Source organism: Flavobacterium agri (assembly GCF_013401995.1).
Classification (GTDB): domain Bacteria; phylum Bacteroidota; class Bacteroidia; order Flavobacteriales; family Flavobacteriaceae; genus Flavobacterium; species Flavobacterium agri.
In genome coordinates, this window is sequence record NZ_JACBJI010000009.1 from 1 (window position 1) to 57,671 (window position 57,671).

Sequence of the window (57,671 nt, forward strand, 5' to 3'; positions counted from 1 at the left end):
CAATCGGAAGCTTTTCGGGTAAATGCGTGTGAATACACGTGAGAGTTGTGCTTCTGCAATCGTTCAACGAGATTCTCGGTATGACCGACATAGTAGTGATCGATCGATTTGCTGTAGATGATGTAAAAATAAAACATGGTGAATGGCGTATAGGTGAAACAAAAAAGCCCGAACATGACGTTCAGGCTTTACGTGGTACCTCCAGGAATCGAACCAGGGACACATGGATTTTCAGTCCATTGCTCTACCAACTGAGCTAAGGTACCTTTGCAGATGCGGGTGCAAATATAGAACGATTTTTATTTTACGCAAAAGAAATTTCCTGAAAAAAATCTATTCGTAACTTCGCGTCAAATGGTACTCACAATCGATATCGGAAATACACGAACCAAAGGCGCTGTCTTTGAATATGATGCGCTCGTATGGCAATTCGTGACCACCGAGAACGACTGGCAAAAAAAAGTTTCCGAAACCCTCGAAAAATTTCTAAATATTACCGATTTGGTCGTCGCATCGGTCGGAAAAACCCAAAAAGAAGCGCTCGAAATCTTCCGCGATCGGGTAAAATTGCGGTTCATTTCGCACGAAACCACTTTCCCGTTCGAAAATAAATATGCCACGCCAACCACTTTGGGCATCGACAGGATGGTATTGGCGGCTGGATCAGTGCTGCAGTTTCCACAGCAGAACAGACTTGTCATAGATGCGGGAACTTGCATTACGTACGATTATACAGATTCCAACGACAATTACCTTGGCGGTGCGATATCTCCGGGAATCCGACTCCGCTATGAAGCGTTACACGCCTATACCGCGCGGTTGCCATTACTGGAGACCGAATTCCCGAACGACATGATAGGAGATTCCACCGCCCAGGCGATCCATTCGGGAGTCGTAAACGGAGTGATGAACGAAATCGACGGATTCATCGATTCCTGCCGCGATCGCTGGCCCAACTTTATCATAATTTTAACTGGTGGTGACGCCGAATTTTTGGCTAAGCGATTAAAAAATACCATATTTGCCAATCCAAATTTTCTGCTAGAAAGTTTGTACCGAACATTTCAATTCAGCCTAAATGATTAAAAAAATTCTGGTAAGCTTCTGCTTGCTGCTGTCGTTCCTGTCTTTTGCGCAAGAAGGAAGTTATTCCCCGTATTCTTTTTACGGCATCGGTGACCAAAGATTTAAAGGGACGATAGATACTCGCGCCATGGGAGGCGTTTCCATTTTTCCGGATTCCATTCACCTTAACATACAGAACCCGGCCTCGTTCTCGTCTTTGAAAATGACCACTTTTTCTGTAGGCGCAACCGGTTCTTGGGCGAAACTGCATACCGAAACTCAAGAAGAAAAGGCCAAGCGCGTCACTTTGGATTATTTGGCGGTAGGATTGCCGCTTAAAAAAGCAGGCATCGCTTTCGGGTTGATGCCATACAGTTCGGTCGGATATAAAATAAGGAACAACGAAGTAATAGGGGAAGGTGATACGATCCGTCACAGTTTTAACGGAAGTGGTGGAATCAACCGCGTTTTCCTTGGAGCAGGTTATGAAGTCACCAAAAATTTCAGGGTCGGTGCCGACGTGAATTTCAACTTCGGAAAGGTGGAGACCTCTTCGCTTGCCCAAAGAACCGATGTACAGTTTGCTTCTCGTGAAATAAATCAATCGGATCTTAGCGGATTCAGCGTGGATCTTGGTGTGATGTACGAAGGTAAAGTGAATAAGAAACTGCACGCATTTGGAGCAATTTCATTTACGCCGTCGACCAATCTTACGACCACCAATTACAGGAATATCGCCACCGTGCAGCTTTTGCAGTTGGGAGGCGTATTGGTAGTAGATCAGGATACCATTTTTTACAATCAGAAGAGAACCTTGAAATTGCCGACGCGCTTGTCTTTGGGTGCGGGTATTGGCGAGCCGAGAAAATGGCAGGCAGGAGCCGAAATCACGTTCCAAGGTTCAAAAGACCAGAAGAACCGTTTTAACGATATCAACAACGGCCGTTTCGAGAATGCAATAAAATACAGTATCGGGGGTTATTATATTCCGAACTATAACTCTTTCAGCAACTATTGGAGCCGAATCGTTTTGCGCGCAGGAGCTCGTTACGAAAATACAGGCTTGATATTGAACAACAAGTCGATATACGATGCTGCGGGTACGTTAGGTTTCGGATTCCCGATAACGGGAAGTCTCTCTAATATAAACGTCGCCCTTGAGTACGGAAAGCGCGGTACGAAAGCCTACGGGCTGGTTGCCGAGAACTACTTTAATCTAGGAATTGGATTTTCTTTCAACGACAAGTGGTTCGTAAAACGCAGGTACGACTAAGGCATAAAAAATATTCAGGTTATGAAAAACACGTACCTACTCTTAATCGTGTTGTTTAGCTGTTTCACTACAGTTGCGCAAGACAAACCTGAAGCCGAATGCAGGCATAGCTTGGCTATTGTCGACAGTATTTTTTCGAAAGGCGATTTTTACAAGGCATACGATTTGTGGACGGGCGTGCGCAAAAAATGCCCAACGCTCAATGAAAAGATCTATACCCTTGGAGCGGAACTTCTCAAAATAAAAGCCGACAGGGCCAAAGTCGAAGAGAAAGAACCAATCGTAAAAGAATTGCTTGCGTTATACGACGATTACAACAAATATTTCCCGAACAATCCGGTTCCGGTCAACATGTATAAAGCGGTGATCATGAATCGCTATAAAGTAGGTTCTAAAGCTGATATTTATAGTCTTTTGGACAGGGCTTATTCCAAAAATCCGACGACGTTCGAAAATTTGGAAGCGATCGAACTCTACATGAAACTGTATTTCGAAAAATACAAATCGGGCGATAAGACGATTACGGCCAATCACATTCTCAAAAGACGCGACGATCTCGTAGGTCATCTTGAAAAGTTAAGCGAGAAAACGCCTGCGAACAAAATGGCCAACGATCGAATGATAGATGCCATCGAAGTCACCGTAAAAGAAGTGGCTACTTGCGATAATCTCGATGCCTATTACGGAGAAGTTTTCGAAAAGCGCAAAACCGACACGTTGTGGCTCCAAGTCGCGCTCAAAGGGCTTTCGTCAAACCATTGCCGCACCAGTAAACTCTACGACCAGATTACCCAAGCCCAGCAGAACATCAAACCGACAGCCCAATCGGCTTATAATTTGGGTGTAGCGGCTTATCAGAAAGCAGATTTTGCGAACGCCGCCAAATACTTCGTCCAATCGGCAGAGCTTGAAAAGAACCCGAACGACAAGGCGAATACTTATTTTACGCTCGCTTCTACGGTCTACATCGGACGTGACAAAGCCAAAGTAAAGGAATACGCGATGAAAGCACTCGAAGTAAAGCCCGATTTTTCCAAGTCGTATATTTTGCTTGCCCAACAATACGGTGACGCCGGATCGGATTGCGCCAAAACCGATTTCGAGAAAAAAGCGCTCAATTGGCTCGCTGCGGAAACCCTCAAAAAAGCGGTCCAAGTCGATAAAAACAAAGGCGGATTGGATAAACTCATCCGCAAATACCAAGAGAAAGCGCCAACCGAAAAGGAAATCAAAGACGCCAAAATGAGCGGAAAAACCATTTCGTACGGCTGTTGGATCAATGAATCGGTAATCGTACCAAAAGCATAATCAGTTGAAACAAAAAATCCAGCATATCGGTATTTTGGCCGCGATTTTAGTCGTGGTCGGATTTTCGTTTTCGTGCGAAAGCAACCTCAAAGATGTGCAGAAACTCGGTTTTTCGGAGTTCACGCCAAGCGGTGAAGCCGACGATTTCAATTTGAAGTATACCGATTCGGGCCGCATCACCTCTGTGCTTGTGAGCCCCAAAATGCTCGATTACGCCACAGCGCGTTATCCGTTTACCGAATTCCCGAAAGGCGTGAACGTCACGTTTTACGACAAGAACCAAAAGAAAACGTACGTGCGATCAGATTACGCCGTCACGTTCAAGAATACAGACATCATCGATCTTCAGGGCCACGTCAAGATTTGGAACGACCAAGGCTCGCAACTCGAAACCGAGCAATTGTATTTCGATCAGAAGAACGAGTGGTTTTTTACCGAGAAAAAATTTAAATTTAGTGACCCAAAGGGCGTTTCCTTTGGTGAAGGCGTCGATTTCAGCAAGGATTTCAAGATTGTGAACTCACAAAAAATCTCGGGCGAAATCGAAAAATCAAACGAAATGTAATATGCACGGCTACCTAAAAATCATACCTTATATTTACCTCGCGGCAGGTGTTTTCTTCATCTATTCCGGATTCGTGCGATACAACCAAGGTGAAGAAGGCTTTTGGATTTGGTTCGTGATCGCGGCCTTGAGCATTTTCATGTTCTTTTTCCGCATGCGTTTCGCAAAGAAATTCACCCAAAACCGCAACGACAAACCCTAATCCATGCAAGTCAGTATCATCATTGCAAGCCTGATACTGGCCGCGTTTTTTTCGGGAATGGAAATCGCGTTCCTCTCGGCCAACAAGATTTATCTTGAAATCGAGAAGAAACAGGACAGTTTCCTTTCGCAAATCCTTAAAAAACTTACCGAAAAACCGTCGAAATTCATCGCGGCCATGCTCGTCGGAAGCAATCTTGCGCTTGTCGTGTACGGGTTTTTCGCATCGCGCCTTATTTTGGATTTGGTGTTGCCGTACCATCTCACGGTAGTATCCAATTTATTGCTGCAGACGACGATAGCGACATTGGTGATCGTGTTTACGTCCGAATTCCTTCCGAAGGTTTTCTTTCATATTTACGCGAACAGCCTGATCCGATTCTTTGCGTTTCCGGCTTATGTTTTTTACAAGATTTTCTATTACATCTCGTCCCTTATCCTTTGGTTTTCCGATATGGTGCTCAAGAAATTCTTCGGCACCGGAAGCGATCCTGTGCAGGTTTTCTTCAGCAAGGTCGAACTCGGGAATTTCATAACCGAGCAAATGAGTAGCGTGGACGAGAATGAAGAGGTCGATTCCGAGATCCAGATTTTCCAGAACGCACTCGATTTTTCGGGTGTAAAAGCGCGCGATATCATGACGCCGCGCATGGAGATTTCGGCCATAGACATTTATGCGCCGGTATCTGAACTTCGTGAACTTTTCATCGAGACCGGATATTCCAAGATTTTGGTGTATCAGGAATCGCTTGACGACATCGTCGGTTACGTGCATTCGTTCGATTTGTTCCGAAAACCGCGAACGATCAAGTCGGTTTTGATTCCCGTCGAATTCGTGCCTCAGACGATATTCATCAAAGACGCGATGGACCAATTGACCAAAAAGCGCAAAAGCGTGGCCGTGGTGCTCGACGAATACGGCGGTACGGCCGGAATCGTCACGATGGAAGACATCGTCGAGGAACTTTTTGGTGAAATAGAGGACGAGCACGATGAGGTAGAAACGCTGACCGAACAAAAAATAGACGACGCCACTTGGCTTTTCTCTACGCGTCACGACGTGGAATATCTCAATGAAAAATACGATTTGGATATTCCGGAAGGCGATTCTTACAGCACGCTCGGCGGATTTATCGTCGATTCTTTGAACGAGATTCCGCAAAAAGGGGCGCAGTTTTCTATAGGGAAGTTCAGGTTTTCGATAGAGGAGGCGACGGCGAAAAAAATCGAGCTCGTGAGGATGACGGTTTCGGATTGAGTGGTTTTTGATTCCGACGAAGGAGGAATCTAAGTCGTCCGATCGGATGAGATTTCTCCTTCGTCGAAATTCCCAAAAAGCCGATTCCCAATTTTTGAAGCAAATATTTCCCTCAACTTATGGTTATTAAATAGATAATTGTATTTTCGCAAACTGAATTAAAAAATCAAGATTATAAAATGGCAGTTTTATCAAAAATCAGACAGCGCTCCCTGCTCCTGATAGGTGTGATCGGATTTTGTTTGTTGGCCTTCCTTATCGGTGATATTTTCACGAGCGGAAACCTCAATCTTGCGTCAAAAGACGTAGGTAGCGTCAACGGTAAAGACATCACTTTCGAAGATTTCAGGGTTAAAGTGAGCAATGTCGAGAAAAGCGGACAAGGCATGACCGCGACACAGGCTTCCAACCGCGTTTGGGACCAGGAGGTCGCCATCGCTTTGCTTACTGCAGAGTTCGACAAATTGGGTATTCGCGTAGGCGAAAAACACATTCTCGATGCGTTCAAGAACGACCAGCAAATCGGTCAGAACCCAATGTTCCGCAACGAAAAAGGAGAATTCGACGTAGCAAAACTAAGCGAGTTCGTCAAATCGAACCCGGAAGCTGCCCAAGCGATAAAAGACCGCGAAAAAGACGCGATCCTCAATGCGAAATATTTGATTTATAACACTTTGGTCAAAGGTGGTGTTTTCGTTACCGAAGCCGAAGGAAAATACAAATACGAAGCCGAAACCACTAAAGCGACTTTCGACTACGTGGGTGTTTTGTTTTCTACGGTTAAAGACAGCGACGTGAAAGTTTCCGACGCCGAGCTTACCGATTATATGAAAAAGCACGAAAAGAAATACAAGTCAGACGAAAACCGCGAGTTGGAATACGTGCTTGTAGAAGACAAACCGTCTGCACAAGACGAGGCCGAAGTGAAACAATCGATCGACAAGTTGCTTACGTCTACAGACAGCACAGGAAACTTCCGCTCGGTTAAAAATGTTGGCGAATTCGTGAACCAGCATTCAGACGTTCCTTTCGATACGACTTACATCGCGAAGAAAGATCTTCCTACAGAACATGCGGAAGCGTTGTTCAACTTGCCGACAGGAGCCATTTACGGGCCTTACATGCAAGGGAAATACTATGCGATCACTCGTTCAATGGGCCGCAAAGCCGGAGCGAACGCAAAAGCGAGCCACATCCTGATCAGCTGGGAAGGAACGCAAGTGCCGAACAAACGCGAAAAACGTACGAAAGAAGAAGCGAAAGCCAAAGCCGAAGCATTGTTGGCTCAGGCAAAAGCGAACCCTTCAGGTTTTGCGATGTTGGCCATCATGAACTCAGACGATTCTTCTGCCCAACAAGGTGGAGATTTGGGTTACTTCGCACAAGGCGCGATGGTGAAACCGTTCAACGATTTCGTATTTAACAGTCCAATTGGTTCTATCGGATTGGTAGAAACGCAATTCGGTTACCACATCATCAACGTTACCGACAAGCAGGACGCCGTGAAATTGGCTACGATCGCCCAAAAAATCGAGCCTTCAGACGCTACTACCGATGCGCTTTACCAAAAAGCCGTGAAAGTAGAAATGGAAGCCAGCGAAAAAGACTTCGCTTCTGTTGCCAAAGCCGAGAAATTGGAGGTTGTGCCTTCTATCAAAGTGAAAGCGATGGACGAGTACTTCGGAAGTATCGGTGCCCAAAGACAAATCATCCAATGGGCTTTCAATAAAGACACCGAAGTTGGAGACGTGAAGCGTTTCGAGGTGGTAAACCTTGGAAACGTGATCGTGAAACTTAAGAAAATCAATCCGGAAGGTTTGCTTTCACTTGACGAAGCGCGTGTTAGCGTTGAACCGATCTTGAAAAACAAGAAGAAAGCCGAATTGATCCGCAAGAAAATGAACGGTTCTTCTTTGGCGGCGATTGCGCAAGCTAACGGAGCTACGGTTCAATCTGCAACAGATTTGACATTGGATAACGCAATGATCCCGAACGCCGGTCCGGAGCCTAAAGTGGTTGGAACTGCAATCGCTACCGGTACAGGCAAAATTTCCAAGCCGATCGACGGAAATTCGGGTGTTTACGTGGTTTCTCCTAAAGCGATCACAAAAGCACCGGCAATCAAAGATCACCTTGATTACGTAAACAAAGTGAAGTCGATGACAGGCGGATATTCTTCAAGAGTTATCCCGGCTTTGAAATCGGATGCTGAAATCGAAGACAACAGAGCGAAATTCAACTATTAAGAAAGTCGCTTTCAGATAAAAAAATCCCGGATGATGAGTCCGGGATTTTTTGTTTTATGCGATTTATGATTTAGAGTATCATATCCGAAAACGGGATGACCGTGTCATAACCGCGTTCAGAAAAATAAGCGGTCGGATTTTCACGACTCACCGCCAATACGAAATCGCCTCCCCATGCGCCTAGGCTTTTTACGACACCTTTGAAATCGGGAAACAACGCTTCTTTCACGGTGCGCATCTCGAGTATTTCGCTCATGATGCCTTCGTGTTTTTCGAGGTCGTAAGCGAACGTACGCACGTCTTGTGCCGCAACCACAGCATCCGTAATCTTCGTGATTTTAGATGTGATACGCTCAATGTGGTCGGTGCGATTTTGATAATACGAAGCGATCGCGGCCTTGCTGCTCTGTTTCTTATTGAGGTACACGAAGTATAAGTCGCCCGTAAAACCAGGATTGAAGTGTACCGCTTCGACTTTAGGCAATTCCTGCTCAAGCCGATATACTATAGCTGTGTCGTTTTGCGCACAGGCGATGTCGTAACCGCTTCCGCCGAAACTGTTCTGCAAAAGTTCGAACGCGTCGATCTTAAGCCACTGCGCGATATTGTTGATTAGCGTGGATGAAGTGCCCAATCCCCAATTTTTAGGGAATGTGAGGTTCGTTTCTATCGCGTAACCATTCGCTTTTTCGATAAAATCAGGATTTTTGAGGTAAGCCTCGTGCAGGATTTCAAGCAAAGTCGTCTTGACCGAATCGTATTTCTCGACGTAATCGGGCGTGCAGATTTCATCGAAGCCGAAACTGTCCTCGAACCAAACCGTGCCGTCCTTGTTGATGCTTTTCCAGCTTATTTTCTTCTCGGATGCGGGTTCGATGATCAAATCCTGTCCAAACTTTGTTGGGAACGCGAACGCTTTGGCGCCATCAAGCACGACGTATTCGCCCGTAAGCAACAGTTTCCCGTTCGAATAAAAACGTTGTTTCATGTTTTTGGTGGAAACCTCAAAGGTTTCAAACCCGAGGCGCAGCCGAACTGTATGGAGCGCAGCGGAATAAAACCTTTGAGGTTTATAAAGCTATTTCTTTCTCAAACTTTCAATATAATTCACCGCCGCCGCGTGCGAAATCGCATGTTTCTTGAAATGCTTGCGCACGTGTTCGCGTTCTTCGTCTGTGGCATCGAACTGGTTCAGGATGTTGTTCAGGTGCATTTTCATGTGTCCTTCCTGGATTCCGGTCGTGGTCAGCGAACGCAAAGCGGCAAAATTCTGGGCGAGTCCTGTCGCTGCAACGATTTGCATCAATTGGGCAGCCGATGGTTTCTCGAGCATTTCCAACGCGAATTTCACGAGCGGATGCAAAGACGTCAAACCGCCGACAGTACCCAAAGCCAAAGGCAAATCCATCCAAAACCGGAAAATGCCATCCTTGATTTCCGCGTGCGAAAGACTCGAATAACGGCCGTCTTTAGACGCATAGGCATGAACCGCTGCCTCGACCGCACGAAAATCGTTACCTGTTGCCAAAACTACGGCATCGACGCCGTTCATGATGCCTTTGTTGTGCGTCACGGCGCGATAAGGTTCGACTTGGGCAATCTGTACGGCCGTTGCGAATTTTTCTGCGAATGCTTCCGGATCGGGAATGTTCTTTTCGGCCAGTTCCTCAATTTTACACGAAACTTCGGCACGTACGATACAACCCGTCACATAATTCGACAAAATGCTCATTACGACCCGAATGTTCTTTTCCTCGTGCGAAAAACCGTCGTATTCGTCGGCTTCGTCCTTAAGTGTTTTGGCGAATTGCTCGAGACACGAATTGATGAAATTGGCTCCCATCGAATCCTTGGTTTCGAATGTGGCGTGAAGCTGGAAATAACCAGGGATTTCGTGTGTCTTGTCGCGAAGCTCGATATCGAGTATTCCGCCGCCTCGCTTTTGCATATTGGCCGTAAGCGGTTCGGTATCGTAAAAGAAATTGGGTTTTATGAGTTGGAAGAAGCCTTGCAACTTTTCCTTGTCGCCCTTGAAAATAAAGTGGACCTGTCCGATTTTTTCGGTTTTGAGCACGGTTGTCCTGAATCCGCCTCGCGTCGACCAGAATTTAGCCGATTTCGAAGCAGCCGCAACCACCGAACTTTCCTCAATCACCATCGGAACCGTATAGGTTTTCCCGTTTATAAGGAAATTCGGCGCGATGCCCATCGGCAAATAAAAATTCGAAACGGTGTTCTCTATGAAATCGTCGTGCAGTTGCTGCAATTTTTCATCGGCGTTCCAATAACTTTTGAGCAGTTTTTTGGCTTCATCGGCCGATTGGAAATACGTGCTGGCGATCCAATCTATTTTCTCGTCTTTGGACAGTTTGGAAAATCCTGAAATCTCTTTCGTCATTTCATGTCAATTGAATTACAAAGATACCTTTTCGATAGCAGATGGCATGGCAAAGCGAATTGATTTTTAACATTGGAATAATTCCAAATTTAACAAGGAATAATTCCATATATAAATTTTAGCGTATATCTTTCGGACATGAATTCGGAAGGTGAAAGCGATTATATAAAAGGACGCGGCGCGCAAAAAAACGTCAAGAACAGATTCTTTGCCGAATCGTATGAAGTGACCGACGATTTCCTCAATTATTGTCATGCCGAAGGTGACGATGCCGATCCGAACAAGACACATTATCTCGAAGTTTTTCCCAAAACGATCGTGAACAAAGTCGAAAGCCCTGATGTCGGCATGGGATGGTCGATGAACGCTTATCAGGGTTGCGAACACGGCTGCATTTATTGTTACGCCCGGAATTCCCACGAGTATTGGGGTTACAGCGCCGGATTGGACTTTGAACGCAAGATCCTCGTCAAGAAGAACGCACCCGAATTGCTCGAGGAAAAGCTTCAAAGCAAGAATTGGAAATGCGCCACGATCGTCATGTCGGGCAACACCGATTGTTACCAACCAGCAGAAAAGAAATTCGGGATTACGAGAAAATGTCTCGAGGTGTTTTACAAGTATCGGCATCCCGTCGGGATCATCACCAAGAACGCGTTGATTGCGCGGGATATCGATATCGTGTCCAAACTCGCGGCCGACAACCTGATCGGCGTAAGCGTTTCGATAACGTCGTTGTCCGAAAAGACGCGGATGTTGGTCGAACCGCGCACGGCGACAATCAAAAAGCGTTTGGACACCGTGAAACTGCTTTCCCAAAACGGCGTTCCCGTAAACGTCATGATCGCGCCTGTGATCCCGGGAATCAACAGCCATGAAGTATTGCCTTTGGCCAAAGCGGCAGCCGATGCGGGAGCAGTCTCGATTGCGCATACGATTGTAAGATTGAACGGTCAGATTGCGGAAATCTTCACCGATTGGATCCACAAAGCCATGCCCGACCGTGCCGAGAAAGTACTCAATCACATCAAACACGTACACGGCGGAACGTTGAATGACAGCCGTTGGGGACAAAGAATGCGAGGAGAAGGCGAGTTTGCCGAACAAGTGCATGCACAGATGCGTCTGGCGCGGAAGAAATTCTTTGAGGGGAAAACGTTTCCCAAATTAAACCAGGATTTATACGAACAATACCGCGATGGCCAGCTCAGTTTGTTCTAACCCTTACTCACGTAAAATTTTGTCCATCGCTTTCCCTTTTGCCAATTCGTCGATCAGCTTGTCGAGATAGCGCACCTTTTGCATAATTGGATCTTCTATTTCCTCGACGCGATAACCGCAGATCACGCCCGTGATTTTGGAAGCGTTCGGATGGAATTGAGGCGCTTGATTGAAAAACGTCTCAAAATCGGTTTTGTTGTCGAGCACTTGCTGGAAAGACTGTGGGTCGTATCCGGTAAGCCAGAAAATGATGGTGTCTACCTCTTCTTTCGTGCGTCCTTTTTTCTCGGCTTTGGCAATATAATGCGGATAAACGCCCGCAAAAGACATCTTATATACTCGTTTTGTATTGTCGGTTTTCATGTTTGGCTGTTGCTGTATGCCAAAGATAGCGAATAAGTTGGCGGCGCGATTTCACAAAATCTGTAACTATTTCCAATTTCAAAGACAAATGCCCAATTAACCAAACCCGATTTAACAGCGGAAAAAAGCGCTATTTGCTTTTTTTTCACTAAACTTGACGGTTTTTATATTGAACGTAAAAATGACGAGAATTTTCAAGCTTTCCGCACTCATTTTATTCGTGTGCGCAACGGTTTCGGCCCAGAAAAAGATAACCGTTGATGAAATCTACAGCGGCGCATTCCGCACCAAAGGCATGGACGAGCTTCATGCGATGAAAAACACCAACCAGTATACGGTCTTGAATTTCGATCGCGCTTCCAAAAGCATGCAGGTCGATCTTTACGATTTTGCGACGCTCAAGAAAGTGGCTACGCTTATCGATTCTAAAAACCACAAAGAATTGCAGTCAATCGACAGTTATTCGTTCGACGATTCCGAAAAGAAAATCCTGATCGCGACCAATTCGAATCCGATTTATCGCTATTCTTTTACAGCCGATTTTTATCTGTACGACATCACTTCAAAGCAATTGTCGAAAGTACTCGAGCAAGTCCAGGAACCGACTTTTTCTCCGGACGGAAGCAAAATCGCATATGAGAAAGAAAACAACCTTTTCGTATATGACATCGCTTCGAAATCCAATAAGCAAATCACGTCCGATGGCAAGAAAAACAGCGTCATCAACGGGATTTCAGATTGGGTTTACGAAGAAGAATTCGCCATCGTGCGCGCCTTCGACTGGAGTGCCGATTCAAAAAAAATCGCGTTTATCCGCTTCGACGAGTCAGCCGTTCCCGAATTCACAATGACGGTTTTCCACAAAGAATTATATCCGAAAGAGGAAACGTTCAAATATCCGAAAGCCGGCGAAAAGAATGCGACGGTGAGTTTGCATATGTACGATGTCGCGGCCGCTTCAACCAAAGAAATCAAGCTTGGCAATTACAATGACTTTTACATTCCGCGTTTGAAATGGACCAAGGACGCCAATGTGTTGAGCGTGCAGGTCATCAATCGCCATCAGGACAATCTCGATTTGATTTTCGTCGATGGGAATACCGGTTCGGCCAAGGTCGTGCTCAACGAAAAAGACAAAGCATACGTCGACGTAACCGACAACCTGACCTTCCTTAAAGACAACAGTTTTATCTGGACTTCCGAAAAAGACGGATTCAACCATATTTACGTGTACGACAGAAACGGAAAGCTCAAGAACCAGGTAACCAAAGGCAATTGGGAAGTCACGGCTTATTACGGTTTCGACGAAAAGAACAAGACGATCTTCTATCAATCGGTAGAAAACGGATCGATCAACCGCGACGTGTACAGCATCGGCCTTGACGGAAAGAACAAAAAACGCCTTTCGGCCCAAACCGGAACGAGCGCGGCTACGACTTTCAGCCCGAACTTCGATTTCTACATCAACAGCTTCTCGAGTGCGATCGAACCGGTTTCGTTCACCTTGCGCGATTCCAAGACCGGAAAAGAAGTGCAGAAAATCGCAGACAACACGGCCTTGACCGAAAAACTTAAAGGTTACGACCTTCCGACAAAGGAATTCTTCGTGCTCAAAACAGAAAAAGGACACGAGCTCAACGCTTGGATAATCAAGCCGAAGAACTTCGACGCGTCTAAAAAATACCCTGTTTTCATGTACCAGTATTCAGGTCCGGGTTCTCAGGAAGTGGCCAACAACTGGCTTGACGCGAACGATTACTGGTTCATGATGTTGTCGCAACAAGGTTATATCACGGTTTGCGTCGACGGTCGCGGAACAGGTTTCAAAGGTGCCGCTTTCAAGAAAGTGACGCAATTGAACATGGGCAAACTCGAAGTCGAGGATCAAATCGACGCGGCCAAGGTCATCGGGAACTATCCGTATGTAGACAAATCCCGTATCGGTATTTTCGGATGGTCGTACGGCGGTTTCATGTCATCCAACTGTATCCTTAAAGGTGCCGACGTGTTCAAAATGGCGATTGCCGTTGCTCCGGTCACCAACTGGCGTTTTTACGATTCGGTCTACACCGAAAGATATATGACGACGCCACAGGAAAACCCTGCGGGTTACGACGACAATTCGCCGATCAATTTCGCGCAGAACTTAAAAGGCAAGTATTTGTTGATCCACGGTTCGGCCGACGACAATGTACACGTACAGAACTCGATGCAAATGATCGAAGCACTCGTACAGGCCAACAAACAATTCGACTGGGCGATTTACCCAGACAAGAACCACGGTATTTATGGCGGTAAGACGCGCATCCAATTGTTCAATAAAATGACGGATTTCATCCTTCAGAATTTATAATCTAACTAAACCAAACTATACAAAATGGCAGAAAATCAGGCTAAAACAGGACACCCGAAAGGACTTTGGGTACTATTCGGCACCGAAATGTGGGAGCGCTTCAACTTTTACGGCATGCGCGCCCTGCTTACCTTATTCTTGGTAAATTCGCTAATGATGAAAGAGGCCGACGCTTCTCTTATCTACGGCGGATTTCTCGGACTCTGTTACCTGACTCCGCTTTTGGGAGGTTTCATCGCCGACCGTTTCTTCGGTAACCGCAACTGTATTTTGCTTGGAGGTCTTATGATGGCTTGCGGACAATTGTTGTTGTTCTTCAGTGCGTCTGTTTTCGGCACGAACCTGTCGCTGGCCAATACCTTGATGTGGACCGCGCTTGGCGTGATCATTTTCGGTAACGGATTCTTCAAACCGAACATTTCCTCAATGGTAGGAAGCTTGTATCCAAAACAGGAAAAAACAAAACTAGACACAGCGTTCACGATTTTCTACATGGGAATCAACATCGGCGCGTTTTTGGGCCAGTTCATATGTCCGTTCCTTGGGGACGTTAAGGATTCGGCTGGTGTGCGCGACATCCACGCGTTCAAATGGGGATTCCTCGTTGCCGCACTTGCGATGCTCATCGGATCGGCTACGTTCTATTTCCTTAAAAATAAATATGTGGTGACTCCGGAAGGCAAACCGATCGGTGGCGTTCCGTCTAAAAACGATGTGTCCGATTACGAAGAAGGCGAAGCCCAAAAAGCTCACTTCACGGCCGGTTCGCTTATTTTCGCCGTGGCTTTGTTTGCAGGTTTGTTCTTTGTTTTCAACTATTTCACCGAAGGCGACAACGTCGTAAAAACCTACATCTATCCGATGATTTACGCGGCCGGGATTTCGCTTGCAGCATTGATCCTTACCGATAAAACCCTTACGAGAATCGAAATCCAGCGTATTTGCGTAATCTACGTGATGTCGTTCTTCATCATTTTCTTCTGGGCGGCTTTCGAGCAGGCAGGATCGTCTTTGACGTTCATCGCCGACAACCAGACCGACAGGGATTTCCTCGGAATTTGGGATATGCCGGCTTCGATGGTACAAATCTTCAACGGATTGTTCGTCGTCATGTTCGCCGTTCCGTTTTCTATCCTTTGGGACAAATTGCGCGCGAAAGGGCAGGAGCCGATTTCTACCGTAAAACAATCATTCGGTTTGGCGTTGATAGCGTTGAGTTATTTTATCATCGCACATAACGTGAAAGATTTGGGCAACGGATTGCTCGCGATCTACTGGTTGATCCTATTGTACCTGATCCAGACTTTCGGAGAGCTCTGTTTGTCACCGATCGGACTTTCGCTTGTAGGGAAATTGTCTCCGAAGCGTTTCGCATCTTTGGCATACGGAGTGTTCTTTATCTCGAACGCCGCCGGTTATGCACTTTCGGGAACTCTTGGTTCGATTTTGCCTCCGACAGGCGACAAATACCAACTTGCCGAAAAGAACAACATCGACCTTAAAGGTATCCTCGACAAGACCAAAACCGCCGACGGTGCAGAATTGTTCGCACTTGCCAAACTCAACATGGCTAGTGTAGACAACACGCAGGCCAAAGCGAATAACATCGATGTAGAGGCGAAACTTAAAAAAGTGGCCGAGAAAAAAGGCGCGAAAGAAACCGCTGCCAAAGACAAAAAAGAATTCGTAGACAGTTTCACCGCTGCCGATACGACTTTTACGGCTGCCGAACTCAACCTCATAAAAGAAAAACACATCATCAAGGCCGAGTATCCGACTTTTGCCGGATTCACGATTTCGAATCTGTACGAGTTCTTCATGGTGTTCGTAGTACTTTGCGGAATCGCGTCGGTCATCCTATTCGCGCTTACGCCAATCTTAAAGAAAATGATGCACGGCGTGCGTTAATCATAGCCTATGTGGAATAAACATCCAAAAGCGCTCCCATATCTGTTCCTTTCGGAAATGTGGGAGCGTTTCGGTTATTATCTGATGATCGGAATTTTCACGCTTTATCTCAAAGACGTGGAAAAAGGTTTCGCGATGACCGAAAAAGAAGCAGCCGATTTATACGGCACATTTATCGCGTTGGTATTCCTGACGCCTTTCATCGGTGGTTTGATCGCCGACAGATACCTCGGTTACAGGAAGTCGATCATTCTCGGCGGAATCCTCATGGGCGTCGGTTATTTTATGATGGGCATCCATTCGCTTCCGATCCTGTACACGGCCATGACGCTCGTGATTCTCGGAAATGGATTCTTCAAACCCAATATTTCGACCTTGCTCGGGAATTTCTACAACAACGACGAGTACAAAGCCAAGAAAGACGAAGGCTACAACATTTTCTACATGGGAATAAACGTCGGGGCTTTCATCTGTAATTTCTTCGGAGCCGCGCTGTACAATCTTTTCGGATGGCAACAGGCGTTCATGGCGGCCGGAGTCGGAATGTTCATCGGCGTGATCACGTTCATGGTCGGAATCAAGCATTACGGCACACACGACCAGAAAAAAGGCGTACAGGAAGGAGACATGCCGTTCTCGAAAATCGTGATGTTCATTCTATTGCCGTCTATCGTTTTCGGGATTATCGGATGGCTTCTCAAAGGAACGGCGTCGGACGCGAACCCGGACAGTTACATTTTCGGATCGGATAGCACCGATGCGTTCATTTTCGCGTGTATTCCCGTAATCCTGTTTTATTCGTCGCTTTATTTTAAGGCGCGTCCCGAAGACAAACGCCCGATTGGCGCATTGCTCACGATTTTTGCCGTGGTCATTTTGTTTTGGGGCGTTTTCAAACTCAACGGTTCGGCGCTCAACACTTGGGGCGACCGCTATACGAACCGTCATATTACGGGCACGACAGAAAGCGTTTTCCACAACCTGAAACTATCCGATAAACTTGCTTACAAGAAAGATTCCGTCGGTGTGTACGACGAGCAGTTCCGATTGCAGAAAGTAGACGGAAAGGTCGTCAAGGAAGTGAACTATCCGGTGTATTTCCGCAATGTACCAAAAGACAAACTTCCGAAAGAAAACGAGGAAATCTCGCTTTGGTCGCCCAATCTGAGCCAGTCGATCAACCCGTTTTGGGTAATCGTGCTCACGCCATTGGTCATCGCGTTCTTCTCGTTTTTGAGAGTGCGCCAGAAAGAGCCGACGACTCCTACTAAAATTGCGTTCGGCTTGTTGATTTCGGCCTTGTCTGTTTTGGTCATGGTCGCCGCGGTAAAAGCCGGAAGCAACGGAACCGAAAAAGTTAGCGTTTGGTGGCTTGTCGCAAATTACGGCGTGATTACCATCGGTGAACTTTTCCTGAGCCCGATGGGATTATCCGTCGTGTCGAAGCTCAGCCCGGCAAAAATCACCTCGCTTATGATGGGCGGCTGGTTTTTGGCGACGTCGATCGGAAACAAATTAAGCGGCGTTTTGGCGAGCATGTGGGATTCGTACGAAGACAAGACGAATTTCTTCTGGGTGAATTTCTGCCTGCTTTTGGCGGCAACCGCACTCATGTTCGTCGTTTTGAAAAACCTCAATAAAGTAATGGCCGAAAAAGGCATCAGATAATGGAAGCGACACCAACTTTAGAACAAATCCAGGATTTTAAAGGCAAATATCCAAAACAGCTTTGGTATTTGTTTATGGTCGAAATGTGGGAGCGTTTCTGCTTCTACGGTATGCGTGGCGTGCTCACCTATTTTATGGTCGACCAGCTTTTTCTCAAGGAAGATGCGGCCAATTTGCAATACGGCGCGATTCAGGCGTTCGTGTATGCGTTCACGTTCATTGGTGGGATTTTCGCCGATAAGATTCTCGGTTTCAGTAAATCGTTGTATTTCGGAGCGGCCGTAATGGTATTGGGCAACTTGCTGATCGCTTTTTCACCTCAGGGCTTTTTCTACTATGGAATCGCTTTTTCGATCATAGGAACGGGTTTTTTCAAACCCAACGTTTCGTCTATGGTCGGCGAATTGTACCATGAAAACGATGCGCGTCGCGACGCGGGCTACGGTCTTTTTTACGCAGGGATAAACGTCGGCGGGTTACTCGGAGGCGCCTTGTGCATCTACCTCGGGAAATATTATTCCTGGACTTGGTGTTTTCTTGCGGCCGCCATTGTGATGTTGATCGGACTCGTTACGTTTGCGCTCACTAAAAAATATCTCGGCCCGATCGGTCAGTCGCCTTTGAGAGATTTGACGCGAAATGCGAGGAGAGTTCGTGAATTAGCGGTTTATTTCCTGTCGATTTTGAGCATTCCGCTTATTTTCATCATGGTCCGAAATACCGATTACACCGATTATTTCATGTATTCGATGGCCGTGATTGCCATGCTGTATTTTCTTTATGAGCTTTATGCGCTTAAGGATTCGGGCATGCAGAAGAAACTCGTCGCTGCCTTTGTATTCATTTTCTTTTACTTCGTGTTCAATGCTATTTTTGAGCAAAGTGGAGGTTCTTTGTCGCTTTTCGCAAAAGACAACCTGAGCTACGATTTGCTTGGGTTTTATATGGATCCGAATGTGATCAACAACAGTTCCAATTCGTTTTTCGTAATCGTGTTCAGTCCGTTAGTCGGATTGCTTTGGCTGTGGATGGCACGCAAGAGAATGGAACCGAACACGATCATAAAATTCGGCATCGGATTCATTTTGTTGAGCGCGTCATTCTATTTGTTCTATTACACTAGGTTTTTCGCGAACGCAAAAGGTATAGCTTCGTTGAACGTCTTTACTTTTGCGTATTTGGTCACGACTTTAGGTGAACTTTGTCTCGGGCCTATCGGTATGTCGGCCATTACCAAACTGGCTCCGAAACGCCTTTTCGGTATGATGATGGGCTTGTGGTTTCTCGCGAGTGCGTTCGGTCAGTTTGCGGCCGGGAAACTTGGGGCCGAGATTTCAAGATCGAATACAGGAACGTCATTGTACTCAAAACTGATTTCGTATACAGAAGGTTATTACCAACTGGCGATTTATGCTTTAATTGCCGGGATCGTGCTTATCATGCTTATGCCATTGGTCAAAAAATTAATGCAAGGCGTCAAATAAAATACTACCTTTCGGCACCGTTTTTGTCGACGGATTTTAAAATTCAACCTATGAAAAAATTACTTATAGCCTTATTCCTGATCGCCGGATCGTTCGCGGTCCAAGCACAGGAATTGGAATGGCAGACCGACATTCAAAAAGCGGTCAAGCTTTCAGAGAAATCGAAGAAACCGTTGTTGATGTTCTTCACCGGTAGCGACTGGTGCGGATGGTGCATCCGTTTGCAAAAAGAGGTTTTGAAAACCCCTGAATTCGCAACTTGGGCCAAAGAGAACGTTATTCTTGTAGAACTCGATTTCCCACGTCGTACGCCTCAAACCGATGAGATCAAAAAGCAGAATTTCGAATTGCAGCAATTTTTCGGTATTCAAGGCTATCCGACCGTTTGGTTCGCGACCGCTACGAAAGACAAAACCGGGAAAATCAGTTTTACCCAACTCGGAAAAACGGGTTATGTGGCAGGAGGCCCGACAGTATGGCTAGACGGAGCCAATAAGATTATCAAGAAGTCTTAAGGCCCGTTCCTTAAAATAAACGATCCCTTTTCGGCTGTGGCATGGAAAGGGATTTTGTTTTTTAGGCACTCTTTTTTCCACATGTCGCATATGGAAGTAAAGTTCGATCCGTCGGCCACTACAATTTTGGGGCGAAGTTCGGCAATCGTCCTATCCGGATTTATTTTTGGGGATGAGGAAAGAATCAGTATATCAGCATGTATATTGGTCGGATAAACATTTCTTCCGTCTAAAACCAATATTTTTTTGCCGGAAAACGTAAATGTGTTCCTGAACGGTTTCTCGGATGTCTTGCTGAAATTTTTGGTAGCGTATGCTTTTGTGATGAAATCTTTTGACTCGTCATTTGTGCAAGATGTGTAGGCGTCGATATTTCTTCCCGACCTTTCGCAAATGATGGTCTCTCCTCTTGTATGGAACAGCACCCATTCAGATTCACGAGCCGATTTGAGCAATGGTAATGAAATACTGCATTGCAAAAGGAATATCGCAATCAGCAATCCTATCGTTTGGGAATATTTGACAGTTTTGGCCCATGATGCCGCCATGAATATCAATAAATAAGAGGTCAGCAATATGGTTATCGTAAAACCTATATTTTGAAAGACCAATCGTTCATGATTACCCACATAGGCAATGAGAGTATCGAGAAGCCAAATGCTTTCGGATGTGATCAATCCTAGCCAATCCGGAACGACAAAAAAACATGCGACCGTCAATGTTATAAGTCCGATAGCCATAATAACGGCCAACAATGGGATTACGATCAAATTCGTCACGAAAAACAGACTCGGAAATTGATGGAAATAATAAAAACTCAAGGGCAAAGTGCCGATTTGTGCCGCCAGCGATACAGAGAGAATACTGCCAAAGTACCGTAAGATTTTATTTTGGGAAGGCATCCATCGGTCAAAAATCGGTTTGAGCCAAACGATGAAAAACAATGCGGCATAACTCAATTGAAATCCTACATCGAATAGAAATCCGGGTTTGAATATCAGGATGATAAGCACAGACGCGCAAAGCGTATTCAAAATATTGGTGTTTCGACCTAAATACAAACCCACGGAAACGAACGAGAACATCGTCACCGACCGTACTACCGAAGCCGACAGTCCCGCAATTACCGCAAACGACCAAAGCCCAATGACGACTATCACGAGTTTTACTATCCTGAACTTTTGCGAACCTGGTAGAAATCGCAACGCGAAATCAAGTAAAAGCATCAAGAAGCCGATATGCAATCCGGAAACCGATAGGATATGCACGGCTCCCGCAAACTGGTAATCTTTAACGGTCTCGGAGTCGATATCCTGTTGTTGGCCGAGCATTAGTGCGCCAAAAACGGCAAGTTCTTTCTTTGGAAATCCACTTTTGGCAATATTAGAAAGGATGTGGGCGCGAATCGCATCCGCAAAATATCCCAAACCCTTTTCCATTCCTGCTTTCCTGACCTGATTTGCATAAATGACCGCGTAAATGTTCTTGTTCTTCAAGTACGCCGAATAATCGAATTGTCCGGGATTTTTAGGAGGCCGTAATGCAGAAGCCGTCGATATTGTCTTTATCCGCTGGCCTATCCGCAATCGAGACCATTTTTTACTTTTCGTGACATGCATTAAAATTTTACCGCACGTCGATTTGTAATTGACTTTTTCGACTTCGCACACAAACTTTTCGCTCGACTTCGAAGGTTTGAGGCGCTCGCGTATCACAAGTTCGAAAAATTGAGGTTTTCCGTCCGATGCGATTTGTCGCAGATAATGATTTTGCGATCGCGTTTCATCACTCGCGGAAAGGCAAAGTGCACCCAACGACGCAAACACGGCACTTGTCAAAAAAACGTATGACAACGATGGAAGCCGTTTTTTACGAAATAAAAAATGAAAGAATATGAAGGTAATCAAAGCGATGGCCACACAGGAAAGCAACACGCCTAAAGGAAACTCCACATATTTCTGCACACACATCCCAAAAAGGAACAGCAGCGTAAGTCGTACGATAGGGAATTTCAAAATCTGCATGGCGTATAAAAAAAGAAAGGCAATACATTGTTTTCGTTTGATCGACTAAAATTTCCCGAAACCCGTATTGCCTTTGTAGTGGGCTGTCCGGTAAAATTAATGCGCCCTGTCGAAACCCAATTACAGAAAATCTGTAATAATTGTTAAAATTGGCAAGGCATAAAAAAACCGGGTAAAAACCCGGCTCGTATATTTTTTTGTATCGGCTTACAACATCCTGTTGGCCTGCACGAAATTCTTTTGGTAATAAGGTTCTTTCGTAGACGAAATGATGACACCTTTTTGAGTCGAGGAATGCACGAACTTAATCTCGTCATCATTTACTTCGACGACCATTCCCACGTGGTTGATCACGCGCTTGCCATTCGTATGGAAGAACACCAAATCGCCTTTCTTGATATCTTGTTTTTCGACTTTTTGTCCCACTTTAGACATTTCGCTCGAGCTTCTTGGCAATTTCACGTCGAACAAACGATAAACTGCCGTAACCATTCCAGAGCAATCCATACCGGCGGTTGTGGTTCCTCCACCAAGATAACGCGTCCCGATAAATGAGACCGCATTGTTGATCATTTGCACGGCCATGTAATTTTCTTCGGGCATCGGCAAAAGGTCAGTGTCTTCTTTTTCGTTGATCAGCGCTCGTTTATTCTTTGATTTTGGAGCCGTTTGCTTTGCAGGTTTGGTGCTTGCGATTACAGGAGCCTTTGCGGGTTGTGAAGTTGCGGCAGGCGCTTTGGTCGAAGTTTGGGCCGTCGTTTTGGATTTGTCGCTGTCTTTACCTGTAAGTGCAGTCACAGCCGACTTTACATCTTGTGAAACAGCTTCTTCGGCAGGTTTTTTGTAAACGCCTTTTTTGACGGCTTCTTTTTTGGAGGTTATCACCTGAGCATTGCTTTGGGCAGCAAAGAGTAGGAAAACAGGCAATAAAAGGAATAATGCTTTTTTTACGAACATATTTTATTTTTTATTTTTCAGATGGCGGGCAAACCACCTTTAGATTTATTAATAAAATTCTGTGCAGAATTTTCTGGGGCTTAACCAGTAACGAAAAGCGTAAGGCTTATATTGTTTGGTCGGTGGCGAATATAGCAAGAAAATCGTGAAATTGTGTAAAATCGAAATATTAAATTGTTCACAATTTCTTACGAAAGCGCGTTTAAAAATCGGCAAGAAACTGATTTTCAATCAAGAATCTCTTTGTTTATAAGGCTTGAAAAGCTTTGAGGTTATCAACAATCAGTTTAGCTGTTTTGACACTCGCGCCATCGCCTCCGAGCTTCGCTTCGAGCGCATCGTATTGATCCAAAACGATTTTTCGCTTTTCGGGATCGAGTAGTTTGCGCAGCTCCGACACCAGATTTTTAGTGTTTAGTTCGCCCTGGATCAATTCCTTTACGACCTCCTTATCCATAATCAGGTTCACGAGCGAAATGAATTTTAGCGTGATCACGCGTTTGGCGATTTGATACGAAATCCAGTTGCCGCGGTAGCAAACCACTTCGGGTACTTTGAACAAGGCCGTTTCAAGTGTCGCCGTTCCAGAAGTCACCAGAGCCGCAGTTGAGATACTCAACAAGTCGTACGTGCGGTTTTGCACAAAGTGGATGTTTTTCGATTTGGCGAACTGGCGATAAAATTCAGGCTCCTGTCCCGGCGCGCCTGCAATCACGAACTGATAGTCGGGAAATTGCGGCACGACCGACAGCATCACGTCGAGCATTTTCGATATTTCCTGCTTACGGCTTCCGGGAAGCAACGCGATGACCGGTTTGTCGTCCATATCGAATTCCTTTCTGAAAGAAGCCTCGTCCAATTGAGGTCGGCGATGGATCGCATCGATAAGCGGATGTCCGACGAAATCCACGGGAAAGTTGTGCTTGTTTTCGTAAAAATCCTTTTCGAACGGAAGAATCACGAACATCTTGTCTACATCGCGTTTGATGTCGCGTATGCGGTTTTCCTTCCAAGCCCAGATTTGCGGAGAAATGTAATAGTACGTTTTATATCCGAGCGGTTTGGCCCATTTGGCGATGCGCATGTTGAATCCGGGATAGTCGATGAAAATCAACGCGTCGGGCTTGAAATTTTCGATGTCTTGCTTGCAATATTTGATGTTGCCCAAAATCGTCTTCAGATTCATCGCGACTTCCACAAATCCCATAAACGCCAGATCGCGGTAATGCTTGACCAAAGTGCCTCCGACGGCTTTCATCAAATCGCCTCCCCAAAACCTGATTTCGGCATCCGGATCTTCGACAAACAACGCTTTCATGAGATTCGAACCGTGCAGATCGCCCGAAGCTTCTCCCGCAATGATGTAATACTTCATATATAATAAAGGATTATCGTGGCCAATGTGATCACGAACATAGACAAAAGTACGCCTTTTGCGATAACGTCTTTTTTGAATTTGAGCAAGCCGAAGAAAATCGCAAGATTCACGATCGCACCAAGCGACAGGATTTTCGAAATCTGTCCCGATTCGCGTATGATGAAAAGTCCGTCCGCCACCGTATAAGGCGTAAAGAGCGTGATAAAGATGAAACTTCCCGCCAAAGCGCCCGTCAATCCGAGGAAAATGCCCAAAACCAAATCGGTCCTATCCATCGAGTTTCCACGAATTGAGTTGTTGCATCGCATGGTATGCGGTCAAGTCGAATTGCACCGGAACAACCGAAACGTATCCGTTTTTCAACGCCCATTCGTCTGTGTCTTCGCCTTTGTCGAGGTTGACGAATTTGCCCGTAAGCCAGTAATAATCGCGTCCGTGTGGCGATTTGCGTTTGTCGAATTCCTCTACCCACATGGCGTTGGCCTGTCTGCAAACCTTTACGCCTTTATACGATTTTTCGCGAGGGAAATTCACGTTGAGGATCACTCCGTCGGGCAAACCGTTTTCGAGAACTTGCTCGGCAATCCGTTTCACGTAAGGTTTTACGACTTCGAAATCGGCATTCCAATCGAAATCCGCAAGTGAAAATCCTATTGAAGGGATGCCTTCGATTCCAGCCTCGATCGCCGCACTCATCGTTCCCGAATAAATCACGTTGATCGACGAATTCGAACCGTGGTTGATGCCCGAAACACATAAATCGGGTTTGTGTTTGATGACTTCGCTGACGGCAAATTTGACACAGTCGACCGGCGTTCCGGAACAACTGTACTCATCGAAACCCGCATCGGGCTTTGAAATTTTATTCAAAGACAACGTGTTGTGGATCGTGATCGCGTGGCCCATCGCACTTTGCGGGCTGTCCGGGGCGACCACGACAATGTCTCCGATTTCTTTCATCACGTCAATAAGCGCGCGGATTCCGGGAGCGGTGATGCCGTCGTCGTTGGTGATTAAAATAAGGGGCTTTTTTTTCATTTGTCTGATTTCCAATGATTGAAATTTGGTTCCGATGCTTGAGGATGGAATTTGGAATTTTCACATGGTAACAAAAACATCGAATCTGCTACTAATTGCGTGAAAGCGAAGGTAAAAATACGTAATTTCAACTGTGAATCGAATTGGTCACGTTTAACAAAAAATTATGCGGATGCTACTGTTTACGGCATAATTTTTCCATAACTTGGCCGTTTTAAGAACCCAAATGAATGCTATTGTGCGATTTATGAAAAGGAACTATAAAGTAATGTTGGTCGTCGCTGTTTTGGCGGCTGCATTGTGGAGTTTTATGCCCAAAAAAGACTCCGGAGACCCAGAAAAGGACAAAGCCCTGCTTGAACTCCTGACTTTTGTCATCGAGCGTGGCCATTACGATCCGGCCAATATGGACGACAATTTCTCGAAAGGGATCTATAAGGATTACATTACGGCACTCGATCCGTCGAAGCGTTTTTTCCTGCAATCGGATATAGACGAATTCGCGAAATACGAAACCCAGCTCGACGACCAGATCAAGAACCGCGACCTTACGTTCTTCGATTTGACCTATAATCGTCTGATGCAACGTATCAAAGAAAGCAAAGCTTATTACAAGGATATTCTCGACAAGCCTTTCGATTATACGTCGGAAGAGTCTTTCAATACCGACAACGAAAAACTTCCATACGCCAAAACCACGGCCGAACTCAAGGAAAAATGGCGCAAACAGGTAAAACTGTCCACGCTTTCTTCGTTGGCCGACAAACTCGATTTGCAGGAAGGCAAGACCACATCCGAAAAACCTTCGGCTACTTTAGACGAAGACAGCCAGGAAGCGGCTCAGCAAGTTCTCGAACAAAAGAAAAAAGAAGAAGTCAAAATCGAGAAGAAGCCGTACGAGGTTCTTGAAAAAGAAACGCGCGAATCGGCTTTGAAATCGCTTAACGAATATTTCAGTTTTATCGACGACCTGAACCGCGAAGATTGGTTTTCGGTATACATCAACTCGATCGCCTCGCGTTTCGATCCTCACACTTCGTATTTCCCGCCAGATGAAAAAGAGCGCTTCGACGTAAGCATGAGCGGTAAACTCGAAGGGATCGGGGCACGTCTTCAAAAGAAAAACGACTATACCGAAATTACCGAATTGATTTCGGGCGGGCCGGCCTGGAGAGACAAACAGCTTGAACCGGGCGACATCATCCTCAAAGTGGCCCAAGGCGACAAAGAAGCGGTAGATGTAGTCGGGATGCGTCTCGACGATGTCGTGAAGAAAATCAAAGGTCCGAAAGGAACCGAAGTGCGTCTTTCGATCAAGAAAACCGACGGGACTATGAAAGTGATTTCGTTAATCCGCGATGAAGTGGAAATCGAAGAAACATACGCCAAGTCTACGATCATCGAGAAAAACGGCGTCAAGTACGGCATGATTTACCTGCCGAAATTCTATATCGACTTCGACAACGCCAATGCACGTGACGCCGGAAAAGACATCGCTCTCGAAGTGGAACGCCTTAAAAAGGAAAACGTACAAGGAATCATCCTCGACGTGCGCGACAACGGTGGCGGTTCGCTTAAGACCGTAGTCGACATCGCCGGATTGTTCATCGATGAAGGCCCGATCGTCCAAGTGAAATCGGCCGGAAAGAAAAAAGAAGTGTTGTACGACAAAGATCCGAAAGTAGAATACGACGGTCCGCTTGTGATCATGGTAAACAGTTTCTCGGCTTCGGCTTCAGAAATTTTGGCCGCCGCGATCCAGGATTACAAACGCGGTGTGATCATCGGAAGCAAACAGACGTACGGAAAAGGAACGGTTCAAAATGTATTTGACCTGAACCAATTCGTGCGCAACAGCGAGTTCGGAGATTTGGGCGCGTTGAAAACCACCACCCAAAAATTCTATCGCATCAACGGCGGATCGACGCAACTTGAAGGCGTAGCTTCAGACGTGGCCATGCCAGACCGTTATTCGTACGTGAAAATGGGTGAGCGCGACATCGACAATGCCATGCCTTGGGATAAGATCGACCCGGCCCAATACAAGACTTGGGACAAGCAACCGAACTTTAACCAAGCGATCGCCAACAGCCGCAAACGCATGGAAGCCAACGAACAGTTCCGACTTATCGACGAGAACGCGAAATGGATCAACGATCGCAGTGAAGAGACCGTTTACAGCCTCAAACTCGATAAATTCCGTGCAGAACAAGATGCTTTGGAACAAAAAGCCAAGAAATACAAAGTGTTGTCGACGTATCACAACGATTTGAAATTCGAATCGCTTCCGTACGAAAAAGACCAGATTGCGAAAGATGACGTGCTCAAAGAAAAACGCGTCAGATGGCATGAAAGTCTCGGAAAAGACATTTATGTAGATGAAGCAGTCAAAATTTTGGACGATTTGCAGCCAAAATCCAAAGGTGCGCTCTCGCTCAAAAAAGAGAAGACGATCAAATCGTAACCCGATTTTAGAAATATCGCAAAATGAAGCCTCGATTTTTTCGGGGCTTTATTTTTTTTAACAAGCGAAAACGGTTTCGACGAATTATGATTTTTTTTACACGAAAAAGGCCGTTTCATTTTTCAAAAAAAATAAATTTGCGACCATGAATACAAGATCACACAACCATATCGCGATCACTTCACCGCGACGAAGACCGGGAACCGCCAAGCTGGCTTGAGTTCCGATTTTTCGATTTGTGTAATCTTTTTGTATTTGCCTTGAAAATTTCCATCCCCTTTTTCGCCCCGACCCTTTTTGGCGCATTCGCCATATCAAGGGCATTTTCTACCCGACGACCGTAAGGTCGCGACTTTCTATTGAACCGATTCGTCCGGTTCTTGCCTCAAATAGTTTTACGAAAAATCAACAACCAAATCCAATACGATGGGAATTTCCATCTTTATTGCGGGTGAAACGCATTTCCGTTTTGCCCAGGAAATCTGCGATACCATGTACCAATCGGCTTTGCAACGCGGTACGGGAATCGCCAAGCGTACGCCCGAATACATACGTGACAAAATGGCTAATGCCGATGCCGTAATCGCACTCGACGGCGACCGTTTTGCCGGATTCTGTTATATCGAAAGCTGGCAGCACGGCAAATTCGTCGCCAACAGCGGCTTGATCGTACATCCCGATTTCCGTCATCTCGGCCTTGCCAAACAAATCAAATCGCGTGTCTTCGAATATTCTCAGGAGAAATATCCGGGTGCAAAAATATTCGGGATCACGACGGGTCTGGCCGTGATGAAAATCAATTCCGAACTCGGTTACAAACCCGTTCCGTTCTCTGAATTGACAGACGATCCGAGTTTCTGGAAAGGCTGTTCGGGCTGCACCAATTTCGACATTTTACAACGCAAAGATTACAAAATGTGCCTTTGCACGGGAATGTTATACGATCCGGCAACCGACAAAAACAAAGAGAAATACACGTTCAATCAAAAAGTGCTTTCACGTCTCAAAAGTATCAAACAAGCGCTTTTCCTCAAAAAAGAGAAACCAAAGGAAAAGCATAAAAAAGAAACAGCATGACTACTATAAAAAAAGTCGTTCTCGCTTACAGTGGCGGACTCGACACTTCCTTTTGCCTAAAATACCTGCAACAGCAAGGTTACGAAGTCCACACGATTCTCGTGAATACGGGCGGATTTTCCAACGACGAACTTTCGGCCATCGAAAAACGCGCGTGCGAACTCGGTTCCAAAGCCCACGTGAACGCTGATATCGTCGACAAATACTACGAAAAAGCGATAAAGTTCCTCGTTTTCGGAAACGTCTTAAAGAACAATACATATCCGTTATCGGTTTCGGCCGAACGCGTTTTCCAGGCGATAGAAGCGATCCAATACGCCAAAACCATCGGTGCATCTGCAATCGCTCACGGCAGCACGGGCGCTGGAAATGACCAAATTCGTTTCGACCTTATTTTCCGAACCATCGCTCCCGAAATCGAAATCATCACGCCAATCCGCGATCTCAAGTTGAGCCGTCAGGCAGAAGTCGAATGGCTGCAAAAAGAAGGCGTCGAATATTCGTGGGAAAAAGCGCAGTATTCGATCAACAAAGGCATTTGGGGAACTTCGGTAGGCGGAAAAGAAACGTTGACCTCGAACTTGCCATTGCCCGAAGAAGCTTTTCCATCGCAAATCAAAGAGACTGAACCGACAAAAGTCACGCTTCACTTCGAAAAAGGCGAACTTGTAGGAATCGACGACCAATTCTCAAAACCGACCGACAACATCGTCAAACTCGAAGAAAGCGCTTCGGCCTATGGCATCGGACGCGACATCCACGTAGGCGACACGATTATCGGCATCAAAGGAAGAGTCGGATTTGAAGCCGCGGCGCCGCTTGTCATCATCAAAGCGCACCATCTTTTAGAGAAACACGTGCTCACCAAATGGCAGCAATACTGGAAAGAACAGCTCGGAAACTGGTACGGCATGTTGTTTCACGAAGGCCAATATCTCGATCCAGTGATGCGCAACATCGAAACTTTTCTCGCCGACACGCAATTGAACGTGACCGGAAAAGTTGCCGTGACCTTGCGTCCGTATCATTTTTCGCTCGACGGAATCGAGTCGCAACACGATCTCATGAACACCCAATTCGGTCAATACGGCGAAATGAACAACGCCTGGACTGCCGAAGACGCCAAAGGTTTCATCAAGATTTTGGGCAATTCGCAGGCGATTTATTCACAGGTAAATTCAGAGCAATATGTTTAGCGTCGGCATCATCGGGGCGTCGGGTTACACCGGTAGCGAATTGTTGCGTTTGCTCGTAAACCATCCGAACGTCAAGGTCGATTTTGCGTATTCTAAGACATTTTTCGGACAGGCGATTTCGTCCGTTCATCAAGATTTGATCGGTGAAGATTTACCGGATTTTACTAATAATGTAAATCCCGAAGTCGACGTGGTTTTTCTTTGCCTCGGACACGGTAAATCGAAGGAATTCCTGAGTTCGAAAGCATTTTCCAATAAAACGAAAATCATCGATCTGGGCAACGATTTCCGCTTGACGGACGATTCCGATTTCAACGGAAAAACGTTCGTCTACGGTTTGCCCGAATTGAATCGGATGAAAATCAAAGAAGCGAATTTCATTGCAAACCCAGGTTGTTTTGCGACTGCGATCCAACTCTCGCTTTTGCCTTTGGCGAAAAACGGATGGCTCAAATCGGACGTTCATGTGAATGCGACTACTGGAAGTACTGGTGCCGGCGTGAGTTTGTCCGAAACGTCGCATCATCCGTACAGAAACGGGAATATGTCACATTACAAGGCGTTTTCGCACCAGCATTTGGGCGAAATCAATCAAAGCTTGAGGCAAATCGATTCGGAGAAATCGGGTGAAATCCTGTTCATTCCGAACCGAGGTGATTTTACGCGTGGCATTTTTGCGACACTTTATACAAAGCTCGATGTCGCTTTCGCAGACATTTTGTCGGCTTACGAAAACTTCTATAAAGACGAGCCTTTCGTCAACGTCACGACCGAAAACATCAGCCTGAAACCCGTTTTGCAAACGAACAATTGCTTGATTTCTGTCGAACAGAAAGGCGACTACGTTTTGCTTACGTCGGTGATTGACAACCTTGTAAAAGGCGCGTCGGGACAGGCGATCCAGAACATGAATTTGATGTTGAACCTCGAAGAAACGGCCGGACTTCGTTTAAAATCGGCGGCATTTTGACCATGAAAAATCTATTTGACGTTTATCCGTTATACGACATTACGCCCGTGAAAGCCTTTGGTAGTAAGGTTTTCGACGAATCGGGCAGGGAATATCTCGACTTTTACGGCGGCCACGGCGTGATCTCGATCGGGCATTCGCATCCGAATTACGTGAAAGCGGTTTCCGATCAGGTTTCCAAAATCGGATTCTATTCCAACTCGATCCAAAACCCGATCCAGACCGGGTTGGCCGAGAAATTATGCGCGTTTTCAGGGTATCCCGATTACTCGCTTTTCCTGTGCAATTCCGGAGCCGAAGCCAACGAGAATGCTTTGAAACTCGCTTCTTTCCACACGAAGAAATCCAAGGTGATCGCATTCAAAAAAGCATTCCACGGAAGAACTTCGGCGGCAGTCGCTTCTACCGATAATCCTTCGATTGTCGCGCCAATCAACGCTCACAAGGTCATCTTTCTCGAATTGAACGACCAAAAATCGGTTTTGGATGAATTGCAGAAAGGCGACGTGGCCTGCGTAATCATCGAAGGCATCCAAGGCGTCGGCGGACTCGACGAAGCCACGACCGAATTTTTCCAATTCCTGTCATCGGAAACCAAAAAATATGGAGTCGTTTTGATCCTCGACGAAATCCAGAGCGGTTACGGCCGAAGCGGGAAATTCTTCGCGCACCAACATCACGACATAAAACCCGACATCATTTCGGTCGCAAAAGGAATGGGCAACGGTTTCCCGATCGGTGGGATTCTGATTTCACCCGAATTCAAAGCGTCTCACGGATTGTTAGGGACGACATTCGGAGGAAACCATTTGGCGTGTGCCGCCGCTTTGTCGGTTTTGGAAGTCATCGAATCGGAAAACCTGATTCAAAATGTGAACGAAGTCAGTGATTATTTCAAGCAACAAGCGTCCGAAATTCCACAGATTAAAAACGTGAAAGGACGCGGTTTGATGCTAGGATTGGAATTCGATTTCGAAATCGCCAATTTGAGAAAATCTCTTATTTACGACTTCGGAATTTTTACCGGAAATGCGAGTCAAAAGAACTTGTTGCGTATTCTGCCGCCGCTTTCGATAACCAAAGCCGAAGTTGACTTCTTCTTCGTCGGACTCAAAAAAGCGATCGGGAAAATTGTTGAACCTCAAATTTCCGTGCCATGAAACATTTCACTTCCGTAGATGACATTCAGGATTTGAACGCTTTGTTGGACATAGCCCAAAATCACAAGCAAAATCCATTCGCGAATGAAGATTTGGGCAGGCGGAAAACGATTGGTTTGCTGTTTTTCAACCCGAGTTTAAGGACGCGTTTGAGTACACAAAAAGCTGCGTCGAACCTCGGGATGCAAGCGATGGTGATGAATCTGAACACCGAAGGCTGGCTTCTCGAATTCGAGGACGGCGTCGTCATGAACGGCAATAAAGCCGAACACATACGCGAAGCCGCACAAGTCGTTTCCCAATATTGCGACATCTTGGCCGTGAGAAGTTTCCCGACGCTCGCCGACAAGCAAAAAGACGTATCAGAGCACGTGATTTCGGCTTTCAAAAAGTTCGCGTCCGTGCCAATTGTCAGTCTCGAAGGTTCGAGCGAGCATCCGTTGCAAGCGGTTGCCGATGCGCTGACGATCCGGGAATTCAAAACGAAAAATCGACCAAAAGTCGTACTGACGTGGGCGCCTCACCCAAAAGCGTTGCCGCACGCGGTTCCCAATTCGTTCGCAAAAATCATGAAGTTGAGTGACGTCGATTTCATCATCACAAATCCTGATGGCTACGACCTCGACCCGAAAATTACAAATGGCGTGACAATAGAACGCGACCAAAACAAAGCCTTCGAAAATGCCGATTTTATCTATGCCAAAAACTGGAGTTCGTTCGAAAATTACGGACAGATTCTGTCGCAGGATTTGTCGTGGACGATAACTTCCGAGAAATTGAAACTGACGAATTCGGCCAAATTCATGCACTGTTTGCCGGTTCGTCGAAACATGATCGTGTCCGATGAAGTGCTCGACAGCGAGTCGTCTATCGTGATTCCGCAAGCGAATAACCGAACTTTTGCCGCTCAAGCGGTTTTGTCCGAAATACTCAAAAACCAATGAAGCCAAAATTGACAATTGTAAAAATCGGTGGAAACGTCATCGATAACCCAGAATTGCTCGATTCGGTTTTGGCCGATTTTGCCAAGCTTGAAAACGCTAAAATTCTGGTCCACGGAGGCGGAAAATTGGCAACGCGTTTGGGCGAAAAACTAGGAATCGAAGCCAAATTCCACAAAGGCCGGCGCATCACGGATCAAGCGATGCTCGAAATCGCCGTAATGAGTTACGCGGGCGGGACGAACAAGTCGATCGTTGCGAAATTGCAGGCTTTGGGCGTGAATGCGATTGGACTTACGGGTGCGGATGGGAATTTGATCTTATCTGAAAAACGTGCCGTGAAAACGGTTGATTTTGGATTTGTGGGTGATGTGAGAAAAGTCGATTCCGAAGCATTGAGGAATCTGATCCAATGCGGTTTTGTCCCGGTTTTTGCCGCAATCACGCACGACGGAAAAGGCAAATTGCTCAACACGAATGCCGACACAATCGCGTCCGAAATTGCCATTGCGTGTTCTGATTTTTTTGACACCGAATTGCTGTATTGCTTCGAAAAACCGGGCGTTTTGGCAAATTCCGAGGATGGAGATTCCGTGATTTCGCTTCTCGATGCCGAACTTTACCAAAGATTAAAAGCCGAAAATAAGGTGCATTCGGGTATGTTGCCCAAGCTGGACAATTGTTTCCGCGCGCTTGAAAATGGTGTTTCCGTCGTAAAGGTCGGAAGCGAAAAATTGTTGTCCGACCAAAATTCGGGAACAAAAATCCAACCGTAAAACCCATGTATGTCTGACCAAAAAATACAGAAACTCACCATTGAAGCCATCGATTTACTCAAAGATTTGATCGGTCTGCCGTCGTTTTCGTCCGAAGAAGACAAAACAGCGGCGCGCATCGAAAACTGGTTTCGTTTGCAGCACATTCCGTTCGAGCGCGAGAACCACAACATTTGGGCGTTCAACAAACATTTCGACGGTTCAAAACCGACGCTGCTTTTGAATTCGCACCACGACACGGTTGAGCCGAACCAAGGTTACACACTCGATCCGTTCGAACCAATCGAAAAAGACGGCAAACTTTTCGGGCTTGGCAGTAATGATGCCGGAGGTTGTCTCGTTTCACTGTTGGCAACGTTCGCGTATTTTTTCGACAAACCTGATTTACCCTATAATCTGACGGTTGTTGCTTCCGCGGAAGAAGAAAGCAGCGGCGAAAACGGACTCAATTCGGTGTTGAGACATTTGCCTGAAATTGAAGTGGCGATTGTTGGTGAACCTACCGAAATGCAACTTGCGATTGCCGAAAAAGGACTGCTCGTTTTGGACGTTACGGTAAAAGGAACGCCGGGTCACGCGGCGCATCCGAACGACGACAATTCAATCTACAATGCTTTGGAAGTCATCGAATGGTTCAAAAATTACCGATTCGAAAAGATTTCGGACGTTCTCGGCCCGGTGAAAATGACGGTCACGCAAATCAATGCGGGCTCGCAACACAACGTCGTTCCGGCCGAAACGCGTTTGGTCGTCGATATCCGCGTCAATGAAAAATACTCGAATGCTCAAATTCTGGAAACGGTTCGCGCGAATATAAAAGCCGAAGTCAGACCGCGGTCGATGCATCTGAACCCGTCGAGTATTCCCGAAAACCACGAACTCGTGCAATCCGGGATTTCGTTGGGAAGAACGACTTACGGTTCACCGACGTTGAGCGACCAATCGGTTTTGAGTTGCCAATCGTTGAAACTAGGACCGGGAAGGTCGCCGCGATCGCATTCGGCCGACGAATTCATTTACGTGGACGAAATCTGTGAAGGAATCGACTTATACATCAAAATAATCGACGGTTTTTTTAATCGTCTCAAAAAGTAACGACTATGAAATTGTGGGAAAAAGGAATCGGGACAGATGAAAAGATTAGCGCGTTTACGGTAGGAAATGATCGTGAACTAGATTTACATCTGGCGAAATACGACGCAATCGGTTCGATGGCACACGCAAAAATGCTCGCAAAAATCGGGTTGGTTTCTCAAAAGGAAGCGGATGATTTGGTAAAAGCACTCGAAGAAATTTTGTCCGACATCGAAAACGGAAACTTTGCGATAGAAGCCTATTTTGAAGACGTACATTCCAAAATCGAATTCCTGCTGATTGAAAAATTGGGTGAAACCGGCAAGAAAATCCACACGGCGCGTTCGCGTAACGATCAGGTTTTGACCGACGTGCATTTGTACCTGAAAGCCGAGATTTCCGAAATTAAAAAACTTGTAAAATCACTTTTCGATTTGCTTTTGGATAGGAGCGAGGCCACGAAGAACATCTTGCTTCCGGGTTATACGCATTTGCAAATCGCGATGCCGAGTTCGTTCGGGATGTGGTTTGCCGCGTATGCCGAGACTTTGGTGGACGACATGACTTTGCTGAACGCCGCGTTTAAAGTCGTCGACCAGAATCCGTTGGGTTCGGCCGCAGGTTATGGCAGTTCGTTTGCGATCGAGCGCACGTTCACCACGAACGAATTGGGTTTTGCCGATTTGAAATACAATCCGATCGCAGCCCAAATGAGTCGTGGGAAGTCCGAGAAAATGACGGCTTTCGCGCTTTCGTCCGTAGCGGCCACATTGTCTAAACTGTCGATGGACGTTTGCCTGTATCTGAGCCAGAACTTCAATTTTGTGAGTTTGCCGACAAGCCTTACGACGGGTTCGAGCATCATGCCGCACAAGAAAAATCCCGATGTTTTCGAGTTGATCCGAGGTAAATCAAACAAAATACAAGCGCTTCCGTACGAAATCACGTTGCTCACGAACAATTTGCCAAGCGGTTATCACAGGGATTTCCAATTGCTTAAAGAAGGAATTTTCCCGGCGATCGAAACACTGAAGTCGTGTTTGGAAATGACGGTTTTCGGAATCGAAAATTTGGTAGTGAATCAAGATATTCTGTCCGACAAAAAATACGATTATCTGTTTACTGTTGATGCTTTGAACGAATTGGTTTCAAGCGGAATTCCTTTCCGGACGGCGTATCGGCAAGTCGCATCAGACATTGAAAACGGAAAGTTCGTGTCGCCAAAAGCTACGAAACACACACATGAAGGCAGCATCAACAATTTGTGTTTGGATAAGATCGCGGCTAAGATGGAATCCGGAATCTGAGAATCTGCAAATCTTGTCTACCATTCATTCACCTTATTTGCATCCATCTTCAAAAAGATGAACAGCAAAATGGTAAAGCCCCAAAGTCCGGAACCTCCATACGAAAAGAACGGCAACGGAACGCCGATCGTCGGGAAAATCCCAAGTACCATGGCGATGTTCACAAAGAAGTGAATGAACAGAATTGTGGCTACGCAATAACCGTAAACGCGCGAAAATTTGGTTTTCTGTCGCTCGGCCAGATAGATGATGCGAAGAAAAAGCAGCACGAACAACGCCAAAACGACGATACACCCGACAAATCCCCATTCTTCGCCAACGGTCGTGAAAATGTAGTCGGTATGTTGTTCGGGAACGAATCCGCCTTTGGTTTGGGTGCCTTCGAGATAGCCTTTTCCGAACCAACCGCCCGAACCGATCGCGATTTTCGACTGGTTGATGTTGTATCCGATGCCTTTCAAATCGACTTCCTTACCGAGCAAAATATTGAAACGGTCGCGATGGTGTTGCTTGAATACGTTATCGAAAACGTAATGTACCGAGAACGTGAAAATGGAAACACCCACCAAAATTGCGACACTCATGATGATGTTTCGGTCTACGATACGGCTTCGATAGTAGAAGAATGCGATGACGACCGCGGCAATCACGATAATGATCCACGATGGCCAAATCAGCGAAAGCACGAACGCTACGATGGCAATAAAGCCTGTCCACAAGAACCATGCGGGCAAACCTTCGCGATACAGTACGAGAAAGAAAGCCGAATAAATCAACGCGCTTCCCGGATCGTGAGGCACGATAAGCAAAACGGGCAGCAAAATGATACCCATGGCCTGAAGTTGTCGGTTTTGGTCCTTGAGATTGACCTGTACGTCGCTCAGATATTTTGCGAGCGCCAATGCCGTTCCTACTTTGGCAAACTCCGCAGGCTGGAAACTGATCGGCCCGAATTGGTACCAGTTCACCTGGCCTTTTACTTCTTTTCCGAAAACGTAAAGTCCCGCAAGAAGCAGCAAGGCAATCCCGAAAAGGATGACCGAATATTTTTCGTAGAATTTTCCGTCAACCGCCAAAATTACGATGATAAGCGGAATCGACAGGAAAATGAACATCATCTGCTTGCCGTAAATCTGCCCGAAATCGAAAGCGCCGCTATCTTCAAGCGAAAGCGAAGACGAGTAGATGTTGAGCCAGCCCAATACCACCAAGGTGACGTAAATGAATACGCTCACCCAATCGATATGGCTTCTGATGCTCTGGTTTTTCATTAGTTCTCGGCTTCTTTGTCGTCTATGTCCTCAATCGTGTCCTGTTCTTTCTTGACGGCTTCGATCTCCGGTTTTTTGAGTAGCAAGCTGTCAACGGTATGCTTTCCGATGTATTTGTCGTATTCACCCTGAAGGCTGCCTTCGAGCATGCGTTTTTCAAGATCGGTACGCGTGATTTTGCGTTTGATGAACTTTTCGATCATCAATGTCGCGATCGGCCCGGCCCAACGTTTTCCCCAATATCCGTTCTCGACGAATACGGCGATTGCGATTTTAGGATTGTCCTTCGGTGCAAAAGCCACGAAAATCGAGTGATCCTGAAGCTTGACACGCTTGCCGTTTATTTTGGCGAAGTTTTCGGCAGTTCCTGTTTTTCCACAGATTTGAATGTCGTCGACGCCAAGTCCGAAAGCCGTTCCCACGTTATAAACGTCGGCCAATCCCGAAATCACGGGCTCGAAATATTGAGGATCGATCGAAGTATGGTGCTTGGTGCGGTATTTCTTGTCGATCTGCTGGCCTTCGATTTTCTTGATGATGTGAGGCGTGTAATAATAACCGCGGTTCGCGACTGCGGCCATCATGTTGGCAAGCTGGATCGGTGTCGTGGTGACTTCCCCTTGTCCGATGGCGTTCGATACGATTGTCGTCGGTTTGTAATCCCAATCGGGATAAATGCGTTTGTAGGTTTTGGATGTCGGGATTTTACCGCGTCTTCCCGTCGGCAAATCGTAACCCATGAATTCGCCGAGCCCGAAACTCTTCACATGTTTGCTCCAAATGTCAACGGCCGCCGACGTTTTGCGGTATTTGCTAAGCGTTTTCATGTAGACGCTCGCGAAATAGGTGTTGCACGAGTTGTAAATCCCGTTGTGAAGCTGTGAAATCTGCGAATCGTGGCATTTCATGAAACGTCCTCTCGCATAACTAAATCCGTGGTGGCAAACGAAAGACGTCTGTTCGTCGACCACTTTTTCCTGAAGCGCGACCAAACCCGTAATGATCTTGAAAGGCGATCCTGGCGGATATTCGGCCAAAAGCCCGCGGTCGAAAAGCGGTTTGGCGATCGAATCGTTGTAGAGTTTCGTGTAATTCCTCGAGCGCTCGCGTCCGACCAAAATCGCAGGATCGTAAGAAGGCGCGGTCACAAGTGCGAGGATTTCTCCGGTTTTGGGTTCGATCGCTACGATTCCGCCCCGTTTGTTGACCATGAGTTCTTCTCCGTATTTCTGGAGTTCGCCGTCGATAGAAAGCGTGATGTCTTCACCTTGTTTGGCGATCGTATCGAATCGGCCTTCCTTATACGAGCCGATTTCGCGGTTGTATTTGTCTTTCTGGATGTATTTTACGCCTTTGATGCCACGCAATTCCTTTTCATAGCTTTCCTCGACGCCTTGTTTTCCGATCAAATCGCCGCTATTGTAATACGGATTTTTCTCGATGATTTTATCGTTGACCTGAGTGATGAATCCGAACACGTTCGCGCCGTAATTCACCTGATAGTCGCGCAACGAACGCTTTTGGATGTAAAATCCCTGGAATTTGCGCACCTTTTCCTGGAATGCGGCGAATTCGCGTTTGTTCAATTGAGGTAAAAATACAGACGGAAGCCTCGGACTGTATACTTTCGCTTTCTCGATCCGCTTGATGAAATCTTCCTTGCGGATGTTGAGCAACTGACAAAACTCGAGCGTGTCGATGTTCTTCATGTCGCGCGGAATCACCATGATATCGTAAGACGGTTGGTTCGCGACGAGCAATTTGCCGAATCGGTCGTACACATAACCGCGCTCGGGATAATCGTACTGGATCTTGATCGCGTTGTTGTCCGATTTGAGCTTGAGCGATTCGTCTATGACCTGCAGATAGAACAAACGAAGCAGAAGCAAAATCGTCGCGATGAAAATCAAGGTGGGCAACAGTACTTTCCTCATCGTCTCGAAGGCTTGAACATGTAAATCAAAATGATGCAGATCACGATCGAGAAAATCGTGCTGCAAAGCGTGCGCAGCAACACGTCCCAAAAGAACACCAATCGGAACACTTCAAGCAAAAACAGCGTGAAATGGTGGATGATGACCGAAATAAGGATGAACGAAAAACGCTCCGGAGTCAACACATCGTCCAATCTGACGGTTTGGTATTCATAGCTCAATCCGAACGAAAACTTGAAAATCGCCGGACGTACGAACGCCAAAACCAGACACGAAGCCGCGTGCACGCCACCCGAATTGCTGAACATGTCCATGATAAGGCCAAGCAGGAAGCTCGTGAGCAAAAGCACGTTGCGGTTTCCATTGACCGGAAAAAGCATGATGAACAAAATGTACGGGAACGGATTGATGAACCCGAACAGGTTGAAATTGTTGAAAATGACGACCTGTGCCGCAATCAGCAGGATAAAACGCGCGATATTGATCAGGACCGTACTATTCATTCGGCTTCGATTGCTGTTCCAATGTTTCGATTTCCTCTTTGTCCTTGCTCTTCACGATGTACACATAACCCAAATTGGTCATGTCGTTAAAGAGTTTGATGTCGAGCGTATAGTAGTTCGTCTCGTTGTCGGTATAAATTTTTGAAATCGTTCCGATGTTGATGTTCGCCGGGAAAATCACCGATTGCCCGCCGGTCACGATCGTGTCGCCTTTTCTCACCGAAGCGAGTCGCGGTACGTCGATAAGCTGTACATAACCCGTATTTTTTCCGTTCCAGACAAGCGATCCGAAGTGGTTCGACTTCTTGATCTTGGCGTTGATCTGCGATTTTACGTTGAGGATGGAAATCACCGTTGCGTAATTGTTCGAAACCTTGTCGACGATGCCGACGATACCTTGACTGTTCACGACACCCATATCCGACTTGACGCCTTTAAGCGAGCCCGAATTGATCGTGAGGTAATTCTCGTGGACGTTATACGAGTTGTGGATGACTTTGGAAACGATAACGTCTACTTTTCTCACACCTCTGATCGTATCGATCACTGGCGGTTTGGCCGTGTCCTTCTCGTTGAAGATCATTCTTCTCAAATCGGCATTCTCTTTGGCAAGCGCGTCGTTTTGCGATTTGAGGTGGAAGTACTCATTCACGTTGTTCATCTGCGTGTAGATGCCGCCCGTGAGGAAATTCGCCGAAGAGATCACTTTGCTCTTGTGGAACGAGTGCGCCTGTATCGTCAGGACCAACGAAATCCCTAAAAGCAGCAAAAACAGCAATCGATGGCTGTTCTTAAAGATAAATTGGAATATCTGCTGCATAAACCGTTGGTAAAAAAATCAAATTCCAAATTCCAAATTCCAATCGTTGTCTTAAGAAAGTTGGATTTTGGGATTTGGAATTTGGGATTTCAATTTATTATTTAATCAGGATACTTCTGAATTTCGGAATGTTCTTCAAAGCCATTCCCGTACCGCGTACAACGGCACGAAGCGGATCTTCGGCGATGTAAACCGGAAGGTCTGTCTTCAGGGAAATACGCTTGTCAAGACCTCGCAACATCGAACCGCCTCCGGCAAGGTAAATACCGGTGTTGTAGATGTCGGCAGCGAGTTCCGGCGGCGTCTGCGAAAGCGTTTCCATAACCGCGTCCTCGATACGTTGGATCGATTTGTCGAGCGCTTTTGCGATTTCGCGATACGAAACGTCGACCTGTTTTGGTTTACCCGTCAAAAGGTCGCGTCCTTGAACCGACATTTCATCTGGCGGAGTTTCGAGGTCTTCGATAGCGGCACCGATGGTAATCTTGATTTTTTCGGCAGTGCTTTCACCCACGAAAAGGTTGTGCTGCGTTCTCATGTAATACACGATGTCGTTCGTGAAAACGTCACCCGCGATCTTTACCGATTTGTCGCACACGATTCCGCCCAAAGCGATGACCGCGATTTCTGTCGTTCCACCGCCGATGTCGACGATCATGTTTCCTTTCGGCTGCATGATATCGATGCCGATACCGATCGCCGCGGCCATTGGTTCGTGGATCAGGTAAACTTCTTTTCCGTTCACGCGTTCGCAGCTTTCCTTAACCGCGCGCATTTCCACTTCGGTAATGCCCGACGGGATACAGACGACCATGCGAAGAGCCGGCGTGAACATTCTTTTCTTGAGTGCGGGAATCGATTTGATGAACATCGAGATCATTTTCTCGGATGCGTCGAAATCTGCGATAACCCCATCTTTCAAAGGTCGGATGGTCTTGATGTTCTCGTGCGTTTTTCCCTGCATCATGTTCGCCTCTTTACCTACGGCGATTATCTTCGAAGAAACCCTGTCTCTCGCGACGATTGAAGGGCTGTCGATCACGACTTTGTCGTTGTGTATGATGAGCGTATTCGCGGTTCCGAGGTCTATCGCGATGTCCTCGGTCATGAAATCAAAAAATCCCATACCTGAAATTGAGGGGTTTTAGTTATTAGTTGTAGGCTGCAAAGTTATGTAAATATAGTGACAATGCAGCCTAGTGATTTTTTATTTTGGAATTTAAATCAACAATTTTAAACACATTGGAATCAGGGGCTTCCGTCTGTGATCCAAAATCAAAAATTTAAAATACCGATGCTTTTTTAGTGCTTGAAATGACGCGTTCCTGTGAACACCATCGACAGGCCGTTTTCGTTGCAGTAATTGATGCTCAATTCGTCCTTGATCGATCCTCCGGGTTGGATGACCGAAGTGATTCCGGCGTTTTTCGCAATCTCTACGCAATCCGGGAACGGAAAGAACGCATCGCTGGCCATTACCGCGCCGTTCAAGTCAAAGTTAAATGAGTGAGCTTTCTCGATCGCTTGTCTCAAGGCGTCCACACGTGAGGTTTGGCCTGTTCCGGAAGCGATCAATTGCCCGTTCCTTGCCAGGACGATCGTGTTCGATTTGGTGTTCTTGCAGATTTTAGACGCAAAAATCAAGTCGTCGATTTCCTGTGCGGTCGGAGCCGTAGTGGTAACGGTGCGAAGGCCTTCTTTATTGTCCGTAATGTTGTTGCGATCCTGTACCAAAACGCCATTTAAAGCCGTACGCACTTGAAGCTGCGGCAATTCCACGTCGTGTTGCACGAGAATAATTCTGTTCTTTTTTTCGGAAAGGATGGCGATGGCTTCTTCGGAGTACTCGGGAGCGATCACGACTTCGCAGAAAAGCGAGTTGATTTCGGCAGCCGTTTCCGCGTCGATTTTCCCGTTCGCGATCAAAACGCCTCCGAAAGCCGATGTCGGGTCGCCCGCCAAAGCATCGAGATACGCTTGCTTCATCGTCGGACGCGTGGCCAAACCACAAGCATTGTTGTGTTTCAGGATCGCGAAAGTCGGATCGTTGCCTTTGAATTCAAGAATCAGGTTCACGGCGGCGTCAACATCGAGAAGGTTGTTGTATGACAATTCCTTTCCGTGTTTTTTGGTGAACATCGAATCGAAGTCGCCAAAGAAATAACCTTTTTGGTGCGGATTTTCTCCGTAGCGCAAAACCTGCCCGTTCGAATATGATTGCTTGAAATACGTGTCGTCCGTATTGAAATAATTGAAAATTGCAGAATCGTAATGAGACGAAACATGGAACGCTTGTGTAGCGAATTTCTTTCTGTCTTCAAGCGAAGTCTCCCCGTTTTTCTCGTTTAGCAATTCCAAAAACGGAGCGTATTGCTCTACAGATGGAATGATCACCGTATCCTTGAAGTTTTTCGCCGCCGCACGGATCAACGAAATGCCTCCGATGTCGATTTTTTCGATGATATCGGCTTCCGAAGCGCCCGAAGCCACGGTTTTTTCGAACGGATACAAATCAACGATCACCAAATCAATCTGCGGGATGTTGTATTCGGTCATTTGCGAAACGTCGCCTTCGTGATCCTGACGGTTCAGGATTCCACCGAAAATCTTCGGGTGAAGCGTTTTGACACGTCCGCCAAGGATAGACGGATACGAAGTCACGTCTTCGACCGCAACGACCGGAATGCCCAGGTTTTTAAGGAATTCCTCGGTTCCGCCGGTAGAGTAGAAGGTCACGCCTTGTTGGTGCAGTTTCTGTACGATCGGCTCGAGTCCGTCTTTTGAAAATACCGAAACTAATGCTGATTTGATGGTCTTGTTCGTGCTCATTTTTAGAAGTTGTGTATGAAGGTGCAAAAGTACTTTTTAACAATGGGATAAACCAAATTTGCTAAAGATAATTTGGCAAAATTTCCGATTCAAAACACCAATCTTTTCCAAAGTTCGAAACTCAAATGAAGAAATCGACAAGCCAACAAACAGCAACATTTTTTAAATTAGGATTTTGACCGAAAAATCAGCAATTTTACGCTTCAATCGGAACTTCCCAATGATCGTTTATCTCAGACTTCTCTCGGAATCCTTCTCGTTCGCCATGAACGCCTTGCGCAACAACAAACTGCGTACGCTTTTGTCGCTTCTGGGCGTGACGATCGGGATTTTTTCGATCATTGCCGTTCTGGCCGCCGTCGATTCGCTCGACCGCAAAATCAAAAAAGACTTGAGCAGCCTCGACAAGAATACGATGTACGTGCTCAAGCAATCTTTCGGACCGACCGACGTGCCGCGCTGGAAAGTCGAGCAATTCCCGAATGTCACTTACGACGAATACCAATACCTCAAAGCTTCTCTGAACGGTGCCGAAGAAGTCGCTTACCAGATTTTCGTCGGGCCCGAATCGGCCAAATACGACGACAAGACCGTGAGCAGCATCAACGTCGTTCCGGTTTCGCACGAGTTCGACGAAATCCAGGCGCAGGAATTCGACAAAGGCCGGTTTTATAACGAATCCGAAGACAATTCGGGTAAAGCCGTCGCCGTAATCGGGTATGAGGTCGCAAACGGGCTTTTTGGGGACTCCGATCCGATCGACAAACAAATCAGGCTTTACGGACAGAAATTTACCGTAATCGGCGTTTTGCCCAAGCAAGGTTCGGGCATGTTCGGCAACAGCAACGATACGTCGATCATCATTCCGGTGAATTTCATCAGGAACAAATTCGGTGAAAACAACGATACGATGATGCCGATCATTATCGTAAAACCCGCCAAAGGTGCCGACGTGGACGAACTCAAAGCCGAAGTCGCACAAAAGCTGCGCAATTATCGCGGTATGAAGGTCGGCGATATGGACAATTTCTTCATCAACGTACTTTCGGGATTCACGGCGCTTCTCGATGCATTTATCGGAATCTTGAACACGGGTGGTTGGATCATCAGCGCGTTCTCGCTTCTCGTAGGCGGATTCGGCATCGCCAATATCATGTTCGTTTCGGTCAAGGAGCGCACCAACCTTATCGGAATCCAGAAATCTTTGGGAGCGAAAAACAAGTTCATTTTGTTCCAGTTCCTGTTCGAGGCCATCATTCTTTCGGTGATCGGTGGTGCGGTCGGACTGCTGCTCGTTTGGGGAATCGCGACCGTGATGACCAAAGCGCTCGAGTTCGAATTTGTGCTTGGTTTCGGCAATATCATGCTCGGAACGGGATTGTCGGCGGCGATCGGTTTGATTTCGGGAATCATCCCGGCTATTTCGGCTTCTAAACTGGATCCGGTCGAAGCGATCAGGACCGGAATGTAGTTTCAAATCCTCAAGAGAACGAATCGTACAAAAGCGCAATCACTATGGCTGTGATTTCAAAAAGCGAGAAGCCTAGCACGTACGCGAGAAAAGCTTTGAGGTAATCTCGGAATCTTCCTCCGAAAAACTGTCCGATCGCCCAACTAACGTAAACGAAAACCGCCGTAAACAGGGTGTTTTCCATCATTAGATTTGGTATGTACTTGGTGAAAATCGGTTGTAACGACAGCAAAATCATGCCTTCGCCCATTACGAAACACAACAGTACGAAAATCTCATAAATGTTGTAGGCGTGTTTTCTGAAGAACAGTTTGATGCAAGCGGCTATAAAAATCATCATTAAAATGTTCGAATAGCCGTAATTTTCCTGAACCCATTGCATGACCTGCATGACGCTCGATTCTCCATATACTTGACGGAAACGCTGTTCGTACACCGAATCGGTGTCGAAATAATTCGAAACCAACGCGTAAATTACAGATGTCACGAACAGGAAAGTCACCGGTTTTGTAAACGACGATCTATTGCCGTGAAGGTAATCCCGTATGCTTTTGCCGGGTTTTGTCAAAAGTTTCGCAAAAGTGTACACAAATCCTTTTTCATATCCCGTAAGCTGGAACAATTCCTTTTTTGCGTAACGCGCGTCTATCGTTTCGACTTTGGTTTGTTGCCCGCAATTCGAGCAGAAATTACCGTTTGTCGGACATTTGCATTGTTGGCAAAGTAATTCGTTTTCCATGATTCGGTTTTAGGAATTGCTTTTCAAAAATAAAAATAGATTCGTATTGTTTATCATGGATTCGGAAATACCGCCGGCTTTGACCGAACGGCATAAAAAAACCGCCCAAAAAGAGCGGTCGTTTTATTTGATGGGTTTTGATTAACGGATCGGTTGGTCCAAAATCAAATCCAAATACAAGTTGATCTTGTTCTTGAGTTCCTTGCGCGCAGCGATGAAATCGAGGAAACCGTGTTCCAAAACGAATTCCGCGGTCTGGAAACCTTCAGGCAAATCTTTTCCGGTGGTGTCTTTTACGACACGCGGTCCGGCAAAACCGATAAGCGCGCCCGGTTCCGAAATGTTGATGTCGCCCAACATCGCATAAGACGCTGTCGTTCCGCCCGTAGTCGGATCGGTACAAAGCGAAATGTACGGGATTTTCGCATCGGCCAATTGCGCGAGTTTTGCAGATGTTTTGGCAAGCTGCATAAGCGAATACGCGGCTTCCATCATACGTGCGCCACCCGATTTGGAAATCATCACGAACGGGATTTTGTTCTTGATCGAATAGTCGATACCGCGCGCGATTTTCTCTCCTACGACGGCACCCATCGAACCTCCGATGAACGCGAAATCCATACAGCAGACCACGATGTCCTTGCCTTTCGATTTACCCACTCCGGTGCGCACGGCATCCTTGAGTTTGGTTTTCTCCTGGGCGTCCTTTAGTCGGTCGGAGTATTTTTTGGTGTCGACGAAATGAAGCGTGTCTTTCGACGTCATGTTCTTGTCGAGTTCGGTGTATTCGTTGTTGTCGAACAAGATTTCGAAATATTCCTTGCTTCCGATCCTTACGTGGAAGCCGTCTTCGGGGCTTACGTATAGGTTGCGCGCCAATTCATCGGCATCGACGATTTTTCCGGTAGGCGATTTGTACCATAAACCTTTAGGAACGTCTTTTTTATCTTCGGTGGCGGTCTGAATGCCTTTTTCTGTTCTTTTAAACCAAGCCATATTTCTGCTTAATTATGAATTAAAAAAATATGAATTATGAATTAAAAACAGAAGTCATAAGCGACTTCAATTCATAATTCATAATTCATCATTTTTAAAGTGTATTTACGTTGTTCAAATCGGCAAACGCTTCTTCAAGACGCTTGTTGAAAGTGACTTCGCCTTCGCGGATCCATTTGCGAGGATCGTAGTACTTTTTGTTCGGCGCGTCCGGACCTTCAGGGTTTCCGATTTGGGTTTTGAGGTATTCGATGTTGTTCACCATGTAATCGCGGATGCCTTCGGTGAATGCGAACTGCAAATCGGTGTCGATGTTCATTTTGATCACGCCGTAAGAAATCGCTTCTTTGATCTCTTCAGGAGTCGAACCCGAACCTCCGTGGAATACGAAATCGACTGGGTTTTTGCCCGTATTGTGTTTCTTTTGGATGTAATCCTGCGAATCGCGCAAGATCGTAGGCGTCAATTTCACGTTACCCGGTTTGTATACGCCGTGTACGTTTCCGAAAGCCGCAGCTACGGTAAAACGCGGACTTACTTTAAGCAATTCGGAGTAAGCGTAATCTACATCTTCGGGAGTAGAATACAATTCGGAATGATCGACACCCGAATTGTCAACGCCGTCTTCTTCGCCACCCGTGATGCCAAGTTCGATTTCGAGCGTCATGCCCATTTTGGACATTCTTTCAAGATATTTTTTACAGATTTCGATGTTTTCGTGCATCGGCTCTTCGCTCAAATCGAGCATGTGGGATGAGAAAAGCGGTCTTCCTGTTTCGGCGAAGTGTTTTTCGCTCGCGTCCAAAAGCCCGTCGACCCACGGAAGCAATTTCTTCGCGCAGTGGTCGGTGTGAAGGATCACGGTCGCGCCGTAAGCTTCAGCCAACGTATGGATGTGTTTAGCGCCTGCGATCGCGCCTGCAATCGCGGCACTTTGGCCTTCGTTCGGGAATCCTTTTCCGGCGTTGAAAGCCGCACCTCCGTTAGAAAACTGGATGATGACCGGAGCTTTTAGTTTTGCGGCGGTCTCCAAAACACCGTTGATGGTGCTTGATCCTGTTACGTTTACTGCAGGAAGAGCGAATCCTTTTTCCTTAGCCAGGCGAAAGATTTCCTGAACTTCGTCACCGGTTGCTACACCGGGTTTGATATTATGGGCCATGTCAGTTAGTTTTGATTAAAGGTTACAAAAATAAGTATTTCTGAAATTAGAAAGGATAATTGATTCCGATATTTAGTACCGAGTGCGCGAAATTGTAATTGCGCAACCAGCGGCTGCCTTCGTTTATCGCCGGATCGTATGTCTTGAACCCGACGTCGAGGCGAACCACGAAAAAGTTGAAGTCGTAACGCAAACCAAATCCAGAACCTACGGCTATGTCCTCAAGCGATTTAAGCCCCGAAAACTTGTAGCGTTCGTCTTCGGTATTGTCGAGTACGTTCCAGATGTTTCCGACATCGGCAAAAACAGCGCTGTGCAAATCTCCGAACAAATTAAAACGGAATTCGGCGCTGTACGCGAGTTTCATGTTCGCTTCGTTGAAGTCGTTGATTCCACCCGAAGAACCTGGTCCGAGCGAGTACGATTGCCATCCCCGGTTGTCGTTTGATCCGCCGGCGAAGTAACTTCTCGAGAACGGGACGCTTTCAGAGTTGCCGTACGGGATCGCGATTCCGGCGAATGCACGCATCGCGAGTACTTTCTTGCGCGTCAGATCCCAATGCTTGATGTATTCGAACTCGCCTTTGAGGTATTGCGAATATTCGATGTCGAAAATCGTATTGTTGCCGTTCTGGTTCTTGAGCTGTTTGGAAAGCCGCGCCACGAGCGACAAAAAGTTACCCGCCGATTCGATTTTCGTGCGGAACGTATAAAATGTATTGTCCTGCAAATCGGTTTTCGTCGTTTTCGAATAACTGTAGCTTGAGGCAAAAATGAGGTTGTTCTCGGTAAGTCGGTCGCGACGCTCGTCTATACTGCGCACAGTTCTCAAATCGGCGGGGCTCACGGCCACCGAACCGTTGTCTACGACGTCTGCAATGAACTGGTTCGTTCCCGAATCGATTGCAAGATTCCCGTTCTCGTTGAAATAGGTAGGATTGCTTGGATCGAGATATTCCTTGGCGATATTGTTCAACGCGCTGTAGGAACTCGAATACACATTGAAATAATTCTGCGGATTCAAATTCTTCACGTATTGGATGTTGAACAAATCGAGCCTCGACGAATAAAAACGCTTCGGCGTCCAGGTGTAACTGAAAGCACCGGTGAAATTTTCTTTGTCAAGCCCGATGTTGCGCTGCTTGGCATAACCCAAACTGATCGTCGTGACCGGAATCATGTTTTTCGGGATGATCTTTTCGGTGTTCAGCGGAAAGACGATGCGCGGAAAACTCAGTTTCATATCGGCTCCGTATTCCGAAACGTTGAAAAACGTATCGTTCGGATTGGCCAAATCTTTAGACGATCCGATGTTACCACGCGCCGCGATTTCCAAGGTTTCGGCTCCGTTGAACACGTTGCGTATCGTAACCGATGTCGTTCCCTGTATCCCGAAATCCTGGATGTTCGAATGCGTGACGTCGAGGCTATATCCGAAACTGAATTTCTTTCTCGGAACCAGATAAATATTGGCGATCAACGAATTCCCGATCGTATCGCGAGGATCGACCTCATATTGTATCGACGGATAATTGAACACGCGCAAATTGCTCAGATAGCGCGAAGTCACCGTCGTGCGGATGTCTGAAAACAAATTGCCTTTGTTGATGAAAACGGCATCGGTAATCGCTTTCGGACGGTATTTCAATCGGTCGGACGCATAGAGGTTGAAACCTTTGTACGTCACGCTGTCCTTGATCGGTGGCTTGATTTTGCTTCCCGTCGCATCAGTATAGATATTGACTTCGCTGATCTTGTACTGCTTGAACGGCATCGTCTTGGTCGTGTCGTTTTCGCGATAGCTGTAATCGTCTATGATCATTTTCGAATTGGCCTTGTGGTTCGTATCGACCGTATCGATGTCGAACTTGATGTAATTCGCCTGGAAGTGATAGATGCCGTTGTTGCGGTACAACGACGTGAGACGCGCTTTTTCCGCATCGAAATCAAGACCGTTGAACTGCTTGCCTGGCGTCAAAGCCGATTTGTCTTTCGTGGCCTGGAACATCGAATCGAGCACGGGCGTCGAGATTCTTTGGCTAAGCGAATCCAGAAAATAAGGTGTTCCCGTTTTGATCGTGTAGGTCACGCGTGCTTTTTTGTCGGCGACCGAATCGATCCTGGACAGGATTTTCGCGTTGAAATAGCCTTGGTTGAAATAATGCCCTTTGAGCCTGAGACGCGACTTGCGGATGTTGTTCGTATCGATGATCGCAGGCGGTTCGCCAATTCGCTTGAGCATTTGATGAATGCCGAAATAATAGAACGATTTCCCAAGTCGGTTTACCTGTTTCTTGGAAAGGATTTTAGCCAAACGTTCGTATTTCTTGGGATTCTTGATGAATTTGGCTTTGTAGGTCGAATCTGGGTTCGGGTTGGCCAGATTATACAAATTGAGCCTGAGACGATAACCGAGCAAAGACGAATTGGGTTTTTGATACATGAGGTTTTCGAGTTCCTCTGTATTCTGTTTCTTGTCGTTGACGACGAATTCGTTCTTGGTAAGGAGTTTTTTGCTCTTCGGGACCCGTTTGGTCGAATTACAGCCCGACAACAGTAATCCGCAAAGGACAAATAATGCTATTTTTGCTGGCAGGCTTCTCAAAAGTTCGGCGATTAAAGGTCAAAAATACAGAATTCATGGTTAGTAAAAACCAAATAAAGCGAATAACGGGGCTTCACCAAAAAAAGTATCGGCAACAGGAAGCGCTGTTTTTGGCCGAAGGCGTCAAAGTCATAAGCGAGCTGCTCGATTCTTCGTTCGAATTGGAGCATCTTTTTGAAATCGAGCCGCTTTTCCCTCAGGTTTCTGATTCCAAAAAGACGATGGCCACCGAATCCGACCTCAAAAAAATGAGCGCGCTTTCAACCGCCAACAATTGTCTTGCCGTTTTTAAAATTCCGCCGCCAAAACCTATAGATGAATCCGGATTGATCGTCGCACTCGACGACATTCGCGATCCGGGAAATCTCGGTACGATCTTGCGCCTTTGCGATTGGTTCGGGATCAAGCAGGTCGTGTGTTCTAAAGAAACCGTCGATCTGTACAACCCCAAAGTGGTCCAGGCGACGATGGGATCGCTTGCGAGAGTGAATGTCGTGTATGCCGATTTGCGCGATTTCCTTTCCGATACGAAACTTCCGGTATTCGGGACGTTTATGGACGGAGACAATATTTACGCCGAAAATCTTCCGTCAAACGGAATCATCGTCATGGGCAACGAAGCCAACGGCATTTCTCCTGAAGTGGAAAAACGGACGACCAAACGAATTTCAATCCCGCGTTTCGGCGATTTGCAGAAAACCGAAAGTTTGAACGTGGCGACGGCAACCGCGATTATCTTGAGTGAATTCCGAAGAAAATAGATTTTCAGATTCACGGATTTTCAGTAACAGGTCAATTAAACCCCAAGGCTTAATCTGTCAATCTGAAATCTAAGAATCTGTAAATCTTAATGGAACGTGAAGTTCACCAAAATCGCTCTGGTCTTCATAGACGCAACATTTCCCGTCCACGGGCTGTTCGGGTCGGCATCCGGGATGATTTCGTTCGACAATCCGAAAACGCCGCGGATCGAAGGTGAGAATTTGAAGTATTCAAAGTAAAGGTCGACGCCGAATCCGAGCTCGTAATTGCTCGTCCACTGCTTCATGCGGAAACGCTGCTGCAAGTTGTCGTCCTTCGATTTGAAATTGCTCGAAAGGTTCAATGTAGAAGAAACGCCACCAACCAAATACGGACGGATGTTGCCGGTTCTCAAAGACGAGAACTTGAGCAAAAGCGGGAAGTGGATGTAAGTGGAACGCACTTCGCGCAGTTGGTTTAGCTCGTCGTCTTCGGCAAATCCGTAGAAATGCAGATCGCGTTGCGTGTAGAACAATCCCGGTTCGAAGCGAAGATCTATGTATTCGTGAAGGCGCAGGTTTCCGACCAATCCGACGTTGAATCCCGTCGTTTTGTCAACCTGGATGTCCTGTCCGGGAACTTTGTAATCGAATTTGAAGTCGTAAATGTTGAATCCGAGGAAATAGCCCCAATGCACGCGCTGTTTGTCGAAATTCTCAAGGTTCACGATCGGGTCGTTGCCAAACATCCCGGTTGGTCCTTGAGCGTTGCTGTGTATGGCGAAAAGTGCGAAAAATAAGGCTACGATCTTCTTCATGCTATTTTTTGAAAGCGACATAAATGGTGGCCACGCCAAAAGTCTGGGGCAGCGCTTGCACGTTTATAAACCCAATTTTACGCAAAATATTGTTCAGTTCCTCACCGAAAGGAAATACCGAAGCCGATTCGGACAAATAGCCGTAAGCCGCGCGGTCTTTTGAAAACAGGCGTCCGATTGCGGGTAAAATGAACTTATTGTAAAAGGTATAGCCTTGCTTGAACGGGAATTTGGTCGGGTTCGAGGTTTCGAGGATCACGAAAATCCCTCCGGGACGCATCACGCGCAAAATCTCGGCAAGTCCTTTCTCTAGCGTTTCGAAGTTGCGGATACCGAAACCGACCGTCACGGCGTCGAACGAATCGTTTTCGAACGGCAAATTTTCGGAATCACCCTGTACCAATTTGATACGGCTGTCCAACTGCTTCTCGGTCACTTTTTTGCGTCCGACTTCGAGCATGCCTTCGCTCAGATCGAGCCCGACGATTTCCTGGGCCGCCGTCTGCGCCATCAGAATAGCCAAATCTCCGGTTCCGGTCGCGATGTCGAGAATCTTGCTTGGATTAGTATCGGAAACCAATCTGAGCACTTTTTTGCGCCATTTGGTATCGATCCCGAACGAAATCACGCGGTTGAGTCCGTCGTAATTGCCCGAGATGTTGTCGAACATTTGGGTGACCTGCTCTTTTTTGCCAAGAGACGAGTCTTTATAAGGAGTAATTTTTTCGGGTTGTTTCATAATCGAGCGCAAAGATAGTATAAACGGAAGAATCACCGAGTTGGTTTAATACTTCGAATTTTCCTACCCATATCCCTAAAAATAGGGAGGCAAAAAATTTCACGATATGACGGGATTGTGTGATGTGTATGTATTCGGGAATTTTACAAAAAATAAAACCGATGGAAAATATGTTATCGAGAACATTCTTTGCCGAAATGAAATGGGTTTGTCTTGCACTGGCGATCTCGTTGCTTCTTGTGAACAGCCTGAATAACGGATTCCTGTCCCTGGCTTCAGGTATGGGAACAAAACACACGTTCTTAGGGTTAAATTTGTTTTTGGAAATTTTAGTTTTTTTTGTCCTTACTATCTTTGTGGTATTTGGTATTAAGGGCTTCTTTGAGAAGTTCTCTCAAAGGTCCGCGAATGTTATACTCTTGCTTACAGGCTTGAGTCTTGCAATTGCGGTTTTCATTTTAAGTTATCAGATACTGTTTCAGGAATAGGCAAAGATTCCATCGATACATCTCCACCGGAAAAATGAACATCTGCTTATGCGGATGTTTTTTTTGTTCCTCGACTGCGCTCGGAACCTACCTTCCGAGCGCAGTCGAGGAAGCATAATCCCAATCATTTCCGTATAAAAGTCTCAAACACAAAATTATAAACGTGCTTTTCATCTTTAGCATGAAACTCCGATGTTTCCAATTTCCAATCGTCTTCAGAAAATTCAGGGAAAAACGCATCGGCTTCTAACGAAACGTCAACACGCGTAAGCTCGATCTTGTCGGCAAACGGAAGCGCGAGATCGTAGATTTCACCTCCGCCGATCACATACACGTCTTCATTTTCGGGACAGACCTTGAGCGCTTCTTCCATACTTCCGACGACGATGCAATTTTCGGCCTTATAATCCGATTGTCTCGTAATGATTACATGGACACGGTTCGGAAGCGGCTTCGGGAAACTCTCGAACGTCTTTCTTCCCATGATGATATAATGACCGGACGTAAGCGCCTTGAAGCGTTTGAAATCGTCGGGCAAATGCCAAAGCAGTTGATTGTCTTTGCCCAAAGCATTGTTTTTTGCGGCGGCGGCGATAAGGATGATCATGTCAAGGCGTTTTTGAGGCATTAAAGATACTTCATCCGGCGAAATTCGCGAAAGTGTATTTTCCGATTCCAAATCATGAAAACGTTTTCCTGTTTCGGAATCGGTAAATAAAAGTGAACGATTTAGGAAAACGCCTTAAAAATCAGTGCGTTTATGAAATTATTGTAAATCTTATGCACCGTCGCCGAGCGTGTTTCGAAAAGTAGTTCCTTTGCTTCATAATCCTAAAAATGAAACGATTATGGCGATAAAGAAACAATTTACAAAGACGAAACCGGTCTGTAAAGTGACTTTTTCTGTCTAGGCCAAAGAAGCGCAAACCGCATCCGTGGTCGGTGATTTCAACGAATGGTATGCCGAAGCCGGGAAATTGGGCAAGCAAAAAAACGGGACTTTCAAAGGCGCTTTCGATTTGCCCAAAGACGGTTCTTATGAATTCCGATATGTGGTAGACGGCCAATACAGGAACGAACCCGAAGCCGACGGTTTTAGATACAACGACTTTGCCGGAACCGAAAACAGCGTACTCAACACATAAAAAAAATCGCCCCTTGTTTGGAGGCGATTTTTGTTTTTTACGAATCGGCTTATTTCGCCAAAACCGCAGCATATCGGTCGCGGTACGCATAAATCAAGAAGATGTTCCCAAGCAGCAAGGCCGCACCCATACCGATGGTTTCCGGTCCGAGGAACGCATGGAACAAGAAGACATTGATCGTAATCGGCAGGATCACGATGTTCGCCAAAGCGACGTAGAATCCCGATACGAACAGCACGCCGCAAATCAGTTCCAAAATTTTGACCAGCGGCATCAGGTAACCGGTGGCATCGGCTCCGGCATTCCATTTCATGACGCCTTCAGACATTTCCTGTTTCGGGAAAGGAATGACCTGCATCATCATCAGGAAATACGTGACGGAAGCGAACAGCAGGATCAATCCTACCAAAATGCGTACGATAATTGTGGCAATTCTCATAATTGGTTGGTTAATTGGTTGTACAAAAGGTGGTTGGTTTTTTTCGAAGTTACGATAAAATTCCGCAGGAAAATCCTTGCGCTTCCATGAAGGATATTACTTCGTCCGGATTCACATCGGCGCTTTCAATCCGAAGTATGCGGTCGCAATCCTCGAGATCGAAAGTGATTCCGGCTGTCGGGAAAATAGCCGTTAGCGCGAATACCAAACGCCTCGCCTGAGCAGGTTTGCAAACATCCGTTCGAAAAACCTCGACCACCGTCATGCGATTTTTGCGAGATTTATTTTATGGAAGCTGTTGTACGACGCTGCAAGTATAGCGAGCCAGATCAATGGGAAAATCGCGAAGAAACCGAAGCCGTCCACGCAAAAATAACTGATGGAAGCGAATATAAAGTCGAACGCAAATCCTGCATACGCCCATTCCTTGATGAGTTTAGGAAACTTGGGGACGATCAGAATGATGCATCCCAAAACCTTGAAAACGACGAGTGCGTTGCCGAAATATTCGGGATAACCCAAATGTCGGATGCCTTCTTTGGCCATTTCGGTTTGTGAAGTGAACGCCGGGATCAATCCCTCGAAAATAAAAATCAGTGAAGTAGTTATCCAAAAAATGATTTTATGTGTTTTCATATTTAAGTGCTGAAGTTGAACGTGCTAAAGTGCTTGTGTTTGTGAAGTTACTGCGGAAATTGACTCATATCCATATATGAGAATTCCCAACAATGTCCGTCGAGATCGCGGAAACCGTGGTTGTACATGAATCCGTAGTCTTGGCTCGCGCCCGGGACTTTCGCTCCGGCGTCTTTGGCCTTGCGTACGATTTCGTCTACTTTCTCGCGACTTTCGGCACTCAGGCAAATGATTGATTCGATAGACTTGCTCGTATCGCAGATTTCCTCGTCCATGAAGCTCTTGAAGAACGGTTCGGTAAGCAACATCACGAAAATGGAAGGTTCCTCGATGATCATGCAGGTCGCTTTTTCATCGGTAAATTGCGGATTAAACGTATAACCCAATTTGGTAAAGAATTCGACCGAACGGTTCAGGTCTTTTACCGGAAGATTGACAAAGATGCTGGTTGGCATAACGTTTTGATTTAAAGTTATATGCCAAAGATATAGCGGCGCCTCGGTTTGGGCGATGTGTAAAAGCGACGATGTTAAGGGTTGATTGCGACAGGAAATAATGTCATCCGGCGATCATTATCGGCATCGTGAAAGGGAAATCAATGGGTTTTCCGCGATGAAATGCAGGCGTCCATCTTTCGATTTTCTCGAACATGTTCATCACTTCCTGATCGGTCGAAGCGCCCAAACTCCTTAGCACCTTCACGTCCTTTACAAAACCTTCGGACGTTATGAGGAAACCGATGATTATGCGTCCTGGTTTTGCGTCTTTAGGAGTCCTGAAATTGGTGCGCACGAATGTGTAGAAATCATTCATTCCCGATTTGTATTGGGGTTTTTTATCTACTTCGGTATATGAATATTCGATTCCCGATGCGTCTATGCTCTTTCCCGATATGAGCTCGCCGTTATAGTCGTACGTTTCTTCGAACGACAATCCGTGTCTGGAATTTCGGCCGGACCACTTTCCTACACGTACTTCATTTTCCATAGGGCCTTCTTCAAACAGCACATCGCCCTCTTCGGAATAATATCCTTTGCCGTTGGTGACGGTCTGTTCGCCGCTTTCTTTCCAGAAATCCGAAATCACGAATTTGCGGTTCTCGTTGGTTTTGCCCCAAATTCTCCAATGTCCTGTCATATGCGGCTTGCCGTTTTCGTACCAACTTTTCGTCTCACCGGTTTCGCGACCTTTTTCGTAATTGGACGTTTTCTTTTTGTTGCCGTTTTCCCAATATTCAGAATGGACACCTTCGTAAAAACCGCCTTCAGGCGTACTGCATTTGACACTTAGTTGCAGTTTCCCCGATTTATAGAAAGTTTGCGACAGATATTGGTCGTCCTGTTTAGAAATGGTACGGTAATACGAATGCTTACCTTCTTCTGTTTTCCTGAAAGTCGAATCGAGATACGTTCGGGAAATTTCCTGCGCGCAAACAGAATGGGCTACAAAAGCCAACGAAACGAAAAAAAGTTTCTTCATGAAAAGAGTTATACCGCTACAATACCTTTAATATGCGGATGCGGATCGTAATCGACCAAAGTGAAATCCTCGAACTTAAAATCAAATATGTTGTTTATTTCGGGATTCAGGATCATTTTCGGAAGCGGACGCGGTTCTCTCGAAAGCTGCAATTCCACTTGCTCGAAATGGTTGTTGTAAATGTGCGCATCGCCGAAAGTATGGATGAAATCACCAGGCTGCAAACCTACGACCTGTGCGACCATCATCGTAAACAGCGCATACGACGCGATGTTGAACGGTACGCCCAAAAAGATGTCGGCGCTGCGTTGGTACAATTGGCAAGACAGTTTTCCTTCGGCGACATAGAATTGGAAAAATGCATGGCAAGGCGGAAGCGCGGCTTTACCGTTGGCGACGTTTTCCTCGAAAGATTTCGAAGTGTCGGGCAAAACGGACGGATTCCATGCGGAAACGAGCATTCTTCTACTATTCGGATTCTTTTTTAACGTATTGATGAGTTCTTCGATCTGGTCGATTTCCTCACCGTTCCAGTTTCTCCATTGATAGCCGTAAACCGGACCTAAATCTCCATTCGGATCGGCCCATTCGTCCCATATCTTTACGCCGTTCTCGTTGAGGTATGAGATGTTCGTGTCGCCTTTGAGGAACCACAACAATTCATGAATG

General features: G+C 46.3%; 53 protein-coding genes, 1 tRNA gene and 2 pseudogenes (1 of these 56 running past the window's edge). 26 read left to right on the forward strand and 30 right to left on the reverse strand.

The window, feature by feature from the left end; translation table 11 throughout:
- Both HZF10_RS16495 and HZF10_RS16500 read right to left on the reverse strand, forming a co-directional pair.
- Positions 1-176, reverse strand: a 176-nt coding sequence (locus HZF10_RS16495; protein WP_306454603.1) for a GIY-YIG nuclease family protein, incomplete at its 3' end; no start/stop codon positions are given.
- A 17-nt stretch (positions 177-193) separates the two neighbouring features.
- Positions 194-266: transfer RNA gene (locus HZF10_RS16500), tRNA-Phe, on the reverse strand.
- 88 nt (positions 267-354) lie between these two features.
- Here HZF10_RS16500 and HZF10_RS16505 point away from each other — a divergent pair.
- From HZF10_RS16505 to HZF10_RS16535, 7 genes are all read left to right on the forward strand, one after another.
- Entirely contained in the window at positions 355-1,086 is a 732-nt protein-coding gene (locus HZF10_RS16505) for a type III pantothenate kinase (protein ID WP_176007343.1), read from the forward strand.
- Positions 1,079-2,338, forward strand: coding sequence for a BamG family beta-barrel-assembly machinery protein (gene bamG, locus HZF10_RS16510; protein ID WP_176007344.1), 1,260 nt, complete (start codon positions 1,079-1,081; stop codon positions 2,336-2,338). The genes HZF10_RS16505 and bamG overlap by 8 nt, the downstream gene beginning before the upstream one ends.
- 21 nt (positions 2,339-2,359) lie before the next feature.
- The gene (locus HZF10_RS16515) at positions 2,360-3,646 is read left to right on the forward strand and encodes a tetratricopeptide repeat protein (protein ID WP_176007345.1); all 1,287 of its coding nucleotides are present in this window, start codon (positions 2,360-2,362) and stop codon (positions 3,644-3,646) included.
- Between the two features lie 4 nt (positions 3,647-3,650).
- The gene (lptC, locus tag HZF10_RS16520) at positions 3,651-4,211 is read left to right on the forward strand and encodes an LPS export ABC transporter periplasmic protein LptC (RefSeq protein ID WP_176007346.1); all 561 of its coding nucleotides are present in this window, start codon (positions 3,651-3,653) and stop codon (positions 4,209-4,211) included.
- A 1-nt stretch (position 4,212) separates the two neighbouring features.
- Positions 4,213-4,413, forward strand: coding sequence for a hypothetical protein (locus HZF10_RS16525; protein ID WP_176007347.1), 201 nt, complete (start codon positions 4,213-4,215; stop codon positions 4,411-4,413).
- Between the two features lie 3 nt (positions 4,414-4,416).
- The gene (locus tag HZF10_RS16530; protein ID WP_176007348.1) at positions 4,417-5,670 is read left to right on the forward strand and encodes a hemolysin family protein; all 1,254 of its coding nucleotides are present in this window, start codon (positions 4,417-4,419) and stop codon (positions 5,668-5,670) included.
- Positions 5,671-5,849: 179 nt separating this feature from the next.
- Positions 5,850-7,916, forward strand: a complete 2,067-nt coding sequence (locus tag HZF10_RS16535; protein ID WP_176007349.1) for a peptidylprolyl isomerase — start codon at positions 5,850-5,852, stop codon at positions 7,914-7,916.
- Positions 7,917-7,986: 70 nt separating this feature from the next.
- On the opposite strand, the gene HZF10_RS16540 is transcribed toward HZF10_RS16535, so the two are convergent.
- Both HZF10_RS16540 and HZF10_RS16545 read right to left on the reverse strand, forming a co-directional pair.
- Positions 7,987-8,904, reverse strand: coding sequence for a GYDIA family GHMP kinase (locus tag HZF10_RS16540; RefSeq protein ID WP_176007350.1), 918 nt, complete (start codon positions 8,902-8,904; stop codon positions 7,987-7,989).
- A gap of 90 nt (positions 8,905-8,994) precedes the next feature.
- On the reverse strand, positions 8,995-10,314 hold the full coding sequence (locus HZF10_RS16545; protein ID WP_176007351.1) for a hydroxymethylglutaryl-CoA reductase, degradative: 1,320 nt from the start codon (positions 10,312-10,314) through the stop codon (positions 8,995-8,997).
- A gap of 138 nt (positions 10,315-10,452) precedes the next feature.
- On the opposite strand from HZF10_RS16545, the gene HZF10_RS16550 reads away from it, so the two are divergent.
- Positions 10,453-11,535: a PA0069 family radical SAM protein gene (locus tag HZF10_RS16550; RefSeq protein ID WP_176007352.1), complete on the forward strand. Its 1,083-nt coding sequence runs from the start codon at positions 10,453-10,455 to the stop codon at positions 11,533-11,535.
- 3 nt (positions 11,536-11,538) lie between these two features.
- Here HZF10_RS16550 and HZF10_RS16555 read toward each other — a convergent pair whose 3' ends face one another.
- Entirely contained in the window at positions 11,539-11,898 is a 360-nt protein-coding gene (locus HZF10_RS16555; protein WP_176007353.1) for a DUF2200 domain-containing protein, read from the reverse strand.
- A gap of 181 nt (positions 11,899-12,079) precedes the next feature.
- Between HZF10_RS16555 and HZF10_RS16560 the strand changes: the two genes are divergently transcribed.
- The 5 genes from HZF10_RS16560 to HZF10_RS16580 are packed head-to-tail and all read left to right on the forward strand — an operon-like array spanning position 12,080 to position 19,826.
- On the forward strand, positions 12,080-14,251 hold the full coding sequence (locus HZF10_RS16560) for a S9 family peptidase (protein ID WP_176007354.1): 2,172 nt from the start codon (positions 12,080-12,082) through the stop codon (positions 14,249-14,251).
- A gap of 24 nt (positions 14,252-14,275) precedes the next feature.
- Positions 14,276-16,159: a peptide MFS transporter gene (locus HZF10_RS16565; protein ID WP_246282644.1), complete on the forward strand. Its 1,884-nt coding sequence runs from the start codon at positions 14,276-14,278 to the stop codon at positions 16,157-16,159.
- 9 nt (positions 16,160-16,168) lie between these two features.
- Positions 16,169-17,827 carry a peptide MFS transporter gene (locus HZF10_RS16570; RefSeq protein WP_176007355.1) on the forward strand — a complete coding sequence of 553 codons (1,659 nt, stop codon included), beginning with the start codon at positions 16,169-16,171 and terminating at the stop codon, positions 17,825-17,827.
- A complete protein-coding gene (locus HZF10_RS16575) occupies positions 17,827-19,311 on the forward strand; it encodes a peptide MFS transporter (RefSeq protein WP_176007356.1) in 1,485 nt (494 codons plus the stop codon). Before HZF10_RS16570 ends, HZF10_RS16575 begins: the two co-directional genes overlap by 1 nt.
- A gap of 50 nt (positions 19,312-19,361) precedes the next feature.
- The gene (locus HZF10_RS16580) at positions 19,362-19,826 is read left to right on the forward strand and encodes a thioredoxin family protein (protein WP_176007357.1); all 465 of its coding nucleotides are present in this window, start codon (positions 19,362-19,364) and stop codon (positions 19,824-19,826) included.
- On the opposite strand, the gene HZF10_RS16585 is transcribed toward HZF10_RS16580, so the two are convergent.
- The gene (locus tag HZF10_RS16585) at positions 19,823-21,322 is read right to left on the reverse strand and encodes a ComEC/Rec2 family competence protein (RefSeq protein WP_246282646.1); all 1,500 of its coding nucleotides are present in this window, start codon (positions 21,320-21,322) and stop codon (positions 19,823-19,825) included. The two genes, HZF10_RS16580 and HZF10_RS16585, sit on opposite strands and share 4 nt — an antisense overlap.
- A gap of 12 nt (positions 21,323-21,334) precedes the next feature.
- Positions 21,335-21,796 (reverse strand): annotated as a pseudogene (locus HZF10_RS18200) (ComEC/Rec2 family competence protein); the annotation flags it as partial.
- Between HZF10_RS18200 and HZF10_RS18115 the strand changes: the two are divergent.
- A complete protein-coding gene (locus HZF10_RS18115; RefSeq protein WP_257008572.1) occupies positions 21,720-21,899 on the forward strand; it encodes a hypothetical protein in 180 nt (59 codons plus the stop codon). The pseudogene HZF10_RS18200 and the gene HZF10_RS18115 overlap by 77 nt on opposite strands.
- A gap of 158 nt (positions 21,900-22,057) precedes the next feature.
- On the opposite strand, the gene HZF10_RS16590 is transcribed toward HZF10_RS18115, so the two are convergent.
- From HZF10_RS16590 to surE, 4 genes are all read right to left on the reverse strand, one after another.
- Positions 22,058-22,807 (reverse strand): C40 family peptidase, encoded by a 750-nt coding sequence (locus HZF10_RS16590; protein ID WP_176007359.1) that lies wholly within the window; start codon positions 22,805-22,807, stop codon positions 22,058-22,060.
- A gap of 247 nt (positions 22,808-23,054) precedes the next feature.
- On the reverse strand, positions 23,055-24,182 hold the full coding sequence (gene lpxB / locus HZF10_RS16595) for a lipid-A-disaccharide synthase (RefSeq protein WP_176007360.1): 1,128 nt from the start codon (positions 24,180-24,182) through the stop codon (positions 23,055-23,057).
- Positions 24,179-24,460, reverse strand: a complete 282-nt coding sequence (locus HZF10_RS16600; RefSeq protein WP_176007361.1) for a hypothetical protein — start codon at positions 24,458-24,460, stop codon at positions 24,179-24,181. Before HZF10_RS16600 ends, lpxB begins: the two co-directional genes overlap by 4 nt.
- Complete coding sequence (gene surE / locus HZF10_RS16605) at positions 24,453-25,223, reverse strand: 5'/3'-nucleotidase SurE (protein ID WP_176007362.1); 771 nt, start codon at positions 25,221-25,223, stop codon at positions 24,453-24,455. The genes HZF10_RS16600 and surE overlap by 8 nt, the downstream gene beginning before the upstream one ends.
- Positions 25,224-25,449: 226 nt before the next feature.
- Between surE and HZF10_RS16610 the strand changes: the two genes are divergently transcribed.
- The 9 genes from HZF10_RS16610 (at position 25,450) to argH (ending at position 36,188) form a co-directional block, all read left to right on the forward strand.
- Entirely contained in the window at positions 25,450-27,687 is a 2,238-nt protein-coding gene (locus HZF10_RS16610; RefSeq protein ID WP_176007363.1) for a carboxy terminal-processing peptidase, read from the forward strand.
- Between the two features lie 426 nt (positions 27,688-28,113).
- Positions 28,114-28,764 carry a GNAT family N-acetyltransferase gene (locus HZF10_RS16615; protein ID WP_176007364.1) on the forward strand — a complete coding sequence of 217 codons (651 nt, stop codon included), beginning with the start codon at positions 28,114-28,116 and terminating at the stop codon, positions 28,762-28,764.
- Between the two features lie 5 nt (positions 28,765-28,769).
- Positions 28,770-29,960: an argininosuccinate synthase gene (locus HZF10_RS16620; protein WP_176007454.1), complete on the forward strand. Its 1,191-nt coding sequence runs from the start codon at positions 28,770-28,772 to the stop codon at positions 29,958-29,960.
- Complete coding sequence (gene argC, locus HZF10_RS16625; RefSeq protein ID WP_176007365.1) at positions 29,953-30,930, forward strand: N-acetyl-gamma-glutamyl-phosphate reductase; 978 nt, start codon at positions 29,953-29,955, stop codon at positions 30,928-30,930. The genes HZF10_RS16620 and argC overlap by 8 nt, the downstream gene beginning before the upstream one ends.
- Before the next feature lie 2 nt (positions 30,931-30,932).
- Positions 30,933-32,090 (forward strand): aspartate aminotransferase family protein, encoded by a 1,158-nt coding sequence (locus HZF10_RS16630; protein ID WP_176007366.1) that lies wholly within the window; start codon positions 30,933-30,935, stop codon positions 32,088-32,090.
- Positions 32,087-33,034, forward strand: coding sequence for an N-acetylornithine carbamoyltransferase (locus tag HZF10_RS16635; RefSeq protein ID WP_176007367.1), 948 nt, complete (start codon positions 32,087-32,089; stop codon positions 33,032-33,034). Before HZF10_RS16630 ends, HZF10_RS16635 begins: the two co-directional genes overlap by 4 nt.
- A complete protein-coding gene (argB, locus tag HZF10_RS16640; protein WP_176007368.1) occupies positions 33,031-33,807 on the forward strand; it encodes an acetylglutamate kinase in 777 nt (258 codons plus the stop codon). Before HZF10_RS16635 ends, argB begins: the two co-directional genes overlap by 4 nt.
- A 9-nt stretch (positions 33,808-33,816) precedes the next feature.
- Positions 33,817-34,902 (forward strand): M20 family metallo-hydrolase, encoded by a 1,086-nt coding sequence (locus HZF10_RS16645; protein WP_176007369.1) that lies wholly within the window; start codon positions 33,817-33,819, stop codon positions 34,900-34,902.
- Positions 34,903-34,907: 5 nt separating this feature from the next.
- A complete protein-coding gene (argH, locus tag HZF10_RS16650; protein ID WP_176007370.1) occupies positions 34,908-36,188 on the forward strand; it encodes an argininosuccinate lyase in 1,281 nt (426 codons plus the stop codon).
- A 17-nt stretch (positions 36,189-36,205) separates the two neighbouring features.
- On the opposite strand, the gene rodA is transcribed toward argH, so the two are convergent.
- The 6 genes from rodA to purH all read right to left on the reverse strand — a co-directional run bounded on the left by rodA (position 36,206) and on the right by purH (position 43,545).
- The gene (gene rodA / locus HZF10_RS16655; protein WP_176007371.1) at positions 36,206-37,459 is read right to left on the reverse strand and encodes a rod shape-determining protein RodA; all 1,254 of its coding nucleotides are present in this window, start codon (positions 37,457-37,459) and stop codon (positions 36,206-36,208) included.
- The gene (mrdA, locus tag HZF10_RS16660) at positions 37,459-39,393 is read right to left on the reverse strand and encodes a penicillin-binding protein 2 (protein ID WP_176007372.1); all 1,935 of its coding nucleotides are present in this window, start codon (positions 39,391-39,393) and stop codon (positions 37,459-37,461) included. The genes rodA and mrdA overlap by 1 nt, the downstream gene beginning before the upstream one ends.
- On the reverse strand, positions 39,390-39,896 hold the full coding sequence (gene mreD / locus HZF10_RS16665; RefSeq protein WP_176007373.1) for a rod shape-determining protein MreD: 507 nt from the start codon (positions 39,894-39,896) through the stop codon (positions 39,390-39,392). The genes mrdA and mreD overlap by 4 nt, the downstream gene beginning before the upstream one ends.
- Positions 39,889-40,716 carry a rod shape-determining protein MreC gene (gene mreC, locus HZF10_RS16670; protein ID WP_176007374.1) on the reverse strand — a complete coding sequence of 276 codons (828 nt, stop codon included), beginning with the start codon at positions 40,714-40,716 and terminating at the stop codon, positions 39,889-39,891. Before mreC ends, mreD begins: the two co-directional genes overlap by 8 nt.
- Positions 40,717-40,813: 97 nt before the next feature.
- Positions 40,814-41,842, reverse strand: coding sequence for a rod shape-determining protein (locus tag HZF10_RS16675; protein WP_176007375.1), 1,029 nt, complete (start codon positions 41,840-41,842; stop codon positions 40,814-40,816).
- A 176-nt stretch (positions 41,843-42,018) separates the two neighbouring features.
- Positions 42,019-43,545, reverse strand: a complete 1,527-nt coding sequence (gene purH / locus HZF10_RS16680; protein WP_176007376.1) for a bifunctional phosphoribosylaminoimidazolecarboxamide formyltransferase/IMP cyclohydrolase — start codon at positions 43,543-43,545, stop codon at positions 42,019-42,021.
- A 220-nt stretch (positions 43,546-43,765) separates the two neighbouring features.
- Between purH and HZF10_RS16685 the strand changes: the two genes are divergently transcribed.
- Positions 43,766-45,016, forward strand: coding sequence for an ABC transporter permease (locus HZF10_RS16685; RefSeq protein WP_176007377.1), 1,251 nt, complete (start codon positions 43,766-43,768; stop codon positions 45,014-45,016).
- A 10-nt stretch (positions 45,017-45,026) separates the two neighbouring features.
- Here the strand turns inward: HZF10_RS16685 and HZF10_RS16690 are convergent, their stop codons facing one another.
- The 4 genes from HZF10_RS16690 to tamL all read right to left on the reverse strand — a co-directional run bounded on the left by HZF10_RS16690 (position 45,027) and on the right by tamL (position 50,518).
- On the reverse strand, positions 45,027-45,755 hold the full coding sequence (locus HZF10_RS16690) for a DUF3667 domain-containing protein (RefSeq protein ID WP_176007378.1): 729 nt from the start codon (positions 45,753-45,755) through the stop codon (positions 45,027-45,029).
- A gap of 141 nt (positions 45,756-45,896) precedes the next feature.
- Positions 45,897-46,751, reverse strand: a complete 855-nt coding sequence (gene accD, locus HZF10_RS16695; protein WP_176007379.1) for an acetyl-CoA carboxylase, carboxyltransferase subunit beta — start codon at positions 46,749-46,751, stop codon at positions 45,897-45,899.
- A gap of 94 nt (positions 46,752-46,845) precedes the next feature.
- Positions 46,846-47,913 (reverse strand): class II fructose-bisphosphate aldolase, encoded by a 1,068-nt coding sequence (gene fbaA, locus HZF10_RS16700; protein WP_176007380.1) that lies wholly within the window; start codon positions 47,911-47,913, stop codon positions 46,846-46,848.
- A 46-nt stretch (positions 47,914-47,959) separates the two neighbouring features.
- Positions 47,960-50,518: a translocation and assembly module lipoprotein TamL gene (tamL, locus tag HZF10_RS16705; protein ID WP_176007381.1), complete on the reverse strand. Its 2,559-nt coding sequence runs from the start codon at positions 50,516-50,518 to the stop codon at positions 47,960-47,962.
- A gap of 35 nt (positions 50,519-50,553) precedes the next feature.
- On the opposite strand from tamL, the gene HZF10_RS16710 reads away from it, so the two are divergent.
- On the forward strand, positions 50,554-51,279 hold the full coding sequence (locus HZF10_RS16710) for a TrmH family RNA methyltransferase (protein ID WP_176007382.1): 726 nt from the start codon (positions 50,554-50,556) through the stop codon (positions 51,277-51,279).
- A gap of 86 nt (positions 51,280-51,365) precedes the next feature.
- On the opposite strand, the gene porT is transcribed toward HZF10_RS16710, so the two are convergent.
- From porT to HZF10_RS16730, 3 genes are all read right to left on the reverse strand, one after another.
- Positions 51,366-52,076: a type IX secretion/gliding motility protein PorT/SprT gene (porT, locus tag HZF10_RS16715; protein WP_246282647.1), complete on the reverse strand. Its 711-nt coding sequence runs from the start codon at positions 52,074-52,076 to the stop codon at positions 51,366-51,368.
- Between the two features lies 1 nt (position 52,077).
- Positions 52,078-52,815: a bifunctional demethylmenaquinone methyltransferase/2-methoxy-6-polyprenyl-1,4-benzoquinol methylase UbiE gene (gene ubiE / locus HZF10_RS16720; RefSeq protein ID WP_176007383.1), complete on the reverse strand. Its 738-nt coding sequence runs from the start codon at positions 52,813-52,815 to the stop codon at positions 52,078-52,080.
- Positions 52,816-53,427: 612 nt separating this feature from the next.
- Positions 53,428-53,910: a dihydrofolate reductase gene (locus HZF10_RS16730; protein ID WP_176007384.1), complete on the reverse strand. Its 483-nt coding sequence runs from the start codon at positions 53,908-53,910 to the stop codon at positions 53,428-53,430.
- A 241-nt stretch (positions 53,911-54,151) separates the two neighbouring features.
- On the opposite strand from HZF10_RS16730, the pseudogene HZF10_RS16735 reads away from it, so the two are divergent.
- Positions 54,152-54,448: pseudogene (locus HZF10_RS16735) on the forward strand (isoamylase early set domain-containing protein).
- A 49-nt stretch (positions 54,449-54,497) separates the two neighbouring features.
- Here the strand turns inward: HZF10_RS16735 and HZF10_RS16740 are convergent.
- The 6 genes from HZF10_RS16740 to HZF10_RS16760 all read right to left on the reverse strand — a co-directional run.
- A complete protein-coding gene (locus tag HZF10_RS16740; RefSeq protein WP_176007385.1) occupies positions 54,498-54,887 on the reverse strand; it encodes a DoxX family protein in 390 nt (129 codons plus the stop codon).
- Between the two features lie 49 nt (positions 54,888-54,936).
- A complete protein-coding gene (locus tag HZF10_RS17945; protein WP_176007386.1) occupies positions 54,937-55,152 on the reverse strand; it encodes a hypothetical protein in 216 nt (71 codons plus the stop codon).
- Positions 55,149-55,523 carry a DoxX family protein gene (locus tag HZF10_RS16745; protein WP_176007387.1) on the reverse strand — a complete coding sequence of 125 codons (375 nt, stop codon included), beginning with the start codon at positions 55,521-55,523 and terminating at the stop codon, positions 55,149-55,151. Before HZF10_RS16745 ends, HZF10_RS17945 begins: the two co-directional genes overlap by 4 nt.
- A gap of 47 nt (positions 55,524-55,570) precedes the next feature.
- Positions 55,571-55,978: a VOC family protein gene (locus tag HZF10_RS16750; protein WP_176007388.1), complete on the reverse strand. Its 408-nt coding sequence runs from the start codon at positions 55,976-55,978 to the stop codon at positions 55,571-55,573.
- 103 nt (positions 55,979-56,081) lie between these two features.
- Complete coding sequence (locus HZF10_RS16755) at positions 56,082-57,002, reverse strand: energy transducer TonB (RefSeq protein ID WP_176007389.1); 921 nt, start codon at positions 57,000-57,002, stop codon at positions 56,082-56,084.
- Between the two features lie 8 nt (positions 57,003-57,010).
- Positions 57,011-57,671, reverse strand: partial view of a thymidylate synthase gene (locus HZF10_RS16760; RefSeq protein WP_176007390.1) — the 3' portion only. Its footprint extends 164 nt past the window's final position; the window shows 661 of its 825 coding nt (coding positions 165-825); its start codon lies beyond the right edge, outside the window; the stop codon is at positions 57,011-57,013.

Excerpts from the sequence above, each read along its gene's own strand:
- HZF10_RS16575 (WP_176007356.1), top strand. The coding sequence starts at position 17,827 with ATGGAAGCGACACCAACTTTAGAACAAATCCAGGATTTTAAAGGCAAA.
- ubiE (WP_176007383.1), bottom strand. The coding sequence starts at position 52,815 with ATGAAACAACCCGAAAAAATTACTCCTTATAAAGACTCGTCTCTTGGC.
- lpxB (WP_176007360.1), bottom strand. The coding sequence starts at position 24,182 with ATGAAGTATTACATCATTGCGGGAGAAGCTTCGGGCGATCTGCACGGT.
- HZF10_RS16615 (WP_176007364.1), top strand. The coding sequence starts at position 28,114 with ATGGGAATTTCCATCTTTATTGCGGGTGAAACGCATTTCCGTTTTGCC.
- HZF10_RS16505 (WP_176007343.1), top strand. The coding sequence starts at position 355 with ATGGTACTCACAATCGATATCGGAAATACACGAACCAAAGGCGCTGTC.
- HZF10_RS16540 (WP_176007350.1), bottom strand. The coding sequence starts at position 8,904 with ATGAAACAACGTTTTTATTCGAACGGGAAACTGTTGCTTACGGGCGAA.
- HZF10_RS16685 (WP_176007377.1), top strand. The coding sequence starts at position 43,766 with ATGATCGTTTATCTCAGACTTCTCTCGGAATCCTTCTCGTTCGCCATG.
- HZF10_RS16745 (WP_176007387.1), bottom strand. The coding sequence starts at position 55,523 with ATGAAAACACATAAAATCATTTTTTGGATAACTACTTCACTGATTTTT.
- HZF10_RS16560 (WP_176007354.1), top strand. The coding sequence starts at position 12,080 with ATGACGAGAATTTTCAAGCTTTCCGCACTCATTTTATTCGTGTGCGCA.
- accD (WP_176007379.1), bottom strand. The coding sequence starts at position 46,751 with ATGGCTTGGTTTAAAAGAACAGAAAAAGGCATTCAGACCGCCACCGAA.
- HZF10_RS16600 (WP_176007361.1), bottom strand. The coding sequence starts at position 24,460 with ATGGATAGGACCGATTTGGTTTTGGGCATTTTCCTCGGATTGACGGGC.
- HZF10_RS16635 (WP_176007367.1), top strand. The coding sequence starts at position 32,087 with ATGAAACATTTCACTTCCGTAGATGACATTCAGGATTTGAACGCTTTG.
- argH (WP_176007370.1), top strand. The coding sequence starts at position 34,908 with ATGAAATTGTGGGAAAAAGGAATCGGGACAGATGAAAAGATTAGCGCG.
- HZF10_RS18115 (WP_257008572.1), top strand. The coding sequence starts at position 21,720 with ATGAAGGTAATCAAAGCGATGGCCACACAGGAAAGCAACACGCCTAAA.
- purH (WP_176007376.1), bottom strand. The coding sequence starts at position 43,545 with ATGAGCACGAACAAGACCATCAAATCAGCATTAGTTTCGGTATTTTCA.
- fbaA (WP_176007380.1), bottom strand. The coding sequence starts at position 47,913 with ATGGCCCATAATATCAAACCCGGTGTAGCAACCGGTGACGAAGTTCAG.
- mrdA (WP_176007372.1), bottom strand. The coding sequence starts at position 39,393 with ATGAGGAAAGTACTGTTGCCCACCTTGATTTTCATCGCGACGATTTTG.
- HZF10_RS16750 (WP_176007388.1), bottom strand. The coding sequence starts at position 55,978 with ATGCCAACCAGCATCTTTGTCAATCTTCCGGTAAAAGACCTGAACCGT.
- HZF10_RS16690 (WP_176007378.1), bottom strand. The coding sequence starts at position 45,755 with ATGGAAAACGAATTACTTTGCCAACAATGCAAATGTCCGACAAACGGT.
- HZF10_RS16590 (WP_176007359.1), bottom strand. The coding sequence starts at position 22,807 with ATGTTCGTAAAAAAAGCATTATTCCTTTTATTGCCTGTTTTCCTACTC.
- HZF10_RS16645 (WP_176007369.1), top strand. The coding sequence starts at position 33,817 with ATGTCTGACCAAAAAATACAGAAACTCACCATTGAAGCCATCGATTTA.
- mreC (WP_176007374.1), bottom strand. The coding sequence starts at position 40,716 with ATGCAGCAGATATTCCAATTTATCTTTAAGAACAGCCATCGATTGCTG.
- HZF10_RS16740 (WP_176007385.1), bottom strand. The coding sequence starts at position 54,887 with ATGAGAATTGCCACAATTATCGTACGCATTTTGGTAGGATTGATCCTG.
- HZF10_RS16755 (WP_176007389.1), bottom strand. The coding sequence starts at position 57,002 with ATGAAGAAACTTTTTTTCGTTTCGTTGGCTTTTGTAGCCCATTCTGTT.
- HZF10_RS16515 (WP_176007345.1), top strand. The coding sequence starts at position 2,360 with ATGAAAAACACGTACCTACTCTTAATCGTGTTGTTTAGCTGTTTCACT.
- HZF10_RS16530 (WP_176007348.1), top strand. The coding sequence starts at position 4,417 with ATGCAAGTCAGTATCATCATTGCAAGCCTGATACTGGCCGCGTTTTTT.
- rodA (WP_176007371.1), bottom strand. The coding sequence starts at position 37,459 with ATGAAAAACCAGAGCATCAGAAGCCATATCGATTGGGTGAGCGTATTC.
- HZF10_RS16555 (WP_176007353.1), bottom strand. The coding sequence starts at position 11,898 with ATGAAAACCGACAATACAAAACGAGTATATAAGATGTCTTTTGCGGGC.
- HZF10_RS16525 (WP_176007347.1), top strand. The coding sequence starts at position 4,213 with ATGCACGGCTACCTAAAAATCATACCTTATATTTACCTCGCGGCAGGT.
- HZF10_RS16710 (WP_176007382.1), top strand. The coding sequence starts at position 50,554 with ATGGTTAGTAAAAACCAAATAAAGCGAATAACGGGGCTTCACCAAAAA.
- porT (WP_246282647.1), bottom strand. The coding sequence starts at position 52,076 with ATGAAGAAGATCGTAGCCTTATTTTTCGCACTTTTCGCCATACACAGC.
- HZF10_RS16580 (WP_176007357.1), top strand. The coding sequence starts at position 19,362 with ATGAAAAAATTACTTATAGCCTTATTCCTGATCGCCGGATCGTTCGCG.
- HZF10_RS16730 (WP_176007384.1), bottom strand. The coding sequence starts at position 53,910 with ATGATCATCCTTATCGCCGCCGCCGCAAAAAACAATGCTTTGGGCAAA.
- HZF10_RS16675 (WP_176007375.1), bottom strand. The coding sequence starts at position 41,842 with ATGGGATTTTTTGATTTCATGACCGAGGACATCGCGATAGACCTCGGA.
- argB (WP_176007368.1), top strand. The coding sequence starts at position 33,031 with ATGAAGCCAAAATTGACAATTGTAAAAATCGGTGGAAACGTCATCGAT.
- HZF10_RS16545 (WP_176007351.1), bottom strand. The coding sequence starts at position 10,314 with ATGACGAAAGAGATTTCAGGATTTTCCAAACTGTCCAAAGACGAGAAA.
- mreD (WP_176007373.1), bottom strand. The coding sequence starts at position 39,896 with ATGAATAGTACGGTCCTGATCAATATCGCGCGTTTTATCCTGCTGATT.
- HZF10_RS16570 (WP_176007355.1), top strand. The coding sequence starts at position 16,169 with ATGTGGAATAAACATCCAAAAGCGCTCCCATATCTGTTCCTTTCGGAA.
- argC (WP_176007365.1), top strand. The coding sequence starts at position 29,953 with ATGTTTAGCGTCGGCATCATCGGGGCGTCGGGTTACACCGGTAGCGAA.
- HZF10_RS16565 (WP_246282644.1), top strand. The coding sequence starts at position 14,276 with ATGGCAGAAAATCAGGCTAAAACAGGACACCCGAAAGGACTTTGGGTA.
- HZF10_RS16630 (WP_176007366.1), top strand. The coding sequence starts at position 30,933 with ATGAAAAATCTATTTGACGTTTATCCGTTATACGACATTACGCCCGTG.
- HZF10_RS17945 (WP_176007386.1), bottom strand. The coding sequence starts at position 55,152 with ATGACGGTGGTCGAGGTTTTTCGAACGGATGTTTGCAAACCTGCTCAG.
- surE (WP_176007362.1), bottom strand. The coding sequence starts at position 25,223 with ATGAAAAAAAAGCCCCTTATTTTAATCACCAACGACGACGGCATCACC.
- HZF10_RS16535 (WP_176007349.1), top strand. The coding sequence starts at position 5,850 with ATGGCAGTTTTATCAAAAATCAGACAGCGCTCCCTGCTCCTGATAGGT.
- HZF10_RS16550 (WP_176007352.1), top strand. The coding sequence starts at position 10,453 with ATGAATTCGGAAGGTGAAAGCGATTATATAAAAGGACGCGGCGCGCAA.
- bamG (WP_176007344.1), top strand. The coding sequence starts at position 1,079 with ATGATTAAAAAAATTCTGGTAAGCTTCTGCTTGCTGCTGTCGTTCCTG.
- HZF10_RS16610 (WP_176007363.1), top strand. The coding sequence starts at position 25,450 with ATGAATGCTATTGTGCGATTTATGAAAAGGAACTATAAAGTAATGTTG.